The following is a 45077-nucleotide window of genomic DNA, read 5'->3' as shown; positions in this document are numbered from 1 at the left end:
GACTGCCGATAGCTTAAACTCTTTGTCGTAGGTTCTTCTTGTTTGTCCCATCTTAGTGTTCTCCTATATTTGTTTTAATTTAAATATAGTTGCTTTTCTGTCTGTCTACAAGATGGGGGCAAGATCAATGTATGTGGCTGAATAGTAAATTACACCCTTACAATGTTGCTTCCAGCAATTTTCTCTTTCATGATTCAATACTCGTTTCTTTACGTCGTGTGATTCACCTACATCCAGAACTGTCCATGTTTCACCTGATTTACACATATCACATAGACTCCTGATCTTGATTCAAGATTATTTGGATCTGTCCACGCTCCTTCGAACTGATATCCCTATTTTCAAATGACATTACCTTCTCCTTTCCCAAAAATTTTTAACTTTTCATAACTATTTATATTTCACCAGGAGATGGAAAACCTTCATACCCCGCATACATAACGAAGCTGACATAGTTAATATATGGGACTATTCCACCTCGATTTGCATACAACATAAACCTAGTCTGACGTAAAGATTTTTTATTGAGGCAGGATATTAGTCTATCATTTTTGATTTCACCAAGATAGTGACCGTCAGGGGAGTAGACTTCATTTCCATAAAACTTGGCAACATGTCTCCCGTCATGTGTCCACAAAGCATCGCCATCTCTATATCCAAAAAATTCTCCACCCCACGTCCAAAGTGGTTTCATCATTGAATCTCCTTATGCCCAAATATTACTTATACTGAATTGATAATATATTAAAGGAACTATATCCCGCGTGCACCTGCCTGACGGTAGGCAAGGCTACAGTATATCATTCCGATTATTTCGTTTTACTTCAAAAAACACAATATTTTAAATAGGGTCTGCATAATATTATTCCCCAACCGTATCAGTCTAACGAACCGCTGTAACGCTGATATGGGGAAAAATTATTTCGGTCAGTTAGTTTGTATTTGCCCATCGGGCCCTCGTTGTCTTACATCTTAAACTGAAAATAAATTTATTCAAACATATTGTCAATAAAAATTTCTCCGAAGTATCTGCAAGTTATGCCTCGATTGTCAAATGAGAATAGAGCGCGTGATTGGGAGACGCGGGGTTGGGAAGGTTAAGTTTGGTTTTTTTTGTTTATCAGACCGTATATTGATTTGTCTTATAATAACTGTTTCCTGCAGAGTTGACGGCGATTTTCGTTTCGAAATCCGCTCTACCGGAATATGAAATATCCGATTATTGAGAACCGTGATTTTAATCTATTCCGGACAGACTCGATGCCTTTTGCTGCGGCGCGTTTGTTTTTATTTTTGTCAGTATCTCTTGTTTGTTTTTTCTTTCTTCTTCGATATCATAATCGTTTTGAAGACCAAGCCAGAATTTTGCTATCGTGCCGAAATACGATGATAATCTCAACGCCGTATCGGCGGTAATTCTCCTTTTACCTTTAATTATCTGTGATATACGAGTCTGCGGTATAACTGTATCTTTTGCTAATTTGTAAGCGGTAATTTTAAGAGGACGCAAAAACTCCTCGAGTAAAATCTCTCCCGGATGTATATTCTCTAATCTTTCCATTTTTATCCTCCCATTTTTAATGATAATCTACTATCTTAACATCGCGCGCATTATTGTCAATCCATCTGAATACAATTCTCCATCGGTCGTTAATTCTAATACTATAAAAATCGGAACCCTGTAATTTTTCTACTGGCGGGTTATTGTAATTTTGCGTTTACATTAAAAGCATAAGACTAACCGCCGTAAATCCTTTTATTCCGCTCACAACTAAAGAATGAAATACAGCAAAAACCCGCCGGTCGAGTAATTATTACCTTCGCACGTTTTTAAAGTAAACGAATCAATTCTTGGCAATTTGTTCGAAAACGCCCATTTTTGCCATACCATACTCTATGGTAAGTTGAAACCAATTCTACGTAAACTTATTGTCAATAAATTTTTTCAGATGAATGCGCTATAACGCATATCCTTATAACCGAGAATAGCGTGCAAACGTCGATCGCCTGCCGGGGAATTCATTTTGCAAATCAGAGCGTTTCCTTTAAATCATACGTTAAGCAGCAAAAGTATTAACAGTATCGAAGAAACGGATGAAGCTACCGTTCTTATTCTATTCCAGCGGTTCCAACGCGCTTCAAAATTATTTCGAGCGTCTTTACATGCCGCTTCGTCTTCCGTATCGGCATTTATCGATTGCAGCTTATTATTAAAAGGCACATTGATTATTATTGTCGGGGCGTGAACTCCCGCTAAAAAAATAATAAAAGAGGACAGCATAATTATTATAATAATCAATCTTTTTCCTGGACAACGGAGTTACATCCGGCATTTGCCCCTTCAACATCAACGACGAACCGAATAGTGTATTGTGTCTGTTCCGTGCGAATCCTTACCTTAAAGCGTAATTTACAATTCCGTTTGTCCTGAAGTTAATCTATCATAATCAATTACCCGTAGTTTAGCGGAAAACAATTCATACGTTTAGAGCCATTACCGTTTCCCTGTATGCTGCGACGACTAACAATAGAACTCCGAGGCATAAACAAAAAATCTCGGTTCCGGACAATCTGATTTCCCGCCAATTTTTTATTTTTATGCCTTTCCATTCCCGCAAAGTATAATCGTAAATACCGATTCCGGCGGTAGCGGATATGGCAAGAACGTATGCAGTCATTTCAATGCCGCCGATGCTCATGCCTAGAGCGGCGCCGTCTAATGCATTAAACTGTCTTAAATCGGAAGCTGCAAAAGAATTTGTGCCGGATACAAGTCCGCTAGTAACTGCCAAAAGAACATTGACAAAATAGCCGGCAGGCATTCCGTACATGCGCTGCAGATTTGAAAGCGCGCAGATCGAAAAAACCACGCCCAGATTAAAAAGAAGCGTTAGCGCAAACTCTTCCCAAAAAGAATTTGCCGACGCCGTCAAAGAGCCGACGGCAAATTGCGGACTTCCGCGCATAAAGCCTTCGGGTAATAAATAATATCCGGCAAGAAAAGAAATCATATGGAGTAATGAATGGAGTCCGTACAACCACAAAAACCGTTTTAGAACGTTTTCCCTTATTTCTCCGCGTTGCCCCTGCATAATTTTACCTCCGTAAAAAACGCTCGGGGATTAATTTCTTTATTTACTTCCCGTTCTGCGGCGCTCAATTTGTCCTCTGCTATTTATAACATTAATAAAAAATAAAAGCGGGCAGTATATTTGTCAATAAAAAATTTCCGGCGCCCGGTTACGGATTCTTTTGATAGACCTTTTATGTTAATTCGCATTTATATTTGTCATTTTTTGCGCAAGGCGATATATTTCGAAGTGGAATTTGGAAATGCCCCCGTAGCTCAGCGTGGATAGAGCAGCGGTTTCCTAAACCGCGTGTCGGAGGTTCGAGTCCTCTCGGGGGTACAAAACTTATTCGAGGGAAACGTGAAAAAATTATTGACCGCTCTGATTTTCGCCCTGGTGGATATAGTCTGCTTTCTTCAGGGCTCCGTAATCCTTGTATACGCCCTCCTTCACGTAAAATACAAAGTGGAAATAGCGCGCGCCGAAGGGTTCACTTCCGTCGAACTCAATAATCTGCCCGTCGCCATCGGCGGCTATTATTACTATCCCGAATCGTATATTAAAATAGCTATGATCGGAATCGGATTGATAGTAACGGGCGTATTAATGCGAAGCTGGCGCAAAAATTATATCGAACCGCAAAATCTCTAAGGCAAAAGCGTCCCGCTTAACATTATGTGCGCTACGGTAAAATAAATTACGATTCCCGTTACGTCCACCAGAGTTGCGACAAACGGAGCCGACGAAGTCGCCGGATCGAATCCCAGTTTTTTCATTATAAACGGAAGCATCGAACCCATTAAACTGCCCCAGGCTACTATACCCAATAACGAACAGGCAACCGTTAATCCCAGATAAATCCAATGTTCGCCGTAACTGTTGGTTGCAAATTGCCAAATTGTTATTCGTAAGAATCCTATTAAAGCCAATATAAGTCCCAACAATAATCCGGTTATAATTTCTCTTTTGAATACATAGAGCCAATCTTTCAAAGTTATTTCATTCAAAGCCAGAGCGCGTATAATAAGCGTGGAAGCCTGCGAGCCGGAATTGCCGCCGCTGGCTATTATAAGAGGAAGAAAAATTGCAAGTATAACCGCGCTGCTGATCTGATGCTCAAAATATCCCATTGCGGACGCTGTGAACATTTCGCCGATCAACAGGACGCTGAGCCATCTCGCCCTTTTTTTTATCATTTGCAAAACAGGCGTATCGGGATACGGCTCTTCGAGCGCTTCGACAGCCGCGCTCTTATGAATGTCTTCTGTGGTCTCTTCTTCGGCAACGTCGAGCACGTCGTCTACCGTAACAATTCCGACCAGCGCTCCCGACGAGTCGGTAACCGGCAAAGCGATTCTGTCGTACTTCTTAAAAACTTCGATTGCAGTTTCCTGGTCGTCGTTTACTTTCAGAGAAACATAATTTCCGTCCATCAATTCCGACACTTTAGTATCGAGCGGCGCCAGCAGAAAATCCCGAATCTTTATATCGTCAATTAATTTTCCTTTGTCGTCCACTACATATAAAATGTTCAATGTTTCTTTGTCGTGTCCGTATTTCCTGATATAATCGAGCGTTTCCTGAACCGTCCAGTTTTCCCGTATAGCAATATAGTCGGGAGTCATTAAACGCCCGACGCTGTCTTCCGGATAACCGAGCAGTTGCTGGGCTATTTTTCGTTCTTCGGGCGTCAGGTAGCTGATCATCTGCTTGACGACGTTCGGCGGCATCTCTTCGAATAATGCCGTACGGTCGTCTGGCGACATTTCGTTGAGAAGTTCGGCTATCTTTTCCTGACTGAGTGATTTGATTAAATCACTTTGAGTGTCGTAATCGAGATATTCGAACACATCGGCGGCAAGCTCCTTCGGAAGAAGCCTGAATATCAAAGCCCGTTCGTCTTCTTCCAGATTTAGAATTAAATCCGCTATATCGGTAGGATCCCAATCTATTAGAATGTCCTTGAGTTCCGAAAAATTTCTTTTTTGAATTAATTCTTTGATTTCGGGATTGACAAGCATAGTAAGCATAAGTCACCTCCATTGAGTGGCGAGGTACTGAATTGATTAAAATCGGCAGGTCAAAATAATACTTTAATGTTAAAAATCACACTCTAAATTCAATATTTCTTAAATTCCGCTATAATTTTATTTATCTCGTCCTCGGAGATGCCGCTGCCGAACCGCTTGTTTGATTCTTTTTTCGTAAAAGAAGAATTGAAAGAGCCTACAGGCGGATTGCCCGCACGCGCTCTCAAGCGTTCTTCGATAATATTCGTAAAGCCGGAAGCTCCCGCTTCTGTCCTTCCAACTCCGGTTCCTTCCAACGAATCGACCGCATTGCCTTTGTTAACCGGATTGGTTTCGAACGCCAGAGTTTTAATATTCATCAAATGAGAAGCCGTAACGTTTTCCGAAATAATCGAACCTCCCCACGTGCCGGGCCCCAACGTCATCGATGGCGTTAATCCCGTCGTGTATCCAACTGCGCCAACAGACGAAGGCGTATTAACTACTATACGAAACGCGGGTTTTTCCAACGCAAATTTCAATATGATTTCCCTGTCGTTCGAATGGATTGCCATAGTGTGACCGACGCCTCCGAATTCGAGCAGTTCTATCGAACGGTGACATCCTTCGAGCCATCCGTCGACCGTATAAAACGCCAGTATGGGCGAGAGTTTTTCGATCGAAAGCGGTTCGTCTTTACCGACTTTCGTACATTCGGCAATCAATACCGTCGTGTCCGGAGGGACTTCGAAACCCGCGTACGAAGCTATCCACGGAGCTGGTTTGCCCACAATATCGGCGTTCAGTTTTGCGCCTTTGGCGACTCGTTCTTCCAGAAGTTTCTTTTCTTCGGGATTTAAGAAATAACACCCGAGTTTTTTCGCTTCTTCGATCACTTTTTCTTTAATAGGACGGTCGACAATCATCGCCTGTTCCGAAGAACACAATACTCCGTTGTCGAAAGTCGTGCCGTAGACGATATCCGCCACGGCTTTTTTAATATCGGCGGTTCTTTCTATAAAAGCCGGAACGTTGCCCGAGCCTACTCCGTAAGCCGGTTTTCCCGCGCTGTACGCTGCGCGCACCATCGGAGTGCTGCCCGTAGCAAGTATAACGGCAATGTTCTTATCGTGCATCAATGCGTTCGTGCCTTCGAGCGTGGGAATCGTCAACGTCTGGATTAAACCCGCCGGAGCGCCCGCTTTTTCGGCGGCTTCGGATAAGACATTCATTGCTTCGGCTGTCGATTTAACGGCTTTCGGATGAGGACTGGCTACAATTCCGTTCCTGCATTTCAACGATATAATCGCTTTGAACATTGCGGTCGACGTCGGATTGGTCGACGGAATCAAAGCCGCCACCACTCCCATCGGCTCTGCTATTTTAACCACTTTGCCGTTGCTTCTTATATCGATTATACCGACGGTTTTGAGGTCTTTAATCGAATTATAAACATCCCTCGTGGCAAACTGATTTTTAATAATCTTGTCCGATACTTTGCCGAAACCCGTTTCCTCGTGAGCCATACGCGCGAGTCTTTCGGCTTCGCGAAAGCCGGCTTCGCTCATCGCTTCTACTATTTTGTCCACTTGCTTTTGATTGAAATGCTTGAATTCCATCTGAGCTTCTTTTGCGCGAGCGGCTAAATTGCGAGCCAGTTGAATCGACTGAAGGTCTTTATCGAAGTCCATTTGCTTTCCGAATTTTTCCTCAAATATAAGGACTCCCTTTTCAAAGGTCAATTAAATTACCCGTTCATTATTTCTTTCAGTTTTTGATAACCCGATTTACTTACGGGAATCTTTGCGCCGTCTTTAAGAATTGCCCTGTAGGATTCTTTTTCGAAAAGTTCGAGCTGCTTGACGGCGTCGAGCCGCGTTAAGTAAGAACGGTGCAGACGAACAAAATTTTCGGGGGCCAAATTCTTTTCGAACCACTTCATGGTTTTCTGCTTGAGGAAATTTCCCCTTTCGGTATGAAGCATCACATAGTCGTCCTGCGCTTCTATATAATTGATTTCGTCGACGGAAATAATAAGAATATTATTGTTGTGTTTAACGACCACTCTTTCGAGCCGCTCGCCCTTTTCCCTGTCGGTTTCTTTCAGTTTATTCAGTTTGTCCCGGAGATCCGATTTATTGCCGATCGATAATTTTGCTTTGTCGAGCGCGTCTTTGAATCTTTCTTCCGAAAACGGTTTCAACAGATAATCGATTGCGTTTACTTCGAAGGCTTTGATGGCGTATTGATCGAATGCCGTAGTAAAGATGATAGCCGGAGGTTCGTCGATCAATTCGAGCATTTCAAAACCCGTTATTTTAGGCATTTGAACGTCGAGGAAAATCAGGTCGGGTTTAATTTCGTTAATCAACTTTATCGCTTCGAATCCGTTCGAACATTCGCCGGCAATTTCGAATTCGTCGTACTCCGAGAGATACCGGGACACAACTTCGCGGGCGAGCTTTTCGTCGTCTACAATCAGCGTTTTTATCTTTTTCATTTTTTCTCCGGTATGTAAATATTTACCCTGAAAATTCCGTCGCTTTTATCCGTGGAAATCAAATTCTCGTTGTCGTAAAAGAGTTTGAGACGGTTTTTAATATTCTTCAAACCGATGCCTTCGCCTTTGCGGGGAACGGCTTCAGGATCGTAATTGTTTTCCAGACTAATTTTGAGGAATCCGTTTTCTCTTTTGCATTTGAGTTTAATGGTTACTTTTTCGACTCTCTCGTACACTCCGTGTTTGATTGCGTTTTCGAACAGAGGCTGAAGCAGCATGGCGGGAACTTCGCCTCCGCGGCAATCCTCGTCGCATTCTTCTACGTAATCGAATTTGTCTCCGAATCTTACTTTTTCGATGTCGAGATAGAGCCGCGAATTTTCGAGCTCTTCTTTCAGGGAATTTGTCCGATTTTCATTACGCGATAATGTGCCTCTTAAAAAAGAAGAGAGTTTAATCGTCATTTCCCGCGCTTTTTCCGGATCGCTCAACGTCAGAGAAGCGACTGAATTGAGACTGTTGAAAATAAAGTGGGGATTGATTTGATATTTAAGGGACTTCAATTCGGTCTCTTTTACAAGCGTCCTCAGCTCGGCTTCTTTCAATACTTTGTCGTGAAAATTGTTGTAGTAGATAATAACGTAATCGACCGCGATAATAATGATGTAGAACATAATTCCCGCAATGGCGCGCCATATCAGACTTTCGTCCAGCATTGTCAAATATTCCGGGTCGTCGATAATGTTCGACAGTATAAAATAAGAAGCGGCGAGCCAGAATGTCGTAATTATCGCCGCCGAAGCTATATGATTAAGTATAATCTTGTAAGCGGGATAATTGTCGAGCGAATTGAAATTTACCATATACCAGAAACTGAGTCCCAGGAATGAATAGAGCCCGTTAAATACAATGCCGTCGGCAATCGAATAATCGAAAGGAGCGTCCACAATAAAAATAAGAATTAACGATTGCGCCGCGGCTATGAATATCCACAGCAGGGAATAGATTAAAAGGAGTTTTTTATTTTTGATAAACGGATTAATCATCATGGTTAACCGTCACGAGTAATGGACTTCGCAGCCGCCGAAGATAACCGAGCCTTTCAAAATCAGAAGACCTTCCTGATTCTCTTCCGTTCCCGGCATTACATAACGTTTATCGTCGAATCCGCCGAAGACGGACGTAATATTCGAAATCACTTTCCAGTTTTTAGGCACAAAGAGCGTGCATCCGCCCATAATGCAGCTAATATCGAGCGTAACCGCGCCTTCGGCGAGTTTTGAATTGTCGAAATTGATCTGGATACTTCCCATAATAACGTTGATTTTTCCGCCGCTGAAATTTTCCGAACGGATCAGTTTGCTTGAGCTAGTAAGTATGCAATCCTCGTTTATAAAATCCGTATTTTCCGTATAGACAAAATTTTCCGGTTCCGTTCCGGTTTCCGGCGGTTCCTCTTCCAACTCTACCCTTTTTACGTGACGACCGTTTCTTTTCAGAATAATAAAGAGTCCTATAATAATTATTATTACCGGCCAGAAATCACGGAATCTCAATATAAAGAAAGGATTCACAATTTTGCCGGCTATTCCGAAAATACCTATTACAAGGAAGACGATTCCGACAACGCTGTTTTTCGATTTCGAAAGAACCGTTATACCGATAATCAGAAAGAGCATATGCCACGAAAAGATAATGTGCCGGAACGAGAAGTCGATCATAAAAACGTTGTCGATTAAAAGCAAAGCTCCCGCAACAATCAGAAGTATACCGAGCCAGTTAGTCTTTGATGCTTTTGAATTATCCATTACTTCTCCTTAGTTTTTAATTTCGCCGCCGCCGAAGATAATTATCCCTTTGATGTAGAGAATTTTGTCCTCGTCGAAATCCGAATCGGGTATCTTTTTTCTGGAATCCGAAAAGCCGCCGAAAATCGGCAGGACGTCGACGACGATTTTCCAGCCCGGCGGCACAATCAAAGTGGCGCCTCCGAATATGATTGTTATGTCGAGAGTGTTGTCGCCTTCGGCTAGTTTGCAGTTGGTTAAATTAATTTCCGAACCTCCGAAAATCGATACGATATTGCCGCCTCTGAAATTATCTATGTAATAATTCTTGCTGCTGCCTCCGAATACGGAGACTTCTTCAATGGTTCCGGATTCTTCTTCCGATTTGACGCCGCCCTGCTCGGATTTATGAGGACGATGCTTCTTTCCGAAATGATAATTGGATTTTCCTCCCTGCCTGAATAAAATATAAACGCCCAGAAGAATGAGCAGCAGGGGCCACAACTCCGGCGCTATTTTGAACAATCCGATGCCTATAAATATTAGTCCCGCCGTTTTGCTGCGAGTAAGGAAAAAGATCATAAGTCCGAACAGTATGAACAAATATTCCCACGAGTAGATGAATTCCGGCAGCGTCATTATTCCGTAATTGTCGAGCAGGAATAAAATTCCCAGAACCATCAGAATGAATCCCGTCAGAATTCTTGTTGTCATATGACTTTGCATTTTTGCTCCGTTTATAAATTCCACATGCAAATTAATAAATTGAAATCGCCCGGAAACAACAAATCGGCGAATTGCGGATTTTTATCGGTAAAACAATTTTGTTTATACTGCCGCTGAAAGGATCAAATAATTTCGTACGGCTCCCGGATAACTTCCGGATTAACAATCTTAAATTTATCCGTAATTGAATCGAGCAGATTTTCCCTCACTACCAATATCAACATCGCTGAGCCCGAAGATTCCAGCGCATAATTCAATGCGGGGGCAAGTCCTTCTCCTTCCGATTCGAGTTTGCCGATTTCATCGAAGATTAGAGCGTCGTAATTTTGTTTTACCGCTTCGATTAATTTTCCGTTTGCCCACCGGAAGGCGTTTCGGCTGAAACGAAATTTACCTACGGTAAGCGCGTCTTCCTCTCCTGCGGGTTCCAGCGAAAAAACCGTTCTGCTATTTATGTGATAGAGGAACCGTTTTCCTTCGATAACCGGTTGAAGAACGCCATCGATACCGGACAGTACTGCGGCCCATTTGAAAAGCGCGGTTGTTTTGCCCGAATTAATAGGCCCGGAAATAATTTTTATACTGGACATTTTCCGTGTTCATTGTAAGGAGAAGAAAGAACGAAAGCGAAAAGAAAAAGATCAGTCGTTCGATTCCGAGGTACCTTCTGGAGACCGACCAGCTGTTGTTTATAATGGCGCGAAAACTCGGGAAAAGGTCGGTTATACTGTTGATTTCCGAAGCGTGCCGGAATTTTTCCTCTTCGATAAACCTTTTGAATTTGCCGATAACTATCGGCGAAATTATACTGAACCAGATGAAAGAAATGGTAAACGAACGGAGCAGCATAAATACAACGCCCCAGAAACGGTTATAATTATTCAGATAGTAAGAGAAGACCAGCAAGAAAAGACAAAATACTATAAACAAAATGCCGGACGGTCGCTGCCACCACCTTTTTACTTTTTTCTCGCTCGTAAGAAAATTGTCCGACGTTATCAGATGAAAAATATAATAAGCTTTGTAGTTATCGTAAGTGCGTCTTACCCATTTGGGAATATTGACGGCTTTCAATCCGACGGTAATTCCGGCAATCAGATGCGCCCCGACATAGAGCGTAATAATCATCATACTGAAACTGAAGCCCGAACTGGTGTCGAATTGATAAAACTGCAGGACGATATAATCCGCAAATTCGTTGAGCGACTCCCAGAACGTAAAACCGAAGAGAAGCGTAAGCATGAAAAGACGCTGGAAAGCCGAATACAAGAGCGTAATAACGCCGAGTAAAAACGTCGCCGTTCTGTGCGACTTGACGTAAGTATACAAATAATAACCGAGAAAAGCCTGCACTGCAATTGCAAAATAGGAATTCAGCGGGCTGTAGGGACTGACGACGGCTTTTACTAAAGCAGCCAGGAGAGCCGATTTCAAAATTATCTTTTTGTCTTCTGAATAATAAGCCAGAAGCGAAATGAATATTACCGCCGCCACGCTGAGGAAAAGTCCGGTCAACGGAATTTTGAGAATGTGCAAAATGCCGCCGAAAGCCGCTTCGCTGAACGCCCACAGAGCGGTTATTCTTTTAAGATCGATTTTAACTTCGTCCGGCTTGGGAGAATTAAATAAATCTTCGGTAATGAATCTCAATTATTTCTTTCCCTTTTTTTTGTCGAGAATATCGTCGATCCAACTCATTACAGCCATCGAAGCCGGAAACCCGATTGTGGGAATTGCCAGAAGCGCCACCTGTCTTATTTCCTCGTTTTTGATTTTTGCTTTGACGGCTTTTCGCACCTGCGCGTGAACGGCGCCTTCCATCATTGCGCCGGCTGAAAGCGCCAGTTTAACGAGTATTCTCGTCTTCTCGTCGAGCGGCCCCGCTTCGTGAACCGCGCCTCCCAGTTTTTCGTATGCCACCGCTACCTGGGGATATTCTTTCAAGAATCGTTCAAATCTCTTGGGTAATTTTCCCATCTCCCGCCCTGATTGATTTTCTTTTTATAAAGCTCAATGAGCTTTGACGAAATTATTATAGAGTTGAAAATATAATTTTGTATTTTTACAAACAACAAAAATTTTTTCAGGGTGAAACAAAAGTGAAAGTATTGGTCACAGGCGGAGCCGGATATATCGGTTCTCACTTCGTCAAATATCTAGTAAAAAATAATTTTTCGCCGGTCGTGCTCGACAGTCTCGTAAGAGGTCACCGCGAGGCGGTTGGCGATTCTGTCCCGTTCGAAAATGCGGATTTGCTCGACTACGACTCGCTCGAAAAAGTAATCTACAAACACAAGCCCGAAGCTATCGTACATTTTGCCGCATTCGCATATGTGGGAGAATCGGTCGAAAATCCCGAACTCTACTATACCAATAATGTGGTGGGAAGTTTTAATTTGATAAAAGCGGCGGTAAAAAACGATATTAAAAAGTTTGTCTTTTCTTCCACCTGCTCGATATACGGCAATCCGCTAAACGTGCCTATTTCGGAATCGGAACCGGCAAAACCGATTAATCCGTACGCAAACACCAAACTTGTAATCGAAATGATGTTGAAGGACTTCGAATACAAGTACGGTTTGAAACACGTTTGTTTGAGATATTTTAACGCGGCGGGAGCCGACCCCGAAGGAGAAATCGGGGAAAGTCATTCGCCCGAGACTCATTTAATTCCGATTGTGCTCGAAGCCGCTTTGGGCAAACGCGAAAAAGTTTTTGTATTCGGAAACGATTACGACACTCAAGACGGAACGTGCATACGGGATTATATACACGTCGTCGACCTTGCCGACGCGCATCTGAAAGCCCTCCTTTATCTGGATAAAGAAAATTCGACGTCGGAAATTATCAATCTCGGCACAGGCGCGGGTAATTCCGTTCTGGAAATAATAAAGAGAGCCGAAGAAATTACAGGCAAAAAAATAAATTACGAAATTACCGGTCGACGCCCCGGCGACCCAGCAGTTTTAGTAGCCGACAACAAAAAAGCGCGGAAACTTCTCGACTGGAAACCGGAATTAAAAATCGAAGAGATCCTTTCGACCGCATGGAAATGGCATTCTAATCCCAGATACTGATTAATGATTTTCGAAAAAGTACATATCGACGGACTTTTAATAGTAAAACCCGACGTTTACGAAGACCAACGCGGTTTCTTTTTTGAATTGTTCAACAAATTCAAATATGAAGAGGCGGGCATTAAATTCGACTTCGTCCAGGATAATATATCGAAATCGGTAAAAAACACGATCCGCGGACTCCATTATCAGGTCGGCGAATTTGCTCAGGGCAAACTCTGCACGGTTTTAAAAGGCAGGGTGCTCGATGTGGCTGTCGACATTCGTTACGGATCGCCGACGTACGGCAAATATTTCTCCTACGAACTCGACGACGTTAAAAAAGAACAGCTCTGGATTCCGCCCGGATTTGCTCACGGTTTTTCCGTTTTGTCGGACGAAGCAGTATTCATGTATAAATGCACCGCGCGCTACAGCAGAGAACACGAGCGCGCAATTTTGTTTAACGACTCGGATTTAAATATCGACTGGCGAATTAACCATCCGGTTGTATCGGATAAAGATTTGAAAGCCAAACAATTCAAAGACATAGAACACGATTTCATATTCAAACGGGAGGGCAATCAATGAAATTAGCCGTAATCGGTACCGGATATGTAGGTTTGGTAAGCGGAACCTGTTTTGCAGAAATGGGCAATACGGTCATCTGCGTGGACAACAATCCGGATAAACTCGAAAAACTGAACAAACGGATTGTCCCGATTTACGAACCGGGACTCGAAATTTTATTCCAGAGAAATATCGACAAAAAGAGGCTTTCCTTTACGTCCGATTTACGCCGCGCGGTTGAAGAATCGGAAATAATCTTTTTGTGTCTGCCCACGCCGCAGGGCGAGGACGGTTCGGCGGATTTGAAGTATGTATTCGGCGTCGCCGAAGAAATCGGCAAGATACTGCAAAGTTTACCGAATAACGAATTCAAAATAATCGTCAACAAGAGCACCGTTCCTGTCGGAACTTCTACGGCAGTCCGTCGAATAATAGAAAAATACAATATCGAAAATTTCGAAGTTGTTTCGAATCCCGAATTTTTGAGGGAAGGATTTGCCGTCGACGATTTTATGAAACCCGACAGAATAGTCATCGGAGCGAGGAATCCGAAAGCGTTTGAAAAGATGAGAATTCTCTACGAGCCGTTTGTGCGCCAGGGCAATCCGATTTTCGAAATGGATCCCGAAAGCGCCGAAGTGACGAAATACGCTTCGAATTCGTATCTGGCAATGAGAATTACGTTCATGAACGAGCTGGCAAATTTTTGCGAAAAAGCCGGGGCAAATGTGGAAATGGTTCGCAAAGCGATGGGCTCCGACAGCAGGATCGGAAAACGGTTCCTATTCCCGGGAATCGGCTACGGCGGCTCCTGCTTTCCCAAAGACGTAAACGCATTGATTAAAACGTCGGAAGAATTCGGCTCGCCGATGAAAATTCTCAAAGTCGTCGACGAGGTAAACAAAAACCAGAAAGAACTTCTGGTCAAAAAAGTTAAAGAGCATTTCAACGGAAATATCGAAGGTAAAAAGTTTGCGGTGTGGGGACTCTCCTTCAAGCCGAATACAGACGATATGCGCGAAGCTCCTTCGATAGTAATAATTAATCAGTTACTCGACTCGAATGCAAAAGTGGTAGCTTACGATCCGGCGGCAATGGAAAACGCTCGTTTCTATTTAGGCGACAAACCCGCATACGCGCAGGATCAATACTCCGCCCTGCCGGACGCAGACGCTCTCCTGATTTTAACCGAATGGAACGAATTCAGGAATCCCGATTTCGACAAGATAAAAAGTTTGCTGAAAAACAAATTGATTTTCGACGGCAGAAATATCTTCGACCCCGCAAAGATGAAAGAGCTCGGCTTTACATACTACAGCATCGGGCGCAAACCCGTAAACAATTGAATTTCACCATTCTGTTAAAAATGCCCGTCGCACCGGCGGGCGTTTTTATTTTAAAGAATCGAAATGATAACGCGTATCATAACGGGACATTATATCTTTAAAACGTTCCGTTTTTTTATTAATTACCCCTAAAATCGAGGCACGCTTTATGCGATAATAAAGAAAAGAAATATTTAAACTCCATGAAATTAAACGAAATCATTTTTCATATTCTTGCTATCTCATTTGCGCTGGCGCTAATTATAATTCTTTTTTCTTATACCATTACCAAAATACGAAAGAAGAATCAACCGCCTGTAAATCGAATCAGCCGGACGCCCCCCATTATCACTCCGAAGACGCATATTATTCTACCGCGTAAAATCAAAGTGGTAAAGCAATACGATTTTAAGAAAGAGATGGAAAGCCATCAGATAAAAACGCGCCGTTATAAAATTATAAACGAGGAAATCCATAAAAGATAATTCAGACAGATGACGGGAAAGAAAAACAATCCGTATTACAGAAAACTCCGCCTTAAAGATAATCAAAAGTTATTATTGATAAATCCGCCGGAAGAATTCGCGCGACTGATGTCTTCATTCAATCCCGACACAAAAGCGCGCAAAGGGATTCTTTTCGATATAATTTTTCTTTTTACGGAAACAAAGGATATCTTTAAAAAAGAACTGCCGGCGGCAATAAAAAAATTGAGCAATCAAGGAATATTGTGGACGGGATTTCCCAAAAAATCTTCGGGCATTTTCACCGACCTTAACCGCGATTCATGTTATGAAATTTTGCAGGAAACGGGTTTGCAAATATTGACATTAGTTTCCGTAGACGTAAACTGGTCGGCTTTTGGGCTACGGGCGGGCGCAAAGCATCAAAAGAAGGAAAACGGAAACCGGAAATCGGAATACATCGACGCCGAAAAGCGATCGGTTATTATCCCCGACGATTTAAAGAAGGTTTTTAAGACGAATAAAAAAGCTTACGATTTTTTCGAAACGCTCTCGTTTACGAACAGAAAAGAATACGTTCTTTGGATAACCGGCGCGAAAAAAATCGAGACCAGGGAAAAACGGATTAATCTGGCAATCGAATATTTGCTCGAAGGTAAAAAAAATCCGCACAAAAAATAAAAGCAGCCGCCCCGGACGAAGCGGCTGCCGAAAATCAGGCTTTCATTCGTTCGCCTTTTTCTTCCTTACTGAAAATCCATCCGACAACTTTCCCGATGTCGATTTTACCGAAATCGTTCCAGTATTTTTTGGTTCTCACGTGCATCGAACTCGTGTCGTCTTCGGGAATCGATCCGGCTTCCGACATTATAGTACCGATCCTGTCGATCCAGGTTTCCATATTTTTCTCTCTCAAGTCCACCCAGCCGTCGTGCGCCCACATATCGATATTTTCGGGAGTAATGTTCAGTTCGTTTTCGCCTCTGAACGGAGGAATTTTTATCGTATTTCCCCGCAGAAGGGACTTGCCGTCTGGCAGAAGTATCGGAATGCCGATCGAAATTATTTCGTTTCTCAGATTGTCGTTATCTTTAATAAATTCAAATAATTTCTCCGACAGTTGAGCCGGCGTAAATTCCGGTATTTTTTTCATTTCGCCCGCTACATGTCTCAGTAGATTTATTTCGTGCAAAAGTTTCGAAAGACGGGGCGGACCGAGCAATTCAAACGCTACGCTCTCTTTATTATGAATATTTTCGAGTTCTTCGAGTTTCTCGACAGCCGAATGCTGCAAGAATCCGGCTCTGTAAGTCGGCTCGAGCGTCGCATTGTCGAGCGCGTTGATAATGTCGTGACCCGTATTACCGCCTTTAATTTCGTAAATCAGATCGTCGGCAATTTCTTCGGGAGTAACATATTCCATTTGTCCCTGCGTGGTAATAGCTTCGAACTCGCCCCTCGAAAAAGTGCCGTTCTCGCCCGTATCGATATAAACGGATTTCAACGATTCGCCCGTTGACTTGAATTTTATATCGGGTTTCAAATTCAATTTCCCTTCCAGTCTAAAGGCGTCGTTCATACTTACTTCCTGGATTTCGATCGGTTTGCCTCCTTTTCTGATTTCGCCGAACTCTATTTTTTTCCATGCAATTGCAGCTGTCGGTTTAATTTCTTTTGTAATCGGACCTTGCGGCGTTCTTCCCATTAAAAAGAGCAGTAAAGTATGAGCGCCGGCGACGGCCGATTTGCTCAAAAGAACTCGGGAGGGTTTTTCTTCGCTGTGAGTGTAAGGAATGTTTAACCCCATGCCTCCGGTGCCGCTGGTGCCGATTTTAAAATAAATTTTCGTGCCCGCCCTGCTCATAGCGTTATAAAGGATTTGCACGTGGCGGATAATTTGAGGAACATACTCGGTGCAAAAGAGTTTTTCCATTTCGCTTTTAAGAATTTCGGCGTCGGAGCCTTCGTTCATCAATCTTTTAATCCGGTAGTAAGTAGAATAAACGTCCTGATAAGCTATAGCGGTCGCCGAATTAACGCAGTCAATAACTATATCGGGCTTGTATTCCATAATGAGCTTATAAGCAGCCGAAGCCTCCAATATCGAATCGCTCAGTTCCTCCATTATATCATACATCATTATACGGCGCGTTTCAGGATTTTCGAGCAGTTCCAAACGGTTCTTATCCTTAAATTCATGTCTGACGAAAATATTGCCCCACCAGGGAATAAAATAATCTTCGGGCAGTCCGGGAAATTCTTTTTTCAATTTTTCAACATGTCCGAGAGCTTCTTCTTTTTTGAGCGAAGTGACAATAATTCTTTTCGGTTTTTCGCTAACGAGTTTACGTGTGACTGCATTGCCGACCAAACCCCATGCCCCCAGAACCAGAACTGTTTTGTTTTGAATATCCATGATAACTCCGATATATTTTTAATGATAAATTAAGGTTACTTTTATCCGATTTCAAGAAAATTAGTAGTAAAAGGAGCCGGTTCGTTGATAAAGGGGTAGGCGTTTCTTAAATTTGTACCAGTAAAAACTCAATTGGATAATAAATGAAAGTCTCGGAAATATTGCAGCCCGACAAAATCATACCCTCGTTAAAAGGCAGATCAAAGACCGCAGTAATCAATGAGCTTGTGGATTTATTTAAGGACGACGAACGCGTCAAAGACCTCGAAGGAGTGCGGGAATCGGTTCACGAACGGGAAAAGATTATGTCGACGGGCGTCGGAAAAGGTTTTGCAATACCGCACGCCAAGTCAAACGGCGTCAATGACATCATCGCCGCTTTCGGCAAACTCGACGAACCGATCGATTTCCAGGCTCTCGACGGTCAACCGGTTAACCTGGTATTCTTATTGGTCGGCAAAGAAAATCTCGTGGGTCCGCACATCAAACTCCTCAGCAGAATTTCAAGAATGATGAACAACGAGGAATTCAGAGAAAATCTTTCAAAGGCTCGTACTGCCGAAGAAATTTACAATCTCTTCGTCGAAGAAGAGAAACAATATTTCGAAATTAACTAATACCGGATTTCTCCTTAATGATTAAAGCAATTACAGGCACAAAAGATATCCTTCCGGGCGATATACCCAAATGGCGGTATATCGAAAATCTTGTCCGCTCAATATTAGAAGAATTTAATTATAACGAAATCAGAACTCCGATTTTCGAAGAGACGCGTCTCTTTGCGCGCGGCATCGGCGAGGAAACTGATATCGTCAGCAAAGAAATGTACACTTTCGAAGACCGCGGCGGTATGAGCTTAACGCTTAAACCTGAAATGACGGCGGCGGTTGTCAGAGCTTTGATAGAGCATTCGCTCCATAAAAAATCGCAGCTCAACAAACTCTTTTATATCTCCCCGATGTTCCGACAGGAAAGACCCCAGGCGGGAAGACTGCGACAGTTTCATCAATTCGGCGCCGAAGCCATCGGCAGCAACGACCCTTACCTCGACGCCGAAATGATTGTAATTGCTCACGACATACTAAAAGAAATCGGTCTGAAAAATTTAACCGTTGTAATCAATACCCTCGGAATTCCTTCCGAAAGAGAATCGTACAAAAACGAATTGAAAAATTATCTTAAGAATCATTACGACCGGCTTTCCAGCGAAAGCAAAAAAAGATACGAAACGAACATCCTGAGAATCTTCGACAGCAAAGAGGAACAGGACATCGAAATAATGAAAAATGCGCCTCTGTTAATCGATTCTCTCGGTAAAGAAAGCATAGAACATTTCGATATAGTTAAAAATGCGCTCGACAAACTCGGCGTTAAATACGAAATCGAACCGAAGCTCGTAAGAGGATTGGATTATTATACGCACACCACATTCGAAATCGTAAGCGGCAGCGTTGGCTCGCAAAGCGCTTTGTGCGGCGGAGGCCGTTATAACGGTTTGGTGGCGCAGCTCGGAGGAGACGATCTACCCGGCGTCGGGTTCGCCGCAGGAATCGAACGGATTTTACTCGCATGCGAAAATGAAAATATACTCAATGTTCCCGATGACAAGATCGACGTTTATGTGGCGCTGCTCGACAAAAATTTAAATGAAGATTCTTTCATTCTTACCACACGCCTACGACAAAAAGGCTTAAAAGCCGAGCGAGACTATTTATCGAGAAGCGTCAAAGCGCAAATGCGCGAGGCAAATAAATTAAACGCCTCCTATGTGCTCTTCTTCGGCGGCGAGGAATATAAAGACAAAAAAGCCGTTTTGAAAAATATGGAGTCGGGCGAACAAACCGACATTTCGATTGACGATATCGAATCAGTCGTTGAAAAAATAAAAAGAGGATAATATGCCTCTGCGAAAAGTGGACGATCCGCCCAAAATTCCCAAAACCCGAAAAAAGAAAGCCGAATCCGTATTGAAAGCCATCCCGGCGCCCAAACCCGACAAAGTAGAATATATTTGCAAACTTTACTTCAAATACGATAAAACGGAGAAGAAACAATATCTTATTATCCGCGTCGAGACGGCGGCTTATTTTACCAGTTTTAAGTACGAAATAACTTACGACCTGATCGAAAAAGAGAACGATATTTACATTATAATAACGGGGCTCAAAGCCCGGATGGACCTCGTTCCCGAAGTAGGTCCTGCGTCGTGCGAATTAAGAAAGGATATAGTCGAAGGCAATATCAAAATTAATCTGGCCAAACAAGACGGCGCAATCAACGGAGCCGAATACAAGCTGGATTTTAACAACAGAAAAATCGAACTGATAAAAGAATTTATGCCCCCCAAAAAGAACAACCGCGTCTTTTCCAAATTCGAAGTGGATAACGATAATTTTAGTTTTGCCGACTAACAAGGAATTATAAATTGGAAATAATTTACGGCAGGAAACCCGTTCTCGAAGCAATTAACGCCGGCGAAGACATTGAAGTAATATACGTGGCATACGGTCAGCGCGGCGAAGCAATCAGCCGGATATTTACGGCGGCAAAAAAAAATAATCTTAAAATCACACAGCTTTCTTCGAAAAAATTCAAACAGCTGGCCGGCAACCTCAACGCGCAGGGCGTCATAGCGATTAAAAGCGTCTATAAATTTCTCGACTATCGCGAGTTGATCGACAATTCCATGAAAAGCCAAGAGCCGTTGATTTTAATCCTCGACACGTTGCAGGACACGCATAACCTCGGCGCGGTATTGAGGACAGCAGAATGCGCAGGCGTAGACGGCGTAATACTGACGTCGAACAACAGCGCTCCGGTAAACGAGACGGTAGCAAAAATTTCAGCCGGAGCTTTATCGCACTTGAAAATTTCGAGAGTGGCAAATCTGATGCAGCCGATTAAATACCTGAAAGAAAAAGGGTTCTGGATTGTCGGAGCTCATCTAACGGAGAAATCAGTAAACTACGACACAATTGATTATTCCGGTCCGATTGCATTGATTATGGGCAACGAAGAAAAAGGGATACGGCGCCTCGTAGCCGAAGAATGCGATTTCATCGTAAAAATTCCGATAAAAGGAAAAATCGATTCCTTAAACGTGTCGGTTGCAACGGGCGTAATCCTTTTTGAAATTAACCGCCAGCGCTCTACAAAACAACCGGATTAGGAATTCAATACTTTTTCGTAATATTCAATATATTTCGGCACAATCAAATCTTTATCGAAATGTTGCACCGCTCTGTTTCTCGAATTTGTCGAAAATGTTTTATACTTCTTTTCGTTGGTGAGCAAATCGAGAACATATTTAGCCATTCTTTCCACGTCTCCAATTTCAGCTATATAACCGGTTTCGTTATGCAAGATTAATTCCGGCAAGCCGCCTACAGACGAACTAACGACGGGCAGACCGCACGCCATCGCTTCCAGAGCGGAGAGACCGAAACTCTCGGATTGAGAAGGCATCAAAAAGATATCCGCCGCGTTCAAAATTTCAGGCAGGGCGTCCTGCTTACCCAGGAAAATCACTTCTTTCTGAAGGTTCAACTCCCTCGACAATCTTTCGCATTCCGAACGCTCCGGACCGTCGCCCACGAGCAACAATCGCGTCGGTATCTGTTTGTTTACTATACCGAGTATCCGGATAGTGTCGGTAACACGTTTGACGGCCCTGAAATTGGAAGTGTGCACCAATACTTTTTCGCCGTTAGGCGCAATGTGTTTTCTGTACTCACTGCCGTCCATCGGCCGATATTTATTGATATCAATGAAATTATAGATCACCTCGATATCTTTTTCAATATTAAAATTCGTCAATGTTTTTTCTTTGAGAAATCGCGAAACCGCAGTTACGCCGTCGCTCTCTTCAATGCTGAATTTAACAAGCGGCATGAAAGAAGGCTCCAATCCCATCAAAGTAATATCAGTGCCGTGCAGGGTTGTGATGAATTTAATATCTCCGTTCGATTTTTTTCTTATCTGCTTTGCAAGGTAGGCGCTTACCGCGTGAGGGATTGCGTAATGAACGTGCATTAAATCGAGATTTTCATACTCGATTACCTCGAGCATTTTACTCGTCAACGAAATGCCGTAGAGCGAATGCTCGAAAAGCGGATAGTTTGCCATTTCGACTTCGTGGTAAAATATATTTTCGACAAAACGGTTCAAGCGATGAGGTATTGCATAACTAATAAAATGAACCTGATGCCCTTTAGCCGCAAGAGCAAGCCCCAATTCCGTGGCTACTACGCCGCTCCCCCCGTATGTGGGATAGCATGTTATTCCGATTTTCATAATTTTTCTTCTGATTTTTTGTAACTTTTAGCCATTCAACAAATTCATGAATTAAACTGTTCACAATATATTAATTTTTAGCGATATGGATATTGCACTGATAGGACACTCGATAATCGATTACGTCTCAGCACGGGGAAAAGAATCCGTTCGACCGGGCGGAATCTATTATTCGGCGCTAGGAATGCTTTCCCAGAAGAAAGACGGGGACAATATTTTTTTAATTACGGGCGTGGACAAGAATCGATTTTCACTCTTTAATTCCCTCTACGGAAGACTGCGCACGGACTTCGTTTTCAATTTACCCGATATGCCTTCAGTTCTTTTGATTACCGAAAAAGAAGGCGAACGGGAGGAAATTTATAGTAATTTGTCGCGGGAATTAATTCTTCCGGACGTCGATTGGAACCGTTTCGACGGCATTTTGATTAATATGATCACCGGTTTTGATATCGACCGTAATCGACTTGCCGAGATAAGAAGAAATTTTGAAGGACTCATTTATTTCGACGTTCATACGCTGGCGCGCGGTGTCGACGTCGGGAACAGACGCTCGTTCAGAACCATACCCGAAATCGATAAATGGCTGTCGAACGTCGACATCCTACAATGCAACGAGAACGAATTGAAAACGGTTTATGATTACAACGACCGTAAAGAAGCCGCCGAAGAAATAATGAAGCACGGAGTCAAACTTGTTCTCATTACAAGAGGAAATTCGGGCTCGGAACTTTACTATAAATCTGAAGACAGGACGGAAGCGATTGAGCTTAAAGCAGAAAACGTCGAAGAAGTAAATAAAATCGGGTGCGGCGACGTCTTTGGGTCGGTCTTCTTTTATTCATATCTTTCGACCCGGGATTTGAAATATTCTCTTAATAAAGCCAATTATTTTGCGGGTTTAACCGCGGCGGGAAAAATCGAAAATATAATTAAATCGAAATTATGATTAAAACAAGAATATTGGTCATAGGGTCAAACGGAATGCTGGGTCAGCGTCTTGCGCAATATTACGCTTCGAGACGAGATAAATTCGAACTTTTGTGCGCTTCGATCGAAAAAGAATCCGCGATAAAATCCGTTCCTTATAAAACCGTCGACATTACGGATAAAAACAGCGTAAAGAAAATCATACTCGATTTCTTTCCCGACTTCGTCATTAACGCAGCCGCTTATACGAACGTGGACAAAGCCGAAACCGAGCGCGAAGAGGCATGGAAATTAAACGTTACGGGCGTAGAAAACCTGGCGTTTTATTCGTGGACTATCGACGCTCATCTTATACACATTTCCACGGATTATATTTTCGACGGCAAAAACGGACCTTATATAGAAACCGATCGTCCGTGCCCGATAAGTTATTACGGCAGAACAAAGCTCGCTGCCGAAAATTCTATCCGCGCAAACGGAGTAAGATATACTATTCTTAGAACAAACGTGCTCTATGGTCCTGCAAAAGGAGGCAAACCCGATTTTGTCAAATGGGTTATAAATTCTTTGAAAGAAAATAAAGTCATCAACATCGTAACGGATCAATTCAACAATCCGACTTTTACCGACGATCTGGTTAACGCCATCGCAAAAACAATAGAATTCAGAAAGGAAGGAATTTATAATATCGGGGGTAAAGAAATACTCTCGCGTTACGAATTCACGCAGAGAATTGCGGACTATTTTAAGCTCGACAAAAAATTGATTCGACCGATACTAACGAAAGATTTAAATCAGCCGGCGCCCCGCCCTCTGAAATCGGGTTTGATTATTCTCAAAGCCTCGACGGAATTGGGATATCAACCGCATTCAATAGAAGAAACTTTTGCCATCATTAAATCGGATTTGGATTTATAGCGCATCCATTTTCTCTTTAAAATTTATACTTTCTTTATTAATTTTACGTTCAAATGAAGGGGGCTACAATGAAAGCAAAAGTTTCGTTTTTAATTTTATTTTTGATCCCGCTTCTTTTATCGGCTCAAAATTTCAGTTTGCAGAGTTACAAGGAATTTTTGAACTCAAATCTTAATATGTCGCCGGACAAACTCTACTCTCTTTATGACGCCGGTAAATTCAACGGATCGATCGGCTACAACATCGACGGAGCAAAATATTTCGATTCGATAAAAATAAAATACGAACTTACAGAAGACGAAATTGAGCTGCTTAAAAAAAACGGTTTTGTAGTAACCGAAAGAATAAGCGGAGCCGACTTCCTTCATATTTATCTCGACCTGTATAAAAATGATATTCCGGCAATTGTAACTACGGACGCTATCTTAAATGCGTTTCACCTTTCTTACGACGTAATCCTGAAGGAAGTCGAGATCGAATCGATAATTCCCAAACTCAAAGTTTTGTTAAAAGGGATGCACGAGGCTTTGCCTCAGTTGGAATCGAAGTACGGCTCTATTCCTGAACTCGTTCCTATGTTGAAAGACGCGGAAGTTTATACTGCTACGGCTCTAAAATTACTGGGAGAAAATTACGAACTGCTTTATCAGGACAATAAAAAGACTCTGGATGAATTATCCGGACTGATAGATAATCTTAGCGCCGCCGGTTATCCTCTCTTTTCTTCACAGGAAAGAAAAATCGATTTTTCGCAGTTTAAAGTGAGAGGTCATTACGAGGATACGTACTATCCGGAATTAGCTTCGTACTTTAAGACTATGATCTGGCTCGGCAGAACCGAGCTCTATCTTATTCCTCCGGAAGAGGCGGCAGACAATGTTGCAAAAGAAAACGTACAGAGACAGATAATCGACGCTTTTTTAATTTCCGAACTGGTCGAAACTGCGGGAGTTTATAACGAATACGCATCTATTGATAATTTATTGAAAGCGTTCGTCGGCGAGCAGGATAACGTCACGCTGGAAGAATTAAGGGAAGTCTTTAACGAAGCGCAGGTTCAATCGGCTGTCGATTTACTCGACACAAACAAAGTAAATGAATTTCAGAATATTCTTGCGACCAAACCTTACGCCGATCAAAAAATACTTTCTCAAATATTGATGAGCGATCCGATGTCGCCCGAGCAGATAAAACCGGCTTCAGCTTTTCTGCTTTTCGGGCAGAGGTTTGTAATCGATTCATATATAACTAACAATGTTACATACGACAGGATTTTGTACAACAATGAAAAGATCCGCAGGATGCTCCCTTCGCTGCTCGACGTTATGTTTGCGCTCGGAAATTCAGCGGCTGCACAATTGCTAAAAGACGAATTGGAACAGTATCATTACTCCGCCAACATAGCTTCATTGCGTTATTTGATCGATTCTTACACGAACGAATTCTGGAACGCTTCGATTTATAATTCGTGGCTGAATTCTATTCGAAGCTTGAACCCGCCTGAAGACAGGTCGGGTTTTCCCGAATTTATGCAGACGGCGGCTTGGTGGCAGCAAAAGTTGAACACACAACTTTCGGCATGGACGGAACTCCGTCACGATAATCTGCTCTACGCAAAACAAACGTATTCAGGCGGAGTGGTTTGCTCGTTTCCGCACGGCTACGTTGAGCCGTTTCCGCAATTCTATGAAAGGATGAAAACGCTTGCGGGAAATACTTATGCCAAACTCGAAAACATTGACGGCGAAAATCAGTCTTTGAAAAATTATTTTTCGTTTTTCGGCAACGTAATGGATACACTGAAAACTATAGCCGAGAAAGAATTGAATTCGTCGCCGTTAAATGAGAATGAGATCAGATTCCTCAAAAATCTGCTGTACGAAAATATGGTGGGCTGCGCTCCGGTATTTAACGGCTGGTATTATCACCTGATTTACAAAAGCCCGTACGGCAGCCGCGACGAAGCTCCCGATTTAATCGCCGCCGACTACCACACAAGTCCGACAGACGAATTGGGAAATGTTGTAGGCTGGGTAAAACACGCAGGCACGGGCAGACGTAATTTAATGATTGTTGCGGCAGAACACCCAAACGAAGGATTGACCGTTTTTGCAGGTCCCGTTAATTCATATTACGAATACGTTACCAACGGTTTTTATCGAATCGGCGATTCGGAATGGGAGGAAGAATATCTGGATAAAGCGCAAAGACCCGAATGGACAAACGTTTACCTTGCCGACTCCGAAGGAAGAAAAATGCCTTCGGGCGCGCAATTGATAACAAGCGTTGAAAGGTATGAATATGAAAACGCTATAATTCCTTCGGATATTTATGCGCAGAACTTCCCCAATCCGTTCAATATAAGCACCATAATAAATTTTTCCGTTCCCTCTTCGATGACAGGTTCGCGCGTAAAATTGAATATATACAACATTAACGGAGAACTTATTAAGACGCTTGTCGACGAAGAATTGCAAGCAGGAAATTATTCGACGCAATGGAACGGTACGAATCAAAGCGGAAACGTTGTTTCCAGCGGTATTTATCTCTACGAAGTCCGCGTCGGTAATTTAAGTAAAATCGGCAAAATGAATTTATTGAAATAATATATCGCTTTGAATATCTATTAATGTTATGATTCATATCATAGAATTGTAAAATAAAATTTCTTAATTTTATGACAAGAAATTTAAATTTTGAGATATATGGAATTCCAAAACTGGTCGATAGACAAAGGGGATTATAAAAGAGATAAAACAGCCACGTGGACTTATCAAAAAAAACTCATTAGAAAGCGGCGAATAAAAAAGATATTATTGTTAATTCTTTATATAACAATCCTCACATTTGCGACATACATGGTGGTAGAAGGTTTATGAGTAGCGGTCGAGTCTGAATTTCTCGCCGAGGTAGAGTTTACGGACTTCCTCGTCTTCAGCCAATTCGCGCGCTGTGCCTTCTTTGAATATTTTCCCGTTAATCAAGATATATGCACGGTCTACAATACTCAACGTTTCATGAACATTATGGTCGGTAATTAAAATGCCGATGCCTTTATGTTTTAGATTGGCGACTATATTCATAATATCTTCGACGGCAATCGGGTCAACCCCGGCAAAAGGTTCGTCGAGCAATATAAATTTCGGATTCGTGGCCAAAGCTCTTGCGATTTCCGTCCTTCTTCTTTCGCCTCCGCTTAATTGAAACCCCATATTTTTACGGACATGTTTGATTCCGAGTTCGTCCAGTAATGATTCGAGCCTCTCTTCCCTCTCGGATTTACTAATATCGATCATTTGAAGAATCGCCATTATATTATCCTCGACGCTCAATCTTCTGAAAACCGAGGCTTCCTGCGGCAGATAGCCGATTCCCATTTTAGCTCTTTTGTACATCGGCTCTTCGGTAATTTCATTGTTATCGACAAATACTCTTCCGCCGTTTGGTTTAATCATTCCGACGACCATATAGAAAGTAGTAGTTTTACCCGCGCCGTTCGGTCCCAAAAGCCCGACTACTTCGCCCTGCTCGACCGATATCGAAACTCCGTTTACTACCGTTCTTTTTTTATAAATTTTCTTAAGTTTTTCGCCGCTTAATTTCATTTTATTTTCCATATCTTTCAGTTTCTTATGAACTCTTCTTTTACCGGTCTGTTCTTAATGAGAATAAAATCGGGCAGAGTAAAATCGAGCTCTTTTTCCGTAACAAGATTTTCCGGATAATATTCGCTCGCCGGTTTACCGAATAGTTTCACTTTGTCGACTTTATTGTTTTCGAAATAAATCTCCGCATTTTGCGCGCTCGATTTTATCAAACCGTTCGGCTTATCTTCTTCGTAAAGGTAATAAATACTGAGCATATTTCCAGATACAACCGTTTTAATCAGTTTGCCGTCTTCAAAAAACATTTCGAATTCCGCGCCGGAAATCTGGTCGTACCTTTTAGGGTATTCGGGATTTTGAGTAACAATAAGAGCGTTTAACGTCGTACCGGCGTCGGATTTTATTGTCATTCGTTCAAGTTTATTATCATTTGTAATAATATCGATAGTGTCGCCAAGAATTTGCGCGTTTTCGTTCCAAATTACGGGAGGCGTTTGATCGTTCGGCAATTTGTATGTGTGAATTCTGTTTTCATTCCTGTAAAAAACCGCATAATTATTGACCGATGCAAATTCTCCCTTTAGCATTCTTACCGAGTCGGCGCAGATCAAACGATTTGAGGAATCCGAAAAGGATTCCATAATTCCCGCCTTGACAAACAAAGTGTCCGTTTCGCCGGAATCGAGCGTATCGATTCTCATCAGAAAAGCATTCCCGGTTACTTTCGAATAATCGTTTTTGTTTTCCAGATAGTCGCCTTTAATCAGCATACCGTTTTTCAAATCGTCGACGCTTACGTTTGCGAAAGCGAATGTGGTATTTTCGCTTTTGTAATTGATCAAACTGTCAGCCCGAATAATCAATGCGGTATCGATCGCCGTTACGTTGCCGGCTGCGATCGCTTTATCCGCGTCGTCGTAATAATAAAAACTATCTGCTTTTAATGTGGAAACCGAGTCGCGTATGACCACATTGCCGTAGAAAAAAGCTCTTTTTTCGTCGTAGTAATAATAACCGTTATCGGCGGTCAGCCTTATATGCCCGTCGGTATAATCGATTCCGTTATTCGAAAAACTTATTCTCGCGTCGTCATAATAAAATCCGCGTGTGGTTTTTATTATTATACTATCCTGCATTGCTATAACATTGCCGATTAATTCCGCCCTGTTTTTGGCAGTATATTGAATTGCCGTATCGCATTTTATTACAACGTCGTCCTGGTACATTACGACGTTTCCGCGCACCTCGCGTATTGTTTCACCGTTGATTCTTTTACCGATCAGGCTGTCGCCTTCGACGCGTAGCATTTTGCCCTGTCCGAATAATACAACAGCCGTAAACAATATAATAAAGAATGTTTTCTTCACCGATTATTCCCCGTTGTTCAATGTTGCCGAATAAGTAATCTTGAATATCACGTAATTAGTCATCTGCTGATCGGAAAGGAATCCGTAGCCTTCAATAATCTCGTCCTTCGATTTTATGGATACGAATTTATCGGTAAGAATCTTCCTGTCGGAATTTCTCCACATTAATTCGCTGGTTTTCAGAACCGTACCGCTGTCGTTGACAGCGACCACGCTGTCGTAGGCAAACATATCCATGGTTCTGTCGTCGACTTTGCCTCGAAGAGAAGTAAGCGTGGTTGTTTTTTTATTTTCGTCATAAAAATCGATTTTCACTCCGTCGAGCAGAGTTACTCTTTTTTCGTCATATTTTCGCAGATGGTCGGCGTATAAAATAGCTTTCAACACCCCGTCGTTGCTGAATATAATTTTAGAATTCCAGCTTTCGTGAGCAGGAATTTCACCTTCGGCTGGAGTGTCGGAGACAACCGGTTTTACGTTGTCGCCGGAGCAAGCCGAAATTATTACAACCGATATAATCAGAAAAAACAACCTCATCTTCTTTGAAGTCCGAGTTTTACGAGGTCATGCAGGTGAACAATTCCGACGGGGATTCCGAAATCGTCAATTACAATTAACGAAGTGATATTATATTTTTCCATTTCCTGCAATGCAAACGAAGCCAGCAGATCGGGTTTTATGGTTTTGGGATTTACGGTCATAACGTCGGAGGCTTTAAGGTCTTTCAGGTCGAGCGTTTTTTCCAGAAGGCGTCTCAGATCGCCGTCGGTAATTATTCCGGTTAATAATCCGTTATCGTCGACAACGCACGTAGTGCCGAGACGTTTAGAAGTAATTTCGTAGATCGTATCCTTGAGAGGCGTCTCCTCGTTAACCACCGGCACGTCTTTCCCTTTAATCATTATTTCTTCGATGCGCAACGAAAGACGTTTGCCGAGACTGCCGGCGGGATGGAGCAGCGCAAAATCCTCGGGAGTAAAACCCCTCATTTCCAAAAGCGCGATTGCAAGAGCGTCGCCCATTGCCAGCGAGGCGGTAGTCGACGCAGTCGGAACCAGATCGTGAGGACAGGCTTCCTGCTCGACGGAAACATTCAAACAAACGTCGCATTCCCTGCCCAGCTTCGAATCTCTTACTCCGAGCATTCCGATTATCTTAACGTCGATTCTTTTGAACATCGGAATCAGATTCAATAATTCTTCAGTATTTCCGCTCTTGGAAATCATAATGACGACGTCGTCTTTTCTTACCATGCCGAGGTCGCCGTGAAGCGCGTCGGTCGGATGCATAAATATTGCCGCAGTTCCGGTTGAATTCATAGTGGCTACTATCTTCCTGGCAATCAATCCCGACTTCCCCATTCCGGTAAAGACGACTCTTCCTTTAGAAGAGAGTATTATTTTAACGGCTTTTACGAACGAATCGTCGATGCTTTTTTCCAGTCCAAGAACCGCATTGCCCTCTATTTTAATTACTTCTCTGCCTTTGGCTATAATTTGCTCTTCAGACACTTACTACCTCTTTTTTGTTTTCAATAAAGAAAATAAGCTGAACAAACTTTTTCTTTTCGGTTTTTCTTTTAATTCAAGGTCAATATCAAGCCTTCTAATATATTTATTGTAGAAATATAATCCTCTTATAAAATCCGCGTCCTCAAATTTATTTAAGTTCGTAAACAGATAATTCGGATTACCTACAATTTCCGGCGATTGGATATTTTTAGAACGCGTTAATTCATTGAAGAAATTGGAAAGCGGGATTAAATAATTTATTCCCGTCGCGTATTCGTAAAGCCAAATTCTTTTGAGCGCCGGAGCTATTGCAAGCGTATATTTATTTTTTACCGCTTCTATTTCTCTTACTTCGGAGTTGTCGAAAGGAGCTTTCATGCCCGGCTCCCATTTTGCAAATGTTTCGACGTTCAGAAGTTTGCCCGGAGAGTCGTTGCTTTGATCTTTAGAAATCTCGATCTCGAAAACATCGTCTTCAAAAGAAGAGACGGCTAAATATACTTCCATGTTTTCATATTTGATTTTACCCGTCGAAATCGGAGTGGTTGCATACGTATCCGCTGTATTATTAACGGTACAACTTTCGGGCGCAAGAATTAATTTATATGAATCCTGAACCGGATCGTCCGACAGCGGTTGCCTTCGTAAAACAAAAGCATTCTTAATTTTATCCCGTATTGATTTATATCCGGGTTTGTTTTCGGGCAGAATTGCATAAATCCATTGCTTTTCGAGTGCGTCGATTTTTCTTTCAGAATTCATCTTTTCCGTCCAGATAATCCAAAATTTCGATAAAAATATCTTCAGCATTACCGCCGTTTAGAATAAAGTCGACAACTCTTTTGACCTCTCTGCGCGCTGTGCGAGGAGCCGCCGATAGACCGCATAAATTCAACAGCGGTATGTCGAGTATGTCGTCGCCGACATAAAAAGTATTTTCACAATCGACATTCAATTTCTTAAACAACAGTTTAGCGGCCGATACTTTATCGATGCTACCGAAAGCCACATAACAATTTTCGATTTCGTTCAATTTTTCGACTAGTTCGTCTTTCTGTCTGGCGGTAATTACCGCCAAGAAAAGATTCCTTCTTTTGAATTCCCTTGAGTATTTTGCGATCGTTTCAATCAGCTTTTCGGTATCGTCTTCATTGTGAATAAGAACGCCGTCGAGGTCAAACACAAACAGTCTAATGTTGCTCAGTTTCTCTTTTATATTAATGTTCACTTTTCACAATCTCGTCAATTTTCATAATCAGAGCGAGCAATTCTTCGAGTTCATTCAGCGGTAACTGACTGCCCGCATCGCTCAAGGCTTTCGAAGGGTCGGGATGGACTTCAAGAAAGAGTCCGTCGATACCGACGGCCGCCGCGGCTTTCGCTAGAGTCTTAATGAATCGTGGTTGACCGCCGCTTATTCCTCCCGCGCTCGGAATTTGAACGGCGTGCGTAGCGTCCATAATTACGGGATAGCCGGTTTCCTTCATAATTTCGAGCCCTCTCATATCGACAACGAGATTATGATATCCGAAAGTAGTTCCTCTTTCCGTCAGTAATATTTTATTGTTGCCCGTCGATTCGATTTTCTCGACTACAAACTTCATGTCTTCGGGCGCAAGGAACTGTCCTTTTTTTACGTTGACGGCTTTGCCGGTTTTACCGGCGGCTATCAATAATTCGGTTTGTCTGCAGAGGAAAGCGGGAATCTGAAGTACGTCTGCAACTTCTGCCGCTTTTTGAATTTCCCGTTCTGTGTGAACGTCGGTTAAAACGGGCAATTCGAAATCTTCTTTCACTTCCTTGAGTATTGCAAACGCTTCTTCTACCGGAAGTCCGGTAAAGGAATTGAGGCTTGTGCGGTTTGCTTTTTTATAACTCGATTTGAAAATGTAGGGGATGCCTAATCTCGAAGTAATCTTTTTTATTTCCTCCGCCGTACGAAATGTGATATCCCTGTTTTCGATAACGCAGGGTCCGGCTATAAGGACAAACCTCCTGCCGTCTCCTATTTCTAAGTCATTAATTTTTACCATACTTAAAATAAAGTTTGTTGATTGTTCTGAATTCCGCGTTTGCGATTAAAACGAGCGTATGCCAGGTCTGTGGCTTCTCTGCCGCGGGGAGTTCTTTGAATAAAACCCTGTTGAATTAAAAACGGTTCATAGACTTCTTCGATTGTGCCGGCGTCTTCGTTTACGGCAACAGCTATAGTATTCAAGCCGACGGGACCGCCGTTGAATTTTTCGATAATCGTAAGAATAATTTCCTTATCCATTTCGTCGAGACCGTCTTCGTCAACTTCGAGCGCAGTCAAAGCTTTGCGCGCAATATCGACGTCGATAATCTTTTTGTTTTCGTAATCGGCAAAGTCTCGAGTTCTTCGAAGAAGTCTGTTTGCAATTCTCGGAGTTCCTCTCGAACGTTTGGAAATTTCTTCGGCTGCGAGGTCTTCAATCTCGATATTCAACAACCGCGCCGAGCGGTTGATTATTCTTTTGATAAGCGGGCTGTCGTAATAATCGAGACGGGCTTTGATGCCGAATCGGTCGCGCAAGGGGGCGGTCAAAAGACCGGCTCGCGTCGTGGCTCCGATGAGCGTATATTTGGGCAATTTTATCTGTACTGTTCTTGCATTCGGCCCGCTGTCTATCATAATGTCGAGTTTAAAATCTTCCATTGCCGAATAAAGGTACTCTTCGACCACCGGACTCAACCGATGGATCTCGTCGATGAATAAGACGGAATGTTCCTCCAGGTTGGTCAACAATCCGGCGAGGTCGCCCGGTTTTTCGAGAACGGGACCCGAAGTGACTTTTATCTTAACTCCCATTTCATTTGCAATTATATGAGCAAGAGTGGTTTTCCCCAATCCCGGCGGACCCGTAAGCAGCACATGATCCAAACTGTCGCCTCTCTTGAGAGCGGCTCCGATAAATACTTTAAGATTGTCCGTAATTTTACTCTGTCCGGTGAATTCATTAAAGGTTCTGGGACGCAGAGTCTGTTCAAGCCTTACATCGTCGCTACCGGCCGAGGGACTAAGATTTTCTGTTCTCTTCTTCAACTTCCGGCTACCTCTTTTTTGAAGGTCAATTTATACTTTTCGATTCCCCACACCATAATAATCATAGCAACAATCATAACAATTGCGCAGCAAACAGACAAATAAAGGTTCATACTCTTTGCAAAGATTGCGTTTAATCCAGGCACCCATGCGCTGCCGTAGAGAATTATTACATGTACGGCATAAACGACGAGCGTGTGCCGTCCGACCCATTTTATTATATCAGGTATAGTATCGAGTCTAAGCGCAATATACGACATAGCGCTGTTTAGCAATATTACGGAACCCAGCCGCATTGATATGAAATAATATGCGTTTTTTTGTTGATCGTTCAACAGGTTGATATTACCCAAAATAGATGCGGCAATCAAAAGAACGACCCCTATTATCAACAAACTTTTGCTAAAGCGGGGCGATGTGAAAACATTCGGATTTTTAGCCAGATAGCTGCCAAGAAGTGCGCCGCTGATTACATAACCCGCCCACGGAAAAAAGGGAAAAAGCGAACCGGTTTTATGATAAAAGTATGCAGCCAGCGGAACCGGCACAATTTCCGTCCATTGAATTTTTTCGGTATAAGGATAGATAATAAAAAAGAAAAGTGCGGCGGATAAAAACATAATATAGCTGTTGACTTTAAGAATCTCGCTGAAGTATTCTAAAATCAATATGAATAACAGTCCGAATCCGATTAAGTGAAGCGCGTCCGAAGCGAAGAAAATATACCATTGTTTTAACGACACATATTGAAAATCGACAAACGAGTGAGTGGGAAATCTCAGCATATAACCGATTACAACCAAAGTAATAAATCGTCTGAAACCTTTGTACACTCTCGGATTTTCCCAGAACGGCTTATTTTGAAGTTTAAGCAGATAAGTAAATACGACTCCGGAAGTGAACATAAAGATAGGCGCGGTAATGCCGCGTTTGATTAACCAGAGCTGATATAACCAGGAATCCGGATTCCTGAATTGGTCTGCCAGAAAAGTATCCGTCGTATGACCTTCCACCATCATCAAAACAGCCAATGCTCTCATCAGGTCGAGATATATTATTCTTCTCGGAGAATTATTCATCGTCTGTTTTGTTCGACCCATTTTTTCAAAAAGTCGATAATTTCCGTAGTCGGAGCTCCGGGCGTAAAAAGTTCGCCGACGCCCATTTCCTTCAGTTTTACGAGGTCTTCGTCGGGGATTATACCGCCTCCGAAGAGCAGCACGTCGTTAAGATTTTTTTCTTTCATTAATTCGAGAATTCTCGGAAAAATAGTCATATGAGCGCCCGACAGTATGCTTATGCCGATAGCATCGACGTCTTCCTGCAAAGCGGCTTCCACAATCATCTCGGGCGTTTGTCTCAGTCCCGTATAAATTACTTCCATGCCGGCGTCTCTCAGAGCCGCCGCTACTACTTTCGCGCCTCTGTCGTGTCCGTCGAGACCCGCTTTGGCTACAAGTACTCTTATTCTGCGATCCATACCTTCCTCTTAATTTTTTATATCACTAAAATAAAATGGTTTAAAGGAAAAGACAATTTGTCATCTGTGCGACTTAACGTACCTTTCGTAAAAACGGCGAGCTATTTCGAGGTCTTTTGGAGTGTCGACGGAAAGGCTGTCGTATTGAGTTAAAACCACTTTGATTTTTATTCCGTGCTCCAGCATTCTCAGTTGTTCAAGTTTTTCAATCCTTTCGAGGTCCGTTTGTTTCCACGACGTAAATTTAAGCAGCGTTTCTTTTCTGTAAACGTAGAGCCCGATATGTTTGTACATTTCGCCCGCCTCCACTCTTTCGAGATTCGTTCTGGCGTCTCTTACGTATGGAATGGGCGAGCGTGAAAAATAGAGCGCAAAATTATTATAATCGAAAACCACTTTTACAACCGAAGGGGATTTCATTTCTTCTACGGTTGTAATCCTTCTGATCAGAGTCGACACTTCCACGTTTTTATCGAAGAGTAAAGGTTCTACGGCTTCGTCGATCATTTTGCCTTTGATGAACGGTTCGTCGCCCTGAATGTTCACGAATATAGAAGCGTTGGGCAAATGTTCGGCTACCAAGGCTATCCGGTCGGTGCCGGAATTAACTTCTTTCGGAGTCATATAAACTTCGGCGCCGAAATCTTTAACTACGCGATATACTTTATCGTCGTCGACCGCTATTACAACTTTATCTAAAAGCTTCGACTTTTTGGCGTTCATCCAGGTATGCTGAATCATCGGCATGCCGCCGATATCAGCCAGGGGCTTGCCCATAAGTCTTGTAGAAGCGAAACGTGCGGGAATTACGCCGACAATCATACCGGATATAATTATTTATTAATTACTTTTGGAACTTTAAAGAACTCCTCGTCTTTGGCGGGAGCGTTTTTCAGGGCGTCTGCGCGGTCGAGCGAAGGAATCAACCGGTCTTCTCTGAACACATTTATATTTTCTATAGGGTGCGACAACGGATCAACGTCTTCTGTGTTCAATTCGTTGAGTTTATCCATATAATTAAGTATTTCATTCAACTCTTCGGTATATTTTATTACTTCTTCTTCTTTAAATCTCAGGCGAGCAAGTTTGGCGATATATTCCACGTCCTTTTTTGTAACCGACATAAATTTTTCTCCCGTATTATTTGGAATAAAATCCTCTGCTGTTGAATGTTCCCAGCACAAAAGAACCGTCTCCGTTATACGAATTGTTTTTTATCCTTACCATTAAAGTATGAATTTTATCCCCTCTTTTGGGACTTTTATACGAAATAAGGTAAAAACTGTTTGCAAATTTATCCACTTCCGACTTTATTTGCTCGAATTTGGAATTTAATTCCGACACTCGCGATATCGGATAATAACCCGCAGTTCCGATTGAATTTAAAACAGCCGGTTGAATTTCCTGTCCGAGTCCCACCGCAAAAACAATTTTATTATAAACCGAATTGACGGCTTCGCTTAAAGAATGCGAACCCTGAGTGTCTCTGCCGTCTGTAAAAAGAATCATAAAACTTTGAATGACGCTATCCGCCGTAAATACATCTTTAAGTAATGATGCGCCTTCGATTACGGCGCCGTATAAATCGGTCGACGAATATCCCGTTTGATACCGCTGAATGCTTCTCAGAAGCGAATCGGTGTCGCTTGTATAATTTGCAAGCTTTTCTGTTTGTTCGGAAAATTGTAAAATGGCTATTTCCTGCTCGGCATACTTATTCGAAATAAATTCGGAAGCGGCTCTTCTTACCTCGTCGATATTATCTTTCAGACTCGTGCTATTGTCCAGAAGCAAAACCGTTCGCAATTTATAATTGATTCCCTCCTTTTTAATTACTGACAGCTGAGATTCAGACGGCGAAAGCGGCTCGCCGTCTTCGAACACTTCGAAATCGGACGGCTGCAAATCGGTAACTCCCTTGCCGGCGAGGTCGAGCGCCTGCAGCAATATGCGAACGTCGCTGGGCTCGGCAGTCTCTATTTTATACAGCTTCAAAACGTAGCCGGCGGCTGTGTTCTGACCGGCTGCAGTCGTAGTAAAACTCCATATCGGTCCGGCAATTTTGGAACCGTCGTTGAAGTATGCAATTACCTGCCAGTAATATGTAGTAGAAGGTTTGAGATTTGTCAAAAGATAAGAAGGTTCGCTCAAACTGTCCGCGTAAATTATATTCGGCGGATATGATTCTCCGAAATATAAATCGTATCTGACGGCCGCCTCCGCCTGCCATTTCAAAGCGACAACGGTCGACACGCCGGTTATGTTGTTTTCCGGGCTTGGCGAATGCGGCGCATTTGCATCGTCAATGGAAGGTTCGGTTCCGGCTTCCTTGTCGAACTGGCAGCCGGACATGAACGCTAGCGCAATTATCAAACAATATCTGGTTATTTGCTTAATCAACTTTATAGATACATTTTATGCAATTCAAATATAATCAGAATGACGGAAAGAATCGGCATTTTTATAGAGCTCCGCTCAATTCAATTCCATCTCGACGGATTCGTCTGAATTGCGCGTAATGAGATACTCTATGTATTTACTTGTGTAATTATCCTGTATATCTTTTTCTCCGATCAAATCCGCCCTTATCTGAACGGTCAATCTGCCCAAAGCCTTAGCTAGTTCTTCGTAATTATCGCTGATATCTCGGTCGCGGGTACACTCCGTAATAACCTGGAGGAAACGATAATATTCTTCCAGAACGGGCGGAGCAGCCACAATTGCAAGTCTGTGAGTCAAAAACTGAAGCTTTATTAGCTCTTCGGATGAAATATTATCGGTCAAAGACATTTCTTCCAGTAAATCGATCAATGTTTCGTACACCTTTGTCTTCAGTTCCAGAAATTTAATGCTTTGCTCTTTTTTGATCTCAACGGCGGTCTGTTGATTCAACAAAGCAGCCGTAATCAACACAGTTGCCACTGTTCCCAACACAATTAATGTTATCTCCTGGGCAAAAGGTACGCTGTCGGATATTTTGTAGGTATATCGGAAATAAAAATAACCGCCGATTAACGTTGCCGCGGTAAGCAAAAGAATAAATATTTGCCTGGATGATATTTTGTTCACTGATTCTCCATTGAAATGATTAATCATGAATACAAAGTTGTTATAATTTTTCTATATAGCCAATTCTTTTTTTTAATGAAGGATGACTGTAAAAGAACCACTCGACCAACGGATGAGGATCTTTATCGGCAAGATTTTGTTCGGATAAAGAAACGAGCGTATTGATAAAGTCCTCTTTATACCCGGTCGTTTCCACAGCGTATTCGTCCGCTTCATATTCGAATTTTCTCGATATGTAGTTCGTCAGCGGCGTAAACACAATCATAATAAATCCCAAACATATTAATAGCAACGGAAGAGCGGCAATCCTGTAAATATTGTCGTAGCCGAACCAGACGACGGCATTCGCATAAAGTTCCGCCGCCAAGTAGAAACTCAAAAAACTGAAGACCGTACCGATAATAATATTTTTAATAATATGTTTTTTCCTGTAATGTCCGAGTTCGTGTGCAATTACCGTTATTATTTGCTCCGGCGTATAATTATCGAGCAACGTATCGGCCAGCAGAATTCTTTTTGTTTTGCCTAAACCTGTAAATGCCGCGTTGGCTTTTCTGGTATTCTTACTCATATTGAATTTCACGACGCTTTCGACTTTCAGTCCCGCTTTATCAAACAGTTCTTTAATTTTATTTTTTATCCGGTCATTTTCGAGAGGCGTAATTTTGTAGAAAAGCGGCATGATAACTTGAGGTAGAATCCTGGCTAACAGCGTCGAGAACAGGAAAGTTACAAAGCCGAATGGCAACCACCATAAATTGCCGAACTTTTTTAGCGTCCAATAGAAAATTAAAATAAGAGGTATGCCAATAGCGCCGCTTACAGCCAGGCTCTTCAGCCTTTCCTTTATCCACATTGTAATATTTTGATTCGACAATCCGTACTTATGTTCAAGCAGATAATCCTCGTAAAAATCGACGGGCAGCAGAAGCGAATTTATTATTAAGCCGAAGAAGACGACAAATAAAATCAGCGCAACATAATCGTTACCGTTAAAAGACAGCGCTAATCGCTCCAGGCGATCGCTCAATCCTACGGCAACGAACATTATAAGCAGAGTAAACGACAGAACGGTATTGGAAACGGCTAAGATTATTTTGATTCGGTTATATTCTTTCGATTTATCTTCCGATCTCATATTTGTCCGACTGCGTTACTTTCAACCCATCCGACTTTACCGTCGGGCAGTTTAATTTTAACCCAGTCGCCTACTTTATCGATAAGCTCCATCTTTAAGCCTTCGTGTACGACAAATGCATCGTTACTGCTTTCGTCGGGAGCCGCTTTAACGCTGTAGACACTTTCCACCAGAATTCCGTATTGCACGGTGAGCTCCCTGTTGTATCTAGTGTAAAGAATTATCGAAAGTACAATCAACACGGGAAGGACAAACGAGGCGGTAAAGAAGGAGAGTTTCTGGATGTTAATCTTTCTCGACAGGAAATACCCTCCCAGACTTGCCATAAAGATCAAATAAACCAGAATTACTATAACAGCCCATCCGTCGAGCGAAAGAGAAGTTACTATGGCGTCCCACCATTCCGCCAGAAAAATACGCGGAACTTCTTCCACTTTGTCAACGGTTCTTGCACGTGCAATCCGAAGATTATAAAGGAGGTCTTCGTCGCCGGGTTCAAGTTTCAAGCCTTTTTCGAAAAATAAAATTGCATAGCCGATTTTACCCGATTTGAAATATGCGTTGCCGAGATTAAAATAAAGCGCGGGACTTTCGTATCCCGAATTGATAATTTCATTATAAAGTTCGATTGATTTATCATAGCTCTGCTGCCTGTAATAGTCGTTGGCTTTTTTGAACAACTCTTCGGGAGATTGAGCCGATAAATTTAAACTCATTACCAAAATTAAAATCGCTGTCAATCGCAGTTTCATTTTCTCTTCTCCAGATATGAATCGATTTCGACTATTGTTTTAACTGCGGCGTCGTAGAATTCATTTGCTGAAATTACAGTTTCGGACTTAGGAGCGAATCTTACGAACTCGCACTTTTCCGATATGTCTTTAATTTTATTCAGCAAATCTCCGGGTACGTTATAAGCGGTTAGTTTATCCAGCGCAAGTTCAATAGTAAACTCGGATTTGTCGATGCCCAATTTATCTTCGAGATACCCGAAAAGCGCGGAGGACAGTTCGGAGTAGAATTTTTCGATGTCGTTTTCGTCGAGCGCTTTCCTTGCGGCTTTCAATCTTTTCTTTGCGGCTTTTTCCGCTTTTCTGTATTTGAGCAGGCGTACGTCGCTTTCAATCTTCTCTTTCCTTCTGTTGAACAGAATCAATATCGTCAAAACAAAGGGCGAAGCAAACAAGATAATCCAGAACCACGGTTTTACCAGAGCCGCTTCTTCTTTTTTCGTCAGACTTAAATCCGAAGTCTTGATATACCTTATATCTTCGCTCAATAGTTTAATATCCTCTTTTGAAAATCCCGAAGCTGCGGATTCGTATTCGCCGACGCCTTTCAAAACGTTAATTTCATATTCGGGCGATTTAATAGTCACATATTTATTAGTAGACGGATTGAAATAAGAAAATTCTGTAGAAGGGATTACCTTCTTCCCGGGCGTTCTGGGAACAATAAGATATTCGGTAATTTTTTGGCCCGAGATAACGGAACCGCGGTTAATATTATCGTAGACTTTCGGCTCGTATTTTTCTACTCCCGCAGGCAAGAGCGGCTCGGGCACAGTTAACAGCTTTATATTGCCCGCACCGGAAATCGTATAACGGAGAGTAATACTTTCATTCGTATAAACTTCTTTCTTATCGATTTCGGTTTTAAGCGTAAAATTTCCCACTGCGCCGTTGAACGAAGCCGGAACGTTTTCCGAAGGCAAAGGCAATACGTTTATTTTCAGCGTATTCGAGCGCGCCGTATATTCGATTGTTTCCGTTCTGCCGAAGAAAGAATCGTTGAAAAATTCGTCAAAAATATCGTTGCCCGTCCTTTTGCGCCTGATTATAACGGGCACGTTCAATTCGAAAGGCGTTACGTTGAGAACTCCGGCTCGGGTAGGAAACAAAGCGACTTTTTTAATTTCCGCTACGCGGTACCTTTCGCCTTTATATGTTCCGATCGTAAAATTAATCGTCTGTCTCGGTTCGATTTCTTCTGCCCAGAATCCCTGATATTGAGGTAATTTGGATATCTGCGGCGAAGCGATATTTACTTTTGTATAAAGTTTGTACGTTACGGTTATTTGTTCTCCGACATACGCGCGGGTTTTGCTAGCTTCGGCCAGTATAAAAACGCTTTTTGATAATTCTTCCTGGGAAATTCCACCTGCAGCCGATTTATTTTCCTGCGGAGAACCCTTCACTACATTTATAGTTATCGGTTCGGTTTTGTAAATTTTGCCGTCGTAATCGACGCTTGCCTCGCCGATTGTAAATTTACCGATATCGGAGGGTTGAAGTATATATGAATAAGTTAAGGACGCCGATACCTTGCCGTTGATAATTTGCATGCTCGTGGATTGATTCGGGCCGCTTAGTATTCTGAATCCTTCAAAGGAAGGAGGTCTGAAATTCGTCAAATTATGAATCGATTCTCCTTCGAACGTAAAATAAACCTGAAACCGTTCGTATTGCGATACGGTCGTTTTGTCGACGCTTGCGTTGAAACTTTGCGCATGGAGCAACGCGCCGCTACAAACAATTAGAATCAGCGTTACAAACTTTCTTATAGATTTTTCCATAATCCACCCGGTATTGAATTACCAATCTTTTTCCGTTTTGACGGGTTTGCCTTGCATCTTCCGTAATTTCTTCTGAAGTTCTTTTTCGTTGTCTTTTAACGCTTCGAGAATCCTTTGCGCTTCTTCTTTCGAAATCTGATTTTTCTGTTGCTGCTGTCGTTGTTGTTGCTGATTTTGCCGATCGTTCTTATTCCGATTATTGTCTTTGTTCTGATTTTTGTTGTCGTCTTGATTTTTGTCGTTGTCTTGATTTTGATCTTTGTTCCGGTCTTTATTTTGATCTTTATTCTGATTCTGATTCTGCTGCTGTTTCAATTTATTCAAAGCATAAGAAAGATTATACTTCGTTTCGAGATCGTCGGGATTAAGTTTAAGAGCATTTTTGTACGCTTCTACGCTTTCTTTATATTTTTCCTGTTTCAATAATGAGTTGCCGATATTGTGGAATATTTTTGCTTTCCTAAAATTATCGTCCGTAAACGAGAGAGCGTTTTTGAAAGATTGAATAGCTTCGTCGTATCTTCCCTGCTTATAATACGCGTCGCCCAGATTGAAATGACCTTCGAACAAATCATTTCTTTTATCGAGGCTTTTCTTAAAATTCACTTCCGCTTCGGCATATTTGCCTTCTTTATAGAGCTCCGCGCCTTCATTAATCAGACTTCTTACGCTCTGCGCCGATAGCGCGCCGTAAAATAAGAATACGATCGACAGCAATAATATTTTCTTCATTCCGAAACCTCTCTCATATTTACAATTTTAGCGGCGATTCGGGACTTATTGTAAGAAATCAGGAAATCGATCAACAGTAGAATAATTGCTGGCGCAAGGAAATAATAAAAACGGTCTTCATAATCGGTAATTCTTTTGGCGCCGTATTCGGTAGCTTCTATTTTTGCCAGGTCGTTATAAATAGCTTCCAGTTCGTCTTCGGTATTCGTTCCGTGATAGTATTTGCCCCCCGTTTCTGCGGCAATTTTTTTCAAAATTTCGTCGTTGAGTCGCGTTAATACTATTTCGCCGTTGGCGTCTTTTTTATATCCGACACGGACGCCCGACTGATTATAAACCGGAATAGGAACGCCCGAAGCTGACCCGAGACCGATAGAATAAATCACCACATCCTTATCTTTGGCTTTTTCAATCGAAGCGTCTATATCGCCTTCGTGGTCTTCGCCGTCCGTAATAAGGATTATTGCTTTTTGTGTGGGATCGTCGTATTTGAATGAATTCAACGCAAGGTCTATAGCCGCAGCGATTGCAGTTCCCTGTTGCGGAACAGAATTGACGTCGACGGCGTTCAAAAACAGATTTGCCGCATTGTAATCCGTCGTAAGGGGAAATTGAATATAAGCTCTCCCTGCAAAAACAATCAAACCCAGTCGGTCGCCTTGAAGCCGTCTAATCAGTTTGGATATTTCGTATTTGGCTTTTTCGAGGCGGTTCGGTTTTATATCTTCCGCCTGCATACTTTTTGACACGTCGAGCAAAATATAAACATCGAAGCCGACCTGTTTAACTTCTTCCACTTTTGTTCCCACCTGCGGATTTGCCAGCGCAATCATCAGAAAGAAGATTGACGTCAAAAAGATTCCAAACTTAAGATGCTTTTTCAGACCGCTGTATGCCGGCATTAAAACCGTATGCAAAATCGTATCGCTGAATTGCCCGATAAGTTTCGTCTGTCTTTTATGAAGATATAAATAGAGCGCTATCAACAGCGGTATCAATAACAGTCCGTATAAAAATTCGATATGTTCAAAACGAATCATATTCAAGGCAACTTTCTTAAATAAAATTTTTCCAGAGAAAATTCCGTCAGCAATAAAATCAAACCGCCCAATGCCCAGAAGAAAAACAATTCTTTTGCATGACGGTAAGAAGTCACTTCAACTTTGGTTTTTTCGAGTTTATCAATTTCCTCGTAGATTTCGGCAAGTTTACGATTGCTGGTGGCGCGGAAATATTTCCCGCCCGTAATTTCGGAAATCTGTTTAAGCAAATTTTCATCGATTTCTACCGGCACCATTTGACGTCTTATACCGAAGGGCGTTTGAAAAGGATAAGGCGCCTGTCCCAGCGAACCGACTCCGACAGTGTAAATTCTTATGCCGAACTTTTGAGCTATTTGCGCCGCCGTCACCGGATCAATCTCGCCTGCATTATTAACACCGTCCGTCAATAAAACCATGACTTTACTTTTCGCATTGCTGTCTTTGAGTCTGTTAACTCCATTGGCAATGGCGTTTCCGATAGCCGTCCCGTCCTGAATCATACCGCTTTTGATCTCAGCCAGAAGATTCCGCAATACGTTGTAATCGATCGTAAGCGGACATTGAGTAAAACTTTCCCCCGCAAAAATAACAAGACCGATTCTGTCGTTCGTTCTTCCTCTTATGAAATCTCCGATAACGTTCTTAGCGGCTTCGAGACGGTTGGGCTTGAAATCCTCCGCCAGCATACTACCGGAAACGTCGAGCACAATTGCAATATCGATTCCTTCCGTATAAATATTTTCTCCGCTCGAAAATGTTTGAGGACGAGCAAACGCAACTATCAATGCCCCGATGCCTAGCAGCCTCAACAAAGCCGGCAGGTGAACCAATCTTTCCTTAATGCCCCTCGGTACGTCGCCAAAGAGCTTCAATGAAGAAAAGAGAATCGAGGGAGAATAATTATCGCGCCTTTTCCAATAGGAATAAAAAAGCAAAGGCAGCAACAGCAGCAAATATAAAATCCATTGATTCGCGAATTCAATATCCTTAAACATTTTCTTCAGCCTCGACTTCCTTTTGGGGTATATAAGCGGTTCGCTCGACAATTTCGTAAGCTTGCTTCATCATTTCTTCATTTACTTCCGGAAGCGGTTCGAATTTTGCAAACTTAACCAAATCCGCATTGCTGAAAAATCTTTCCGCCGTATCGACTATCTTTCCGCCGTCATCGTTTTTCTTGAGTTCGTCTATAATTTCGGAGGACGTTTGTTCAAGAGCGTTAAATCCGAATCTCTCTTCAAAATATTGTCTGATTATTTCCGTTATTTCGCTGTGATAATCTTTTATTAATCCCTGCTGCCATAATTTCTTTGCTTCGAGTTCCTTGAGGGACGCAAGCGCTTTTTCGTGCGGCGGTATTTTGACCGTCTCGACTTTTTCTTCAGTCATACCTTTTTTCTTTTTCCAGTAACGATAGACAATATAAGC

General features: G+C 42.3%; 49 protein-coding genes, 1 tRNA gene and 1 pseudogene (1 of these 51 cut by a window edge). 14 read left to right on the top strand and 37 right to left on the bottom strand.

Going from position 1 to position 45077, the window contains the following annotated elements; all coding sequences use genetic code 11:
* Window positions 1–394: 394 nt before the first annotated feature.
* The 5 genes and pseudogenes from ACOYVE_RS14630 to ACOYVE_RS14610 all read right to left on the bottom strand — a co-directional run bounded on the left by ACOYVE_RS14630 (window position 395) and on the right by ACOYVE_RS14610 (window position 3092).
* Window positions 395–697, bottom strand: a complete 303-nt coding sequence (locus ACOYVE_RS14630) for a DUF1513 domain-containing protein (RefSeq protein ID WP_226990963.1) — start codon at window positions 695–697, stop codon at window positions 395–397.
* Between the two features lie 540 nt (window positions 698–1237).
* On the bottom strand, window positions 1238–1561 hold the full coding sequence (locus ACOYVE_RS14625; protein WP_014855033.1) for a HigA family addiction module antitoxin: 324 nt from the start codon (window positions 1559–1561) through the stop codon (window positions 1238–1240).
* A gap of 16 nt (window positions 1562–1577) precedes the next feature.
* Window positions 1578–1676 (bottom strand): annotated as a pseudogene (locus tag ACOYVE_RS14620) (plasmid maintenance system killer family protein); the annotation flags it as partial.
* A gap of 374 nt (window positions 1677–2050) precedes the next feature.
* Window positions 2051–2299, bottom strand: a complete 249-nt coding sequence (locus ACOYVE_RS14615; protein ID WP_422882551.1) for an anthrone oxygenase family protein — start codon at window positions 2297–2299, stop codon at window positions 2051–2053.
* A 178-nt stretch (window positions 2300–2477) separates the two neighbouring features.
* Window positions 2478–3092, bottom strand: coding sequence for a hypothetical protein (locus ACOYVE_RS14610; RefSeq protein WP_422882550.1), 615 nt, complete (start codon window positions 3090–3092; stop codon window positions 2478–2480).
* A gap of 243 nt (window positions 3093–3335) precedes the next feature.
* Between ACOYVE_RS14610 and ACOYVE_RS14605 the strand changes: the two genes are divergently transcribed.
* Window positions 3336–3410, top strand: a tRNA-Arg gene (locus ACOYVE_RS14605).
* 21 nt (window positions 3411–3431) lie between these two features.
* Window positions 3432–3722, top strand: coding sequence for a hypothetical protein (locus tag ACOYVE_RS14600; RefSeq protein WP_014855036.1), 291 nt, complete (start codon window positions 3432–3434; stop codon window positions 3720–3722).
* Here the strand turns inward: ACOYVE_RS14600 and mgtE are convergent.
* The 9 genes from mgtE to ACOYVE_RS14555 form a co-directional block, all read right to left on the bottom strand.
* Window positions 3719–5101: a magnesium transporter gene (gene mgtE / locus ACOYVE_RS14595; protein WP_422882548.1), complete on the bottom strand. Its 1383-nt coding sequence runs from the start codon at window positions 5099–5101 to the stop codon at window positions 3719–3721. The genes ACOYVE_RS14600 and mgtE overlap by 4 nt on opposite strands.
* Window positions 5102–5190: 89 nt before the next feature.
* Window positions 5191–6771 (bottom strand): aldehyde dehydrogenase family protein, encoded by a 1581-nt coding sequence (locus ACOYVE_RS14590; RefSeq protein WP_422882546.1) that lies wholly within the window; start codon window positions 6769–6771, stop codon window positions 5191–5193.
* 56 nt (window positions 6772–6827) lie between these two features.
* The gene (locus ACOYVE_RS14585) at window positions 6828–7580 is read right to left on the bottom strand and encodes a LytR/AlgR family response regulator transcription factor (RefSeq protein ID WP_422882545.1); all 753 of its coding nucleotides are present in this window, start codon (window positions 7578–7580) and stop codon (window positions 6828–6830) included.
* On the bottom strand, window positions 7577–8629 hold the full coding sequence (locus ACOYVE_RS14580; protein WP_081489432.1) for a sensor histidine kinase: 1053 nt from the start codon (window positions 8627–8629) through the stop codon (window positions 7577–7579). Before ACOYVE_RS14580 ends, ACOYVE_RS14585 begins: the two co-directional genes overlap by 4 nt.
* A gap of 9 nt (window positions 8630–8638) precedes the next feature.
* Window positions 8639–9388, bottom strand: a complete 750-nt coding sequence (locus ACOYVE_RS14575) for a LiaF transmembrane domain-containing protein (protein WP_014855041.1) — start codon at window positions 9386–9388, stop codon at window positions 8639–8641.
* Window positions 9389–9397: 9 nt separating this feature from the next.
* On the bottom strand, window positions 9398–10093 hold the full coding sequence (locus ACOYVE_RS14570) for a LiaF transmembrane domain-containing protein (protein WP_014855042.1): 696 nt from the start codon (window positions 10091–10093) through the stop codon (window positions 9398–9400).
* A gap of 122 nt (window positions 10094–10215) precedes the next feature.
* Window positions 10216–10683 carry a nucleoside-triphosphatase gene (locus ACOYVE_RS14565; RefSeq protein WP_041355723.1) on the bottom strand — a complete coding sequence of 156 codons (468 nt, stop codon included), beginning with the start codon at window positions 10681–10683 and terminating at the stop codon, window positions 10216–10218.
* Complete coding sequence (locus ACOYVE_RS14560) at window positions 10649–11743, bottom strand: hypothetical protein (protein ID WP_422882544.1); 1095 nt, start codon at window positions 11741–11743, stop codon at window positions 10649–10651. The genes ACOYVE_RS14565 and ACOYVE_RS14560 overlap by 35 nt, the downstream gene beginning before the upstream one ends.
* Window positions 11744–12070, bottom strand: coding sequence for a carboxymuconolactone decarboxylase family protein (locus ACOYVE_RS14555; RefSeq protein WP_422882542.1), 327 nt, complete (start codon window positions 12068–12070; stop codon window positions 11744–11746).
* A gap of 122 nt (window positions 12071–12192) precedes the next feature.
* Between ACOYVE_RS14555 and galE the strand changes: the two genes are divergently transcribed.
* From galE to ACOYVE_RS14530, 5 genes are all read left to right on the top strand, one after another.
* Window positions 12193–13170, top strand: a complete 978-nt coding sequence (gene galE, locus ACOYVE_RS14550; protein WP_422882540.1) for a UDP-glucose 4-epimerase GalE — start codon at window positions 12193–12195, stop codon at window positions 13168–13170.
* Between the two features lie 3 nt (window positions 13171–13173).
* Complete coding sequence (rfbC, locus tag ACOYVE_RS14545) at window positions 13174–13740, top strand: dTDP-4-dehydrorhamnose 3,5-epimerase (protein ID WP_422882538.1); 567 nt, start codon at window positions 13174–13176, stop codon at window positions 13738–13740.
* Window positions 13737–15065: a UDP-glucose dehydrogenase family protein gene (locus ACOYVE_RS14540; protein WP_422882537.1), complete on the top strand. Its 1329-nt coding sequence runs from the start codon at window positions 13737–13739 to the stop codon at window positions 15063–15065. Before rfbC ends, ACOYVE_RS14540 begins: the two co-directional genes overlap by 4 nt.
* Window positions 15066–15247: 182 nt before the next feature.
* Window positions 15248–15529 carry a hypothetical protein gene (locus tag ACOYVE_RS14535; RefSeq protein ID WP_014855048.1) on the top strand — a complete coding sequence of 94 codons (282 nt, stop codon included), beginning with the start codon at window positions 15248–15250 and terminating at the stop codon, window positions 15527–15529.
* 9 nt (window positions 15530–15538) lie between these two features.
* Complete coding sequence (locus ACOYVE_RS14530) at window positions 15539–16189, top strand: YdeI/OmpD-associated family protein (RefSeq protein ID WP_422882534.1); 651 nt, start codon at window positions 15539–15541, stop codon at window positions 16187–16189.
* A 34-nt stretch (window positions 16190–16223) separates the two neighbouring features.
* Here the strand turns inward: ACOYVE_RS14530 and ACOYVE_RS14525 are convergent, their stop codons facing one another.
* The gene (locus ACOYVE_RS14525; protein ID WP_014855050.1) at window positions 16224–17924 is read right to left on the bottom strand and encodes a short-chain dehydrogenase; all 1701 of its coding nucleotides are present in this window, start codon (window positions 17922–17924) and stop codon (window positions 16224–16226) included.
* Between the two features lie 143 nt (window positions 17925–18067).
* On the opposite strand from ACOYVE_RS14525, the gene ACOYVE_RS14520 reads away from it, so the two are divergent.
* From ACOYVE_RS14520 to rlmB, 4 genes are read left to right on the top strand one after another with little or no spacing between them, the layout of a single operon-like run.
* Window positions 18068–18541: a PTS sugar transporter subunit IIA gene (locus ACOYVE_RS14520; RefSeq protein WP_014855051.1), complete on the top strand. Its 474-nt coding sequence runs from the start codon at window positions 18068–18070 to the stop codon at window positions 18539–18541.
* A 17-nt stretch (window positions 18542–18558) separates the two neighbouring features.
* The gene (hisS, locus tag ACOYVE_RS14515) at window positions 18559–19821 is read left to right on the top strand and encodes a histidine--tRNA ligase (RefSeq protein ID WP_422882532.1); all 1263 of its coding nucleotides are present in this window, start codon (window positions 18559–18561) and stop codon (window positions 19819–19821) included.
* Window position 19822: 1 nt separating this feature from the next.
* A complete protein-coding gene (locus ACOYVE_RS14510) occupies window positions 19823–20335 on the top strand; it encodes a hypothetical protein (RefSeq protein ID WP_422882531.1) in 513 nt (170 codons plus the stop codon).
* A 14-nt stretch (window positions 20336–20349) separates the two neighbouring features.
* On the top strand, window positions 20350–21093 hold the full coding sequence (rlmB, locus tag ACOYVE_RS14505; protein ID WP_422882530.1) for a 23S rRNA (guanosine(2251)-2'-O)-methyltransferase RlmB: 744 nt from the start codon (window positions 20350–20352) through the stop codon (window positions 21091–21093).
* Here rlmB and bshA read toward each other — a convergent pair.
* Window positions 21090–22217, bottom strand: a complete 1128-nt coding sequence (bshA, locus tag ACOYVE_RS14500) for an N-acetyl-alpha-D-glucosaminyl L-malate synthase BshA (RefSeq protein ID WP_422882528.1) — start codon at window positions 22215–22217, stop codon at window positions 21090–21092. The genes rlmB and bshA overlap by 4 nt on opposite strands.
* 85 nt (window positions 22218–22302) lie before the next feature.
* Between bshA and ACOYVE_RS14495 the strand changes: the two genes are divergently transcribed.
* The 3 genes from ACOYVE_RS14495 (at window position 22303) to ACOYVE_RS14485 (ending at window position 26671) form a co-directional block, all read left to right on the top strand.
* On the top strand, window positions 22303–23166 hold the full coding sequence (locus tag ACOYVE_RS14495) for a carbohydrate kinase family protein (RefSeq protein WP_422882526.1): 864 nt from the start codon (window positions 22303–22305) through the stop codon (window positions 23164–23166).
* Window positions 23163–24065 carry a dTDP-4-dehydrorhamnose reductase gene (gene rfbD / locus ACOYVE_RS14490; RefSeq protein WP_422882525.1) on the top strand — a complete coding sequence of 301 codons (903 nt, stop codon included), beginning with the start codon at window positions 23163–23165 and terminating at the stop codon, window positions 24063–24065. The genes ACOYVE_RS14495 and rfbD overlap by 4 nt, the downstream gene beginning before the upstream one ends.
* Before the next feature lie 68 nt (window positions 24066–24133).
* Window positions 24134–26671 carry a DUF3160 domain-containing protein gene (locus tag ACOYVE_RS14485; protein ID WP_422882523.1) on the top strand — a complete coding sequence of 846 codons (2538 nt, stop codon included), beginning with the start codon at window positions 24134–24136 and terminating at the stop codon, window positions 26669–26671.
* 267 nt (window positions 26672–26938) lie between these two features.
* On the opposite strand, the gene lptB is transcribed toward ACOYVE_RS14485, so the two are convergent.
* The 21 genes from lptB to ACOYVE_RS14380 all read right to left on the bottom strand — a co-directional run.
* Window positions 26939–27670 (bottom strand): LPS export ABC transporter ATP-binding protein, encoded by a 732-nt coding sequence (lptB, locus tag ACOYVE_RS14480; RefSeq protein WP_041356189.1) that lies wholly within the window; start codon window positions 27668–27670, stop codon window positions 26939–26941.
* A gap of 17 nt (window positions 27671–27687) precedes the next feature.
* Window positions 27688–29037: an OstA-like protein gene (locus ACOYVE_RS14475; RefSeq protein WP_422882521.1), complete on the bottom strand. Its 1350-nt coding sequence runs from the start codon at window positions 29035–29037 to the stop codon at window positions 27688–27690.
* A 3-nt stretch (window positions 29038–29040) separates the two neighbouring features.
* Window positions 29041–29574 carry an LPS export ABC transporter periplasmic protein LptC gene (lptC, locus tag ACOYVE_RS14470; protein ID WP_422882520.1) on the bottom strand — a complete coding sequence of 178 codons (534 nt, stop codon included), beginning with the start codon at window positions 29572–29574 and terminating at the stop codon, window positions 29041–29043.
* Entirely contained in the window at window positions 29571–30548 is a 978-nt protein-coding gene (locus ACOYVE_RS14465) for a KpsF/GutQ family sugar-phosphate isomerase (RefSeq protein ID WP_014855061.1), read from the bottom strand. The genes lptC and ACOYVE_RS14465 overlap by 4 nt, the downstream gene beginning before the upstream one ends.
* A gap of 3 nt (window positions 30549–30551) precedes the next feature.
* Window positions 30552–31358 (bottom strand): hypothetical protein, encoded by an 807-nt coding sequence (locus ACOYVE_RS14460; protein ID WP_162098589.1) that lies wholly within the window; start codon window positions 31356–31358, stop codon window positions 30552–30554.
* Window positions 31300–31776, bottom strand: a complete 477-nt coding sequence (locus ACOYVE_RS14455; protein ID WP_014855063.1) for an HAD hydrolase family protein — start codon at window positions 31774–31776, stop codon at window positions 31300–31302. The genes ACOYVE_RS14460 and ACOYVE_RS14455 overlap by 59 nt, the downstream gene beginning before the upstream one ends.
* Entirely contained in the window at window positions 31766–32581 is an 816-nt protein-coding gene (gene kdsA / locus ACOYVE_RS14450; RefSeq protein ID WP_014855064.1) for a 3-deoxy-8-phosphooctulonate synthase, read from the bottom strand. Before kdsA ends, ACOYVE_RS14455 begins: the two co-directional genes overlap by 11 nt.
* A gap of 2 nt (window positions 32582–32583) precedes the next feature.
* Window positions 32584–33612 carry a Holliday junction branch migration DNA helicase RuvB gene (gene ruvB / locus ACOYVE_RS14445; RefSeq protein ID WP_014855065.1) on the bottom strand — a complete coding sequence of 343 codons (1029 nt, stop codon included), beginning with the start codon at window positions 33610–33612 and terminating at the stop codon, window positions 32584–32586.
* Window positions 33609–34712: a heparan-alpha-glucosaminide N-acetyltransferase domain-containing protein gene (locus ACOYVE_RS14440; protein ID WP_041355730.1), complete on the bottom strand. Its 1104-nt coding sequence runs from the start codon at window positions 34710–34712 to the stop codon at window positions 33609–33611. Before ACOYVE_RS14440 ends, ruvB begins: the two co-directional genes overlap by 4 nt.
* Entirely contained in the window at window positions 34688–35092 is a 405-nt protein-coding gene (locus tag ACOYVE_RS14435; RefSeq protein WP_014855067.1) for a cobalamin B12-binding domain-containing protein, read from the bottom strand. The genes ACOYVE_RS14440 and ACOYVE_RS14435 overlap by 25 nt, the downstream gene beginning before the upstream one ends.
* Window positions 35093–35152: 60 nt before the next feature.
* Window positions 35153–35914, bottom strand: a complete 762-nt coding sequence (kdsB, locus tag ACOYVE_RS14430; protein ID WP_014855068.1) for a 3-deoxy-manno-octulosonate cytidylyltransferase — start codon at window positions 35912–35914, stop codon at window positions 35153–35155.
* Window positions 35915–35925: 11 nt separating this feature from the next.
* Window positions 35926–36216, bottom strand: a complete 291-nt coding sequence (gatC, locus tag ACOYVE_RS14425) for an Asp-tRNA(Asn)/Glu-tRNA(Gln) amidotransferase subunit GatC (protein ID WP_014855069.1) — start codon at window positions 36214–36216, stop codon at window positions 35926–35928.
* A gap of 16 nt (window positions 36217–36232) precedes the next feature.
* The gene (locus ACOYVE_RS14420) at window positions 36233–37465 is read right to left on the bottom strand and encodes a VWA domain-containing protein (protein WP_157867284.1); all 1233 of its coding nucleotides are present in this window, start codon (window positions 37463–37465) and stop codon (window positions 36233–36235) included.
* A gap of 102 nt (window positions 37466–37567) precedes the next feature.
* A complete protein-coding gene (locus ACOYVE_RS14415; protein WP_014855071.1) occupies window positions 37568–38161 on the bottom strand; it encodes a hypothetical protein in 594 nt (197 codons plus the stop codon).
* Window positions 38162–38201: 40 nt separating this feature from the next.
* Window positions 38202–39299: a M48 family metallopeptidase gene (locus tag ACOYVE_RS14410; protein WP_014855072.1), complete on the bottom strand. Its 1098-nt coding sequence runs from the start codon at window positions 39297–39299 to the stop codon at window positions 38202–38204.
* Window positions 39296–40051, bottom strand: coding sequence for a tetratricopeptide repeat protein (locus ACOYVE_RS14405; RefSeq protein ID WP_014855073.1), 756 nt, complete (start codon window positions 40049–40051; stop codon window positions 39296–39298). Before ACOYVE_RS14405 ends, ACOYVE_RS14410 begins: the two co-directional genes overlap by 4 nt.
* Complete coding sequence (locus ACOYVE_RS14400; RefSeq protein WP_014855074.1) at window positions 40048–41874, bottom strand: BatD family protein; 1827 nt, start codon at window positions 41872–41874, stop codon at window positions 40048–40050. The genes ACOYVE_RS14405 and ACOYVE_RS14400 overlap by 4 nt, the downstream gene beginning before the upstream one ends.
* Before the next feature lie 18 nt (window positions 41875–41892).
* On the bottom strand, window positions 41893–42606 hold the full coding sequence (locus ACOYVE_RS14395; RefSeq protein WP_014855075.1) for a tetratricopeptide repeat protein: 714 nt from the start codon (window positions 42604–42606) through the stop codon (window positions 41893–41895).
* Window positions 42603–43646 (bottom strand): VWA domain-containing protein, encoded by a 1044-nt coding sequence (locus ACOYVE_RS14390; protein WP_422882517.1) that lies wholly within the window; start codon window positions 43644–43646, stop codon window positions 42603–42605. The genes ACOYVE_RS14395 and ACOYVE_RS14390 overlap by 4 nt, the downstream gene beginning before the upstream one ends.
* 2 nt (window positions 43647–43648) lie before the next feature.
* Window positions 43649–44644 (bottom strand): vWA domain-containing protein, encoded by a 996-nt coding sequence (locus tag ACOYVE_RS14385; RefSeq protein ID WP_422882516.1) that lies wholly within the window; start codon window positions 44642–44644, stop codon window positions 43649–43651.
* A protein-coding gene (locus ACOYVE_RS14380) for a hypothetical protein (protein WP_014855078.1) crosses the window boundary here: on the bottom strand, window positions 44637–45077 show its final stretch. Its footprint extends 504 nt past the window's final position; the window shows 441 of its 945 coding nt (coding positions 505–945); its start codon lies beyond the right edge, outside the window; it ends in the stop codon at window positions 44637–44639. Before ACOYVE_RS14380 ends, ACOYVE_RS14385 begins: the two co-directional genes overlap by 8 nt.

It is taken from the genome of Melioribacter sp., from assembly GCF_049325435.1.
In the GTDB taxonomy this organism is placed as follows: Bacteria; Bacteroidota; Ignavibacteria; order Ignavibacteriales; family Melioribacteraceae; genus Melioribacter; species Melioribacter roseus.
Note: the sequence above shows the minus strand (reverse complement) of the source record. Positions and strands in the feature narration are given on the sequence as shown.

Coding starts and splice junctions, on each gene's coding strand:
- ACOYVE_RS14390 (WP_422882517.1), bottom strand. CDS start 43,646: ATGATTCGTTTTGAACATATCGAATTTTTATACGGACTGTTATTGATA.
- ACOYVE_RS14395 (WP_014855075.1), bottom strand. CDS start 42,606: ATGAAGAAAATATTATTGCTGTCGATCGTATTCTTATTTTACGGCGCG.
- ACOYVE_RS14485 (WP_422882523.1), top strand. CDS start 24,134: ATGAAAGCAAAAGTTTCGTTTTTAATTTTATTTTTGATCCCGCTTCTT.
- ACOYVE_RS14460 (WP_162098589.1), bottom strand. CDS start 31,358: ATGCTGAAGATATTTTTATCGAAATTTTGGATTATCTGGACGGAAAAG.
- ACOYVE_RS14525 (WP_014855050.1), bottom strand. CDS start 17,924: ATGGATATTCAAAACAAAACAGTTCTGGTTCTGGGGGCATGGGGTTTG.
- ACOYVE_RS14400 (WP_014855074.1), bottom strand. CDS start 41,874: ATGGAAAAATCTATAAGAAAGTTTGTAACGCTGATTCTAATTGTTTGT.
- ACOYVE_RS14530 (WP_422882534.1), top strand. CDS start 15,539: ATGACGGGAAAGAAAAACAATCCGTATTACAGAAAACTCCGCCTTAAA.
- lptB (WP_041356189.1), bottom strand. CDS start 27,670: ATGAAATTAAGCGGCGAAAAACTTAAGAAAATTTATAAAAAAAGAACG.
- kdsB (WP_014855068.1), bottom strand. CDS start 35,914: ATGATTGTCGGCGTAATTCCCGCACGTTTCGCTTCTACAAGACTTATG.
- ACOYVE_RS14610 (WP_422882550.1), bottom strand. CDS start 3,092: ATGCAGGGGCAACGCGGAGAAATAAGGGAAAACGTTCTAAAACGGTTT.
- lptC (WP_422882520.1), bottom strand. CDS start 29,574: ATGAGGTTGTTTTTTCTGATTATATCGGTTGTAATAATTTCGGCTTGC.
- rfbC (WP_422882538.1), top strand. CDS start 13,174: ATGATTTTCGAAAAAGTACATATCGACGGACTTTTAATAGTAAAACCC.
- ACOYVE_RS14625 (WP_014855033.1), bottom strand. CDS start 1,561: ATGGAAAGATTAGAGAATATACATCCGGGAGAGATTTTACTCGAGGAG.
- mgtE (WP_422882548.1), bottom strand. CDS start 5,101: ATGCTTACTATGCTTGTCAATCCCGAAATCAAAGAATTAATTCAAAAA.
- ACOYVE_RS14495 (WP_422882526.1), top strand. CDS start 22,303: ATGGATATTGCACTGATAGGACACTCGATAATCGATTACGTCTCAGCA.
- ACOYVE_RS14575 (WP_014855041.1), bottom strand. CDS start 9,388: ATGGATAATTCAAAAGCATCAAAGACTAACTGGCTCGGTATACTTCTG.
- ACOYVE_RS14520 (WP_014855051.1), top strand. CDS start 18,068: ATGAAAGTCTCGGAAATATTGCAGCCCGACAAAATCATACCCTCGTTA.
- ACOYVE_RS14555 (WP_422882542.1), bottom strand. CDS start 12,070: ATGGGAAAATTACCCAAGAGATTTGAACGATTCTTGAAAGAATATCCC.
- gatC (WP_014855069.1), bottom strand. CDS start 36,216: ATGTCGGTTACAAAAAAGGACGTGGAATATATCGCCAAACTTGCTCGC.
- ACOYVE_RS14630 (WP_226990963.1), bottom strand. CDS start 697: ATGATGAAACCACTTTGGACGTGGGGTGGAGAATTTTTTGGATATAGA.
- ACOYVE_RS14410 (WP_014855072.1), bottom strand. CDS start 39,299: ATGAGATCGGAAGATAAATCGAAAGAATATAACCGAATCAAAATAATC.
- ACOYVE_RS14580 (WP_081489432.1), bottom strand. CDS start 8,629: ATGATGATTAATCCGTTTATCAAAAATAAAAAACTCCTTTTAATCTAT.
- rfbD (WP_422882525.1), top strand. CDS start 23,163: ATGATTAAAACAAGAATATTGGTCATAGGGTCAAACGGAATGCTGGGT.
- kdsA (WP_014855064.1), bottom strand. CDS start 32,581: ATGGTAAAAATTAATGACTTAGAAATAGGAGACGGCAGGAGGTTTGTC.
- ACOYVE_RS14435 (WP_014855067.1), bottom strand. CDS start 35,092: ATGGATCGCAGAATAAGAGTACTTGTAGCCAAAGCGGGTCTCGACGGA.
- ACOYVE_RS14385 (WP_422882516.1), bottom strand. CDS start 44,644: ATGTTTAAGGATATTGAATTCGCGAATCAATGGATTTTATATTTGCTG.
- ACOYVE_RS14405 (WP_014855073.1), bottom strand. CDS start 40,051: ATGAAACTGCGATTGACAGCGATTTTAATTTTGGTAATGAGTTTAAAT.
- ACOYVE_RS14590 (WP_422882546.1), bottom strand. CDS start 6,771: ATGGACTTCGATAAAGACCTTCAGTCGATTCAACTGGCTCGCAATTTA.
- ACOYVE_RS14585 (WP_422882545.1), bottom strand. CDS start 7,580: ATGAAAAAGATAAAAACGCTGATTGTAGACGACGAAAAGCTCGCCCGC.
- hisS (WP_422882532.1), top strand. CDS start 18,559: ATGATTAAAGCAATTACAGGCACAAAAGATATCCTTCCGGGCGATATA.
- ACOYVE_RS14540 (WP_422882537.1), top strand. CDS start 13,737: ATGAAATTAGCCGTAATCGGTACCGGATATGTAGGTTTGGTAAGCGGA.
- ACOYVE_RS14570 (WP_014855042.1), bottom strand. CDS start 10,093: ATGCAAAGTCATATGACAACAAGAATTCTGACGGGATTCATTCTGATG.
- ACOYVE_RS14565 (WP_041355723.1), bottom strand. CDS start 10,683: ATGTCCAGTATAAAAATTATTTCCGGGCCTATTAATTCGGGCAAAACA.
- ACOYVE_RS14510 (WP_422882531.1), top strand. CDS start 19,823: ATGCCTCTGCGAAAAGTGGACGATCCGCCCAAAATTCCCAAAACCCGA.
- ACOYVE_RS14535 (WP_014855048.1), top strand. CDS start 15,248: ATGAAATTAAACGAAATCATTTTTCATATTCTTGCTATCTCATTTGCG.
- bshA (WP_422882528.1), bottom strand. CDS start 22,217: ATGAAAATCGGAATAACATGCTATCCCACATACGGGGGGAGCGGCGTA.
- ACOYVE_RS14440 (WP_041355730.1), bottom strand. CDS start 34,712: ATGGGTCGAACAAAACAGACGATGAATAATTCTCCGAGAAGAATAATA.